50 protein-coding genes (2 of these 50 running past the window's edge) are annotated in these 56614 nt (G+C 70.4%); 20 read left to right on the plus strand and 30 right to left on the minus strand.

The genetic code is table 11. The features are described from left to right. The 5 genes from ACZ7H1_RS25650 to ACZ7H1_RS25670 all read right to left on the minus strand — a co-directional run. Nucleotides 1-1485, minus strand: partial view of an ABC transporter permease gene (locus tag ACZ7H1_RS25650; RefSeq protein WP_470790041.1) — the 5' portion only. It extends 861 nt beyond the left edge of the window; only the first 1485 of its 2346 coding nucleotides appear in the window; it begins with the start codon at nucleotides 1483-1485; the stop codon falls past the left edge of the window. Beyond that, complete coding sequence (locus tag ACZ7H1_RS25655; protein ID WP_470790043.1) at nucleotides 1482-2168, minus strand: ABC transporter ATP-binding protein; 687 nt, start codon at nucleotides 2166-2168, stop codon at nucleotides 1482-1484. Before ACZ7H1_RS25655 ends, ACZ7H1_RS25650 begins: the two co-directional genes overlap by 4 nt. Next, the gene (locus ACZ7H1_RS25660; RefSeq protein ID WP_470790045.1) at nucleotides 2165-2689 is read right to left on the minus strand and encodes a PadR family transcriptional regulator; all 525 of its coding nucleotides are present in this window, start codon (nucleotides 2687-2689) and stop codon (nucleotides 2165-2167) included. The genes ACZ7H1_RS25655 and ACZ7H1_RS25660 overlap by 4 nt, the downstream gene beginning before the upstream one ends. 104 nt (nucleotides 2690-2793) lie before the next feature. Then, nucleotides 2794-3048 (minus strand): type II toxin-antitoxin system antitoxin, encoded by a 255-nt coding sequence (locus tag ACZ7H1_RS25665; protein WP_470790047.1) that lies wholly within the window; start codon nucleotides 3046-3048, stop codon nucleotides 2794-2796. Beyond that, the gene (locus ACZ7H1_RS25670) at nucleotides 3045-3998 is read right to left on the minus strand and encodes an SPFH domain-containing protein (protein WP_470790049.1); all 954 of its coding nucleotides are present in this window, start codon (nucleotides 3996-3998) and stop codon (nucleotides 3045-3047) included. The genes ACZ7H1_RS25665 and ACZ7H1_RS25670 overlap by 4 nt, the downstream gene beginning before the upstream one ends. A 223-nt stretch (nucleotides 3999-4221) precedes the next feature. Here ACZ7H1_RS25670 and ACZ7H1_RS25675 point away from each other — a divergent pair, with 223 nt between their 5' ends. Next, nucleotides 4222-6492 carry a transglycosylase domain-containing protein gene (locus tag ACZ7H1_RS25675; protein WP_470790051.1) on the plus strand — a complete coding sequence of 757 codons (2271 nt, stop codon included), beginning with the start codon at nucleotides 4222-4224 and terminating at the stop codon, nucleotides 6490-6492. Nucleotides 6493-6498: 6 nt separating this feature from the next. On the opposite strand, the gene ACZ7H1_RS25680 is transcribed toward ACZ7H1_RS25675, so the two are convergent. From ACZ7H1_RS25680 to ACZ7H1_RS25695, 4 genes are all read right to left on the minus strand, one after another. Further along, complete coding sequence (locus tag ACZ7H1_RS25680; RefSeq protein ID WP_470790053.1) at nucleotides 6499-7962, minus strand: catalase; 1464 nt, start codon at nucleotides 7960-7962, stop codon at nucleotides 6499-6501. Nucleotides 7963-8082: 120 nt separating this feature from the next. Then, nucleotides 8083-10047 (minus strand): SpoIIE family protein phosphatase, encoded by a 1965-nt coding sequence (locus ACZ7H1_RS25685; protein ID WP_470790129.1) that lies wholly within the window; start codon nucleotides 10045-10047, stop codon nucleotides 8083-8085. Between the two features lie 610 nt (nucleotides 10048-10657). Then, entirely contained in the window at nucleotides 10658-11341 is a 684-nt protein-coding gene (gene fomD, locus ACZ7H1_RS25690) for a cytidylyl-2-hydroxypropylphosphonate hydrolase (protein ID WP_470790055.1), read from the minus strand. Nucleotides 11342-11450: 109 nt separating this feature from the next. Further along, the gene (locus tag ACZ7H1_RS25695; protein ID WP_470790057.1) at nucleotides 11451-12854 is read right to left on the minus strand and encodes a class II fumarate hydratase; all 1404 of its coding nucleotides are present in this window, start codon (nucleotides 12852-12854) and stop codon (nucleotides 11451-11453) included. 106 nt (nucleotides 12855-12960) lie between these two features. On the opposite strand from ACZ7H1_RS25695, the gene ACZ7H1_RS25700 reads away from it, so the two are divergent. From ACZ7H1_RS25700 to ACZ7H1_RS25715, 4 genes are all read left to right on the plus strand, one after another. After that, nucleotides 12961-14481 carry a ricin-type beta-trefoil lectin domain protein gene (locus ACZ7H1_RS25700; protein ID WP_470790059.1) on the plus strand — a complete coding sequence of 507 codons (1521 nt, stop codon included), beginning with the start codon at nucleotides 12961-12963 and terminating at the stop codon, nucleotides 14479-14481. Between the two features lie 250 nt (nucleotides 14482-14731). Continuing rightward, nucleotides 14732-15697, plus strand: a complete 966-nt coding sequence (locus ACZ7H1_RS25705) for an IPT/TIG domain-containing protein (protein WP_470790061.1) — start codon at nucleotides 14732-14734, stop codon at nucleotides 15695-15697. Nucleotides 15698-15801: 104 nt separating this feature from the next. Then, the gene (locus tag ACZ7H1_RS25710; RefSeq protein ID WP_470790063.1) at nucleotides 15802-20991 is read left to right on the plus strand and encodes an RHS repeat-associated core domain-containing protein; all 5190 of its coding nucleotides are present in this window, start codon (nucleotides 15802-15804) and stop codon (nucleotides 20989-20991) included. A gap of 26 nt (nucleotides 20992-21017) precedes the next feature. Then, on the plus strand, nucleotides 21018-21365 hold the full coding sequence (locus tag ACZ7H1_RS25715) for a hypothetical protein (RefSeq protein ID WP_470790065.1): 348 nt from the start codon (nucleotides 21018-21020) through the stop codon (nucleotides 21363-21365). Between the two features lie 121 nt (nucleotides 21366-21486). Here ACZ7H1_RS25715 and ACZ7H1_RS25720 read toward each other — a convergent pair whose 3' ends face one another. Beyond that, nucleotides 21487-21687 carry a hypothetical protein gene (locus ACZ7H1_RS25720; protein WP_470790067.1) on the minus strand — a complete coding sequence of 67 codons (201 nt, stop codon included), beginning with the start codon at nucleotides 21685-21687 and terminating at the stop codon, nucleotides 21487-21489. Nucleotides 21688-21865: 178 nt separating this feature from the next. Between ACZ7H1_RS25720 and ACZ7H1_RS25725 the strand changes: the two genes are divergently transcribed. After that, entirely contained in the window at nucleotides 21866-23047 is a 1182-nt protein-coding gene (locus tag ACZ7H1_RS25725) for a helix-turn-helix domain-containing protein (RefSeq protein ID WP_470790069.1), read from the plus strand. Nucleotides 23048-23678: 631 nt separating this feature from the next. On the opposite strand, the gene ACZ7H1_RS25730 is transcribed toward ACZ7H1_RS25725, so the two are convergent. Then, entirely contained in the window at nucleotides 23679-24455 is a 777-nt protein-coding gene (locus ACZ7H1_RS25730) for an arylamine N-acetyltransferase family protein (protein ID WP_470790071.1), read from the minus strand. Nucleotides 24456-24569: 114 nt separating this feature from the next. Between ACZ7H1_RS25730 and ACZ7H1_RS25735 the strand changes: the two genes are divergently transcribed. Beyond that, nucleotides 24570-25067, plus strand: coding sequence for a hypothetical protein (locus ACZ7H1_RS25735; protein WP_470790073.1), 498 nt, complete (start codon nucleotides 24570-24572; stop codon nucleotides 25065-25067). A 68-nt stretch (nucleotides 25068-25135) separates the two neighbouring features. Here the strand turns inward: ACZ7H1_RS25735 and ACZ7H1_RS25740 are convergent, their stop codons facing one another. Beyond that, on the minus strand, nucleotides 25136-26824 hold the full coding sequence (locus ACZ7H1_RS25740) for a fumarate hydratase (RefSeq protein WP_470790075.1): 1689 nt from the start codon (nucleotides 26822-26824) through the stop codon (nucleotides 25136-25138). Between the two features lie 146 nt (nucleotides 26825-26970). Between ACZ7H1_RS25740 and ACZ7H1_RS25745 the strand changes: the two genes are divergently transcribed. Both ACZ7H1_RS25745 and ACZ7H1_RS25750 read left to right on the plus strand, forming a co-directional pair. Then, on the plus strand, nucleotides 26971-27666 hold the full coding sequence (locus tag ACZ7H1_RS25745) for a DUF1707 SHOCT-like domain-containing protein (protein WP_470790077.1): 696 nt from the start codon (nucleotides 26971-26973) through the stop codon (nucleotides 27664-27666). 142 nt (nucleotides 27667-27808) lie between these two features. Further along, entirely contained in the window at nucleotides 27809-28195 is a 387-nt protein-coding gene (locus ACZ7H1_RS25750; protein WP_470790079.1) for a WhiB family transcriptional regulator, read from the plus strand. 180 nt (nucleotides 28196-28375) lie between these two features. Here ACZ7H1_RS25750 and glpX read toward each other — a convergent pair whose 3' ends face one another. Further along, on the minus strand, nucleotides 28376-29407 hold the full coding sequence (gene glpX, locus ACZ7H1_RS25755; protein ID WP_470790081.1) for a class II fructose-bisphosphatase: 1032 nt from the start codon (nucleotides 29405-29407) through the stop codon (nucleotides 28376-28378). Nucleotides 29408-29609: 202 nt separating this feature from the next. Here glpX and ACZ7H1_RS25760 point away from each other — a divergent pair, with 202 nt between their 5' ends. Beyond that, nucleotides 29610-30128 (plus strand): DUF4245 domain-containing protein, encoded by a 519-nt coding sequence (locus ACZ7H1_RS25760; RefSeq protein WP_470790131.1) that lies wholly within the window; start codon nucleotides 29610-29612, stop codon nucleotides 30126-30128. Between the two features lie 99 nt (nucleotides 30129-30227). On the opposite strand, the gene ACZ7H1_RS25765 is transcribed toward ACZ7H1_RS25760, so the two are convergent. The 4 genes from ACZ7H1_RS25765 to ACZ7H1_RS25780 form a co-directional block, all read right to left on the minus strand. Next, nucleotides 30228-30818 carry a malonic semialdehyde reductase gene (locus ACZ7H1_RS25765; RefSeq protein WP_470790083.1) on the minus strand — a complete coding sequence of 197 codons (591 nt, stop codon included), beginning with the start codon at nucleotides 30816-30818 and terminating at the stop codon, nucleotides 30228-30230. 148 nt (nucleotides 30819-30966) lie between these two features. Beyond that, a complete protein-coding gene (locus ACZ7H1_RS25770; RefSeq protein ID WP_470790085.1) occupies nucleotides 30967-31185 on the minus strand; it encodes an exodeoxyribonuclease VII small subunit in 219 nt (72 codons plus the stop codon). A gap of 101 nt (nucleotides 31186-31286) precedes the next feature. Then, nucleotides 31287-32573 (minus strand): exodeoxyribonuclease VII large subunit, encoded by a 1287-nt coding sequence (gene xseA, locus ACZ7H1_RS25775; RefSeq protein WP_470790087.1) that lies wholly within the window; start codon nucleotides 32571-32573, stop codon nucleotides 31287-31289. A 33-nt stretch (nucleotides 32574-32606) separates the two neighbouring features. After that, the gene (locus tag ACZ7H1_RS25780; protein ID WP_470790089.1) at nucleotides 32607-34064 is read right to left on the minus strand and encodes an APC family permease; all 1458 of its coding nucleotides are present in this window, start codon (nucleotides 34062-34064) and stop codon (nucleotides 32607-32609) included. Between the two features lie 119 nt (nucleotides 34065-34183). Here ACZ7H1_RS25780 and ACZ7H1_RS25785 point away from each other — a divergent pair, with 119 nt between their 5' ends. Both ACZ7H1_RS25785 and ppgK read left to right on the plus strand, forming a co-directional pair. Further along, nucleotides 34184-35176 carry a 4-hydroxy-3-methylbut-2-enyl diphosphate reductase gene (locus ACZ7H1_RS25785; RefSeq protein ID WP_470790091.1) on the plus strand — a complete coding sequence of 331 codons (993 nt, stop codon included), beginning with the start codon at nucleotides 34184-34186 and terminating at the stop codon, nucleotides 35174-35176. A 34-nt stretch (nucleotides 35177-35210) separates the two neighbouring features. Beyond that, nucleotides 35211-35954, plus strand: a complete 744-nt coding sequence (ppgK, locus tag ACZ7H1_RS25790; RefSeq protein ID WP_470790093.1) for a polyphosphate--glucose phosphotransferase — start codon at nucleotides 35211-35213, stop codon at nucleotides 35952-35954. A gap of 51 nt (nucleotides 35955-36005) precedes the next feature. Here the strand turns inward: ppgK and ACZ7H1_RS25795 are convergent, their stop codons facing one another. Beyond that, nucleotides 36006-36416, minus strand: a complete 411-nt coding sequence (locus ACZ7H1_RS25795; protein ID WP_470790095.1) for a DUF6542 domain-containing protein — start codon at nucleotides 36414-36416, stop codon at nucleotides 36006-36008. Nucleotides 36417-36754: 338 nt separating this feature from the next. On the opposite strand from ACZ7H1_RS25795, the gene ychF reads away from it, so the two are divergent. Then, the gene (gene ychF / locus ACZ7H1_RS25800) at nucleotides 36755-37843 is read left to right on the plus strand and encodes a redox-regulated ATPase YchF (protein WP_470790097.1); all 1089 of its coding nucleotides are present in this window, start codon (nucleotides 36755-36757) and stop codon (nucleotides 37841-37843) included. 108 nt (nucleotides 37844-37951) lie between these two features. Here the strand turns inward: ychF and ACZ7H1_RS25805 are convergent, their stop codons facing one another. Beyond that, nucleotides 37952-39070, minus strand: coding sequence for a tyrosine-type recombinase/integrase (locus ACZ7H1_RS25805; protein ID WP_470790099.1), 1119 nt, complete (start codon nucleotides 39068-39070; stop codon nucleotides 37952-37954). Nucleotides 39071-39092: 22 nt separating this feature from the next. Continuing rightward, nucleotides 39093-39593 carry a helix-turn-helix domain-containing protein gene (locus ACZ7H1_RS25810; RefSeq protein ID WP_470790101.1) on the minus strand — a complete coding sequence of 167 codons (501 nt, stop codon included), beginning with the start codon at nucleotides 39591-39593 and terminating at the stop codon, nucleotides 39093-39095. Nucleotides 39594-39718: 125 nt separating this feature from the next. Here ACZ7H1_RS25810 and ACZ7H1_RS25815 point away from each other — a divergent pair, with 125 nt between their 5' ends. The 4 genes from ACZ7H1_RS25815 (at nucleotide 39719) to ACZ7H1_RS25830 (ending at nucleotide 43274) form a co-directional block, all read left to right on the plus strand. After that, nucleotides 39719-39925 (plus strand): helix-turn-helix domain-containing protein, encoded by a 207-nt coding sequence (locus ACZ7H1_RS25815; RefSeq protein WP_327300976.1) that lies wholly within the window; start codon nucleotides 39719-39721, stop codon nucleotides 39923-39925. A gap of 254 nt (nucleotides 39926-40179) precedes the next feature. Next, a complete protein-coding gene (locus ACZ7H1_RS25820) occupies nucleotides 40180-41310 on the plus strand; it encodes a DUF3631 domain-containing protein (protein WP_470790102.1) in 1131 nt (376 codons plus the stop codon). A 325-nt stretch (nucleotides 41311-41635) separates the two neighbouring features. Continuing rightward, nucleotides 41636-42343 (plus strand): DUF2637 domain-containing protein, encoded by a 708-nt coding sequence (locus ACZ7H1_RS25825; protein WP_470790104.1) that lies wholly within the window; start codon nucleotides 41636-41638, stop codon nucleotides 42341-42343. A 289-nt stretch (nucleotides 42344-42632) separates the two neighbouring features. Next, on the plus strand, nucleotides 42633-43274 hold the full coding sequence (locus tag ACZ7H1_RS25830; protein WP_470790133.1) for a plasmid mobilization protein: 642 nt from the start codon (nucleotides 42633-42635) through the stop codon (nucleotides 43272-43274). Between the two features lie 19 nt (nucleotides 43275-43293). Here ACZ7H1_RS25830 and ACZ7H1_RS25835 read toward each other — a convergent pair whose 3' ends face one another. The 4 genes from ACZ7H1_RS25835 to ACZ7H1_RS25850 form a co-directional block, all read right to left on the minus strand. After that, complete coding sequence (locus ACZ7H1_RS25835; protein ID WP_190101486.1) at nucleotides 43294-43851, minus strand: HAD domain-containing protein; 558 nt, start codon at nucleotides 43849-43851, stop codon at nucleotides 43294-43296. Nucleotides 43852-43865: 14 nt separating this feature from the next. Next, complete coding sequence (locus tag ACZ7H1_RS25840; RefSeq protein ID WP_470790105.1) at nucleotides 43866-44558, minus strand: class I SAM-dependent methyltransferase; 693 nt, start codon at nucleotides 44556-44558, stop codon at nucleotides 43866-43868. Then, entirely contained in the window at nucleotides 44559-45470 is a 912-nt protein-coding gene (locus ACZ7H1_RS25845) for a phosphotransferase family protein (protein ID WP_470790107.1), read from the minus strand. Between the two features lie 80 nt (nucleotides 45471-45550). Continuing rightward, complete coding sequence (locus ACZ7H1_RS25850) at nucleotides 45551-46300, minus strand: hypothetical protein (protein ID WP_470790109.1); 750 nt, start codon at nucleotides 46298-46300, stop codon at nucleotides 45551-45553. A gap of 195 nt (nucleotides 46301-46495) precedes the next feature. On the opposite strand from ACZ7H1_RS25850, the gene ACZ7H1_RS25855 reads away from it, so the two are divergent. Together ACZ7H1_RS25855 and ACZ7H1_RS25860 are read left to right on the plus strand one after the other, a co-directional pair. Beyond that, nucleotides 46496-47851, plus strand: a complete 1356-nt coding sequence (locus ACZ7H1_RS25855; RefSeq protein WP_470790111.1) for a tetratricopeptide repeat protein — start codon at nucleotides 46496-46498, stop codon at nucleotides 47849-47851. 1 nt (nucleotide 47852) lies between these two features. Continuing rightward, nucleotides 47853-48389: an NUDIX domain-containing protein gene (locus ACZ7H1_RS25860; protein ID WP_470790112.1), complete on the plus strand. Its 537-nt coding sequence runs from the start codon at nucleotides 47853-47855 to the stop codon at nucleotides 48387-48389. A gap of 96 nt (nucleotides 48390-48485) precedes the next feature. Here ACZ7H1_RS25860 and ACZ7H1_RS25865 read toward each other — a convergent pair whose 3' ends face one another. From ACZ7H1_RS25865 to ACZ7H1_RS25875, 3 genes are all read right to left on the minus strand, one after another. Continuing rightward, nucleotides 48486-51251 (minus strand): ParA family protein, encoded by a 2766-nt coding sequence (locus tag ACZ7H1_RS25865; protein ID WP_470790114.1) that lies wholly within the window; start codon nucleotides 51249-51251, stop codon nucleotides 48486-48488. Continuing rightward, complete coding sequence (locus ACZ7H1_RS25870; protein ID WP_470790116.1) at nucleotides 51248-51664, minus strand: hypothetical protein; 417 nt, start codon at nucleotides 51662-51664, stop codon at nucleotides 51248-51250. Before ACZ7H1_RS25870 ends, ACZ7H1_RS25865 begins: the two co-directional genes overlap by 4 nt. A gap of 102 nt (nucleotides 51665-51766) precedes the next feature. After that, nucleotides 51767-52309, minus strand: coding sequence for a hypothetical protein (locus ACZ7H1_RS25875; protein ID WP_470790118.1), 543 nt, complete (start codon nucleotides 52307-52309; stop codon nucleotides 51767-51769). A 95-nt stretch (nucleotides 52310-52404) separates the two neighbouring features. On the opposite strand from ACZ7H1_RS25875, the gene ACZ7H1_RS25880 reads away from it, so the two are divergent. Next, entirely contained in the window at nucleotides 52405-52761 is a 357-nt protein-coding gene (locus tag ACZ7H1_RS25880; RefSeq protein ID WP_362861861.1) for a hypothetical protein, read from the plus strand. A gap of 121 nt (nucleotides 52762-52882) precedes the next feature. Here ACZ7H1_RS25880 and ACZ7H1_RS25885 read toward each other — a convergent pair whose 3' ends face one another. The 3 genes in view from ACZ7H1_RS25885 to ACZ7H1_RS25895 are tightly spaced (each overlapping or abutting the next) and all read right to left on the minus strand, a layout consistent with a single transcriptional unit that may run on beyond the window. Then, nucleotides 52883-54175, minus strand: a complete 1293-nt coding sequence (locus ACZ7H1_RS25885; protein WP_470790120.1) for a hypothetical protein — start codon at nucleotides 54173-54175, stop codon at nucleotides 52883-52885. Beyond that, nucleotides 54172-56169 (minus strand): hypothetical protein, encoded by a 1998-nt coding sequence (locus tag ACZ7H1_RS25890; protein ID WP_470790122.1) that lies wholly within the window; start codon nucleotides 56167-56169, stop codon nucleotides 54172-54174. Before ACZ7H1_RS25890 ends, ACZ7H1_RS25885 begins: the two co-directional genes overlap by 4 nt. Then, nucleotides 56166-56614 carry the 3' portion of a TIR domain-containing protein gene (locus tag ACZ7H1_RS25895; RefSeq protein ID WP_470790123.1) on the minus strand. 346 nt of this gene lie beyond the right edge of the window, so only the last 449 of its 795 coding nucleotides appear in the window; its start codon lies beyond the right edge, outside the window; the stop codon is at nucleotides 56166-56168. The genes ACZ7H1_RS25890 and ACZ7H1_RS25895 overlap by 4 nt, the downstream gene beginning before the upstream one ends.

Genomic DNA, 56614 nt, shown 5'->3' on the forward strand with positions numbered 1-56614 from the left:
GTAGGTGACCAGCGGGACGACGCGCGTCACGCCCTCGGTGCTCTCGATGCGCCGTGCGGCGTCCTCGACCCGGCGCGCGGTGTCGGTCTTGCCGTCGCGGACCGTGTGCATCCACACCGACATCGCGGCACGGGAGGGGTCCTCGCCGGTGCGCTTGGTGTAGTCGTCCTCGACGCCGGTGAACAGCATCTGCAGGGCGATGGCGCCGGCCACCGCCACGGCGATGCCGTTCACCAGCCGGGCGGCCGCGCCGCTGCCGAGCTGGAGCCGGCGGACCGCCAGCTGCCAGGAGACCCCGCCGCCGCCGAGGCGGGAGACGACCGCCTCGACCAGCCAGGGCAGGATCGCGGTGATCCCGATCAGCAGCAGCACCACGCCGCCGATGACCTGCCACTGGTTGAACTGTCCGCCGTCGTTGCCGCGGCCCATCATCGGGGCCAGCAGCCCGAGTCCGGCGAGCGGAAGCACCAGCCGCCACCAGATGCGGCGCCGCGAGGGCTTCGACGTACGCACGACGCCCAGCGGCTCGATGACGACGCCGCGCAGCGCGAACAGGGTGACAGCCACCGCGGCCGCCGGTACGGTGACGGCCACCAGCGCCGCAAGCCACGGGCTGGGGTCGAGGTCGGACGGGAAGACACCGCGGTCCAGGACCGTGACGTGGCCGGCGAACCGGCGGACGGCGAAGAAGACCGCGGCGCCCAGCGCCAGGCCCACGACCGCGCCCGTGAAGGCCTCGCCGGCCGCGATGCGGCGGGTCATCCGGCCGTCGGCGCCCACCAGCCGGAGGGCTGCGAGCCGGCGGTCGCGGCGCTCGCCGCCGAAGCGGACCGCGGCGGCGATGAACACGGCCACCGGCATCAGCAGGGCCACGAAGACCATCACCAGCAGCAGGGTCAGGACCGGGTCGAGCGGCTCGCTCTTCGTGTCGTTGGCGAAGCCGGTGATGCGCTGGACGCCGGGGCCGTCGGCCGGGAGGGAGTCGGAGCCCAGGTAGAAGGCCAGTTCGCCGGGGCCGAGAAGGCCCTGTTCGCCGATGGTCGAGACGATCCTCCCGTCGAGCCGCTCGCGCAGCAGCTTGCCCTCGCCGGAGCGCAGCAGCTCGGCCAGGGCGGGGGAAACGGCCAGTTCGCCGGGGGCGGGGAAGGCCTTCAGGCCCGGCGGGAGCGGAGCCTCGGGTCCCTCGGGCCGCAGCTGGGCCCCGTGCAGCTCCTGGCCGCGGAAGGAGGTGTGGATGTCGGCGGTCAGCAGGGTGTTGCGGCCGGGGTGCTCTGCGCTGGGGGCGGTGAAGGTGCTGCGCGCATCGGCGCGTGCGTCGCGGGCCGCGAGTGCGCTGGGCAGGGCGGTGGTGACCAGCAGCAGGGCCACTCCGAGTCCGACCCCGATGCCGGTGAGGAGCGTACGGGTCCAGCCCTCGCGGCCGCCGCTGACGGCGAACTTGGCACCCATGCGGAGGTCCTGGACCCAGGCCTGGAGCGTGCTCATATGGCGCGCTCCATGTCGCGCGACCGGCCGTCGCGGACGACGATCTCGCGGTCGGAGTAGGCGGCCACCCGGGTCTCGTGGGTGACGAGGACGACGGCGGCGTTGGTGGACCGGGCGGCGTCGGTGAGCAGCTGCATCACCCGCTCGCCGTTGAGGGAGTCGAGGGCGCCGGTGGGCTCGTCGGCGAAGAGCACGCGCGGGCCGGTGACCAGGGACCGGGCGACGGCGACGCGCTGGCCCTGGCCGCCGGAGACCTCGCCGGGGCGTTTGCCGGCCAGGTCGTCCACCTCCAGCTTCTGCATCCACTGCAGCGCGGTCGCCTCGGCCTGGCGGCGCTTGGTGCCGTTCAGTCGCAGTGGCAGGGCGACGTTCTCCACGCAGGTCAGCTCGGGGACGAGCTGGCCGAACTGGAAGACGAAGCCGAACTCGCTGCGGCGCAGGGCGCTGCGCTCGGCGTCGCTCATCGAGGTGAGCTCGCGGCCGGCGTAGGCGATGGAGCCGGAGTCGGGGGTGACGATGCCGGCGAGGCAGTGCAGGAGGGTGGACTTGCCGGAGCCGGAGGGCCCCATGACCGCGACGACCTCGCCGGGGTGGATGGAGAACCCGGCGCCGTCGAGCGCGTTCGTGGGTCCGTAGGCCTTGCGGAGGCCGGTGGCGGTGAGCAGCGAGCCGGCGGGTGTCATCGTCGTACGTCCTTCGCGAGCTGGTCGAGGCGGGCGGCCGTGAGTTCGAGCCAGCGCAGGTCGGCCTCCAGGTGGAACAGGGCGTGGTCGCAGACCAGCTGGTCGGCGAGGTCGCCGTTGCGCTTGCGGTTGGTGAGGACGCGCATGAGGCGCAGGTGCTCGGCCCGCTGGGTGTCGAGCAGGTCCGCGGCGCTGCGGCCGGTGAGCAGTGCGAGGACGACCTTGGTGTAGAGGGTCGACTGGAGGTACGGCTCGGGCTTCTCCGGCTGGGCGAGCCAGTGTTCGACGTCGGTGACGCCGGCCTCGGTGATCGCGTAGCGCTTGCGGTCGGGACCGCCGCCGCTCTCTATCCCGTCGACCTCGACGAGGCCGTTCTTCAGGAGCCTGGACATGGTCGAGTAGACCTGCCCGTAGGCGAGGGGGCGGTCGTGGCCGAATCGCTCGTCGAAGGCGCGCTTGAGGTCGTAGCCGTGCCGGGGGCCGGCCTCCAGGAGGCCGAGAAGGGTGTGACCGATGGACATGCCATGACTGTACACCGGGTGTATACCCGCGATGTATACCTACAGCGAATAGCCCCCGGGCCGGAGCGGCCCGGGGGCTTGTCAGTGCAGCTCAGAGGCGTTTGTCACGGTTCTGTGGGAGCCGCCGGCGGCTTGCGCGGGCGGCCTCGCGGGGCGATCGGGGCCGTGCCGCCCGGCAGGCGTCCGGCCTCGGCCAGCGCCCTGCGCAGCAGGAACTCGATCTGGGCGTTCGCGCTGCGCAGGTCGTCCCCGGCCCAGCGCGCCAGCGCCTCGTACACCTGCGGGTCGAGCCGCAGCAGCACCTGCTTGCGGGCCTGCCGGCCCGCCCGCTCGTCCCCGCCCGCCGCCTGCGGGCTCACTGGTAGAGGGTGCCCGTGTTGACGACCGGCTGCGCGGCGCGGTCGCTGCACAGGACCACCATCAGGTTGGAGACCATGGCGGCCTTCCGCTCCGGGTCCAGGTCCACGATGTCCTCCTCGGCGAGCCGGGCCAGTGCCAGCTCCACCATGCCGACCGCGCCGTCCACGATCTCGCGGCGCGCCGCGACGACTGCGCCCGCCTGCTGGCGCTGGAGCATCGCCGAGGCGATCTCGGGGGCGTACGCGAGGTGGGTGAAGCGGGACTCGATGATCCGCACGCCGGCCGCCTCGACCCGGTCGTGCAGCTCCGCGGCCAGCTTCTCCGTGATCTCCTCGGCGTTCTGGCGCAGCGACAGGCCGCCCTCCTCGTGGGCGTCGTACGGGTACTCGATGGCGATGTGTCGGACGGCCGCCTCGGTCTGGGTCTCGACGAACTCCGTGAAGTCGTCGACCTCGAAGGTGGCGAGCGCGGTGTCCTCCACCTTCCACACCACGACGGCGGCCAGCTCGATCGGGTTGCCGTAGGCGTCGTTGACCTTCAGGACCGCGGTCTCGTGGTTGCGCACGCGGGTCGAGATCTTGTCCCGGGAGGTCAGCGGGTTCACCCAGCGCAGGCCGTCGGTGCGGATGGTGCCCCGGTAGCGGCCGAAGAGCTGGACCACGCGGGCCTCGCCCGGCGCCACGGTGTTGAGTCCGCACATCATCACGAACGACCCCACGAAGACCGCGATGCCCAGGATGATCAGCGTGACCTTGAGGGCGGCCGCGCCGGACGCCGCGCCGGACGCCACCAGGCCGGCGCCCGCCGCCAGGCCGAGCAGGCTCATCAGCAGGGCGAGTCCGCCGCCGACGCTGTGCGCCGCGAACTCCCGTACGCGCGGCTCCGGATGCGGGGTGTCCGCCTCCGCAGCCGCTCCGGCTGCACCTCTGGAATTGGTCTGGTTCGTCATGGTCCGCCCCCGTTCCTTCAGGCGAGCGTCGTTCGCTGCCCTATCAAAGTGATATCACTTTTTTTGCCACTGGCAACCCTCCTGCGGTCTGATGCGTCGGGTTCCTTGGGTGTGGGTGCTCATTCTCACGTCCGGAAAAGCCCGGATTGGCCGACCTTTGTCCAGTCCCGCGGTGTTAGTTTTCTGAGCTGACATCGGGGGGTACACGAGCGGAGCAGGAGCGATGGGCCGAGCAGAAGCGCGACGCGCGCAGAAGCGTGGGGCGCGACGGGCGCCGCGCGCACGCCGCAAGGACAAACCGGCAGGCATACGCCGCTTCTTCACGTGGAAGAAACTGCTCGGCACGTTCTTCGGCCTCGTGCTGCTCGGCATGGCCGGCCTGATCGGCCTCTACATCTACGTCGAACCGCCGGTCGCCAACGAGCAGGCCACGCTCCAGAGCAACGTCTACGAGTGGTCCGACGGCACCGTCATGGCCCGCGACGGCCAGGTCAACCGCGTCATCCTGCCCATCGACAAGATCCCCCGCGAGGTCCAGACGGCCTTCGTCGCCGTCGAGAACAAGTCGTTCTACGAGGACAACGGCGTGGACGTGAAGGGCATCCTGCGCGGCGCCTTCAACACCGTCACCGGCCGCGGCAAGCAGGGCGGCTCGACCATCACCCAGCAGTACGTCAAGAACTACTACCTGAACCAGGACCAGACGGTCACCCGCAAGCTCAAAGAGCTGGTGATCTCCCTGAAGGTGGACCGGAAGATGAAGAAGCCCGAGATCCTCGCGGGCTACATGAACACCAGCTACTACGGCCGCGGCGCCTACGGCATCCAGGCCGCCGCCCAGGCCTACTACGGCGTCGACGCCGAGAAGCTGACCCTGACCCAGGGCGCCTACCTCGCCGCACTGCTCCAGGCCCCCAGCCAGTACGACTGGGCCGTCGCCGGACCCATGGGCAAGAAGCTCGTCATGGGCCGCTTCAACAAGGTCCTCGACAACATGGTCGAGATGCGCAAGCTCGACCCCGCCAAGCGCACCACGATCAAGTTCCAGGAGCCGGTAAGGCCCAAGCCGAGCCCCGGCATGGAAGGCCAGAAGGGCTACCTGATCCAGGCCGCCGAGGCCGAGATGCGCGAGCAGGGCGTCACCGACGCCCAGCTCAAGGCCGGCGGCTGGACCATCAAGCTCAGCATCGACAAGAAGAAGCAGGCGGCCATGGAGAAGGCCGTCCAGGACGAGCTGGAATCCAAGCTCGAACGCGACAGCAAGGACCCGGACCGCAAGACCGACGCCGCGGTCCAGGCCGGCGCCACCTCCGTGGACCCCAAGACCGGCAAGATCGTCGCGATGTACGGCGGCACCGGCCTGACCGACAAGTACGCCAGCAACGCCCTGCGCACCGACTACCAGCCGGGCTCGACGTACAAGCCGGTGGTGCTCGCCTCCGCCCTGGAGAACGGCGCCACCACCCAGGACGGAAAGAAGATCACGCCGAACACCGTCTACGACGGCACCAGCGGCCGTCCGGTGGTCGGCAGCGACACCCCCTTCGCCCCGGAGAACCAGGACCAGCAGGACTACGGGGACATCACCGTCCAGAAGGCCACCAACTCCTCCGTGAACTCCGTCTACGCGCAGATGACCGTGGACGTCACGCCCGCCGCGGCCAAGAAGACGGCCCTCGAACTGGGCATGAAGGACCGGCCGGGCTGGCCCGCCGACCGGCCCGCGACCTCGCTCGGCACCATGAGCGCCAACACCGTCGAGATGGCCGCCGTCTACGCCACCCTCGACAACCACGGCAAGCGGATCCGCCCCTCGATCGTCGAGTCGGCCCACCACGTGGCCCGCACTTACCAGGCGCTCGAACCGGTCGGCGGCCGTGCCATCACCAGCGAGACCGCCGACACCGTCACCAAGGTGCTCACCGGCGTCGTCGAGGACGGCTCCGGCGAGAAGGTCCGCAGCAGCGCCTACGAGGCCGCCGGCAAGACCGGTACCACGGAGTCGAACGTCGCCGCCTGGTTCACCGGCTACACGCCCGAACTGGTCACCGTCGTCGCGATGTTCGGCGAGGACCCCGTCAGCCACCGCCAGGTCACCCTCAAGGGCACCGCGGGCGGCGGCCGCGCGGGCGGCTCCAGCTTCCCCGCCGCGATCTGGAAGGCGTACACGCTCGACGCGCTCGACGGCACCGAGACCGGCCGCTTCGACCTCCCCGACGCGGACATGGGCAAGGAGGAGCCGAAGAACACCCCGAGCAAAAAGCCCAGCAGGTCGGCGAGTTCCAAGCCGGTGACCCCCTCCCCGACCCGCTCCCGGTCCGCGGACCCGACGCCGACCAAGTCCCCGAGCCAGGAGCCGCCGGACCCGACGCCCACCAAGTCCTCGGAGCGGCCGAAGCCGCCGACGCCGACCCCGACCGGCAGCGCCACGGGCGACCCGGACCCGGGCGACGGCAACGAGGAAGACGGCAGTGGCGGCGGCCGCAGGCCGTAGCCGGGTTCAGCCGCCGCCGACCGCCGCGGTGATCCGGTCGCCCAGGTCCTTGTCGATCCTGCGCCAGTAGGCGAAGGCCCGCTCCTGGACCGGGCGGCTCACCCCGTCCGACAGGTGGCCGGCGACGTTGGACACCAGCCGGGTGCGGGCCGCGTCGTCGAGCACCGAGCGGACCATCGTGCCCGGCTGGCCCCAGTCGTCGTCCTCGCCGTGCAGCTTGGTCGCCTCCCGCACCATCTCGCCCGCCGTGGTCCAGCCCGCCGGCTCCCCGAAGGACCGGGTGCCGGCCGCCGGACCGCCGTAGGAGTTGGGGGCGTACGGGCGGGCCGCGGCGGAGGCCTCGTACCGCATCGCGCCGTCCTTGGCGTACGAGGCGACCTGCGAGCGGGGCCGGTTCGGCGGCAGCTGGGTGTAGTTCGCGCCGATCCGGTAGCGGTGCGTGTCCGGGTACGAGAACAGCCGGCCGAGCAGCATCTTGTCCGGGGACGGGCCGATGCCCGGCACGAGGTTCGAGGGCTCGAACGCCGCCTGCTCGATGTGGATGAAGTAGTCCTCCGGATTCCTGTCCAGCGTCATCCGGCCCACCTCGATGAGCGGGTAGTCGCCGTGCGGCCACACCTTGGTCAGGTCGAAGGGGTTGAAGCGGTAGTTCGGCGCGTCCTCGAAGGGCATCACCTGGACGTGCATAGTCCAGCTCGGCGGCTCGCCGCGGTCGATCGCGTCGAAGAGGTCCCGCCGGTGCGCGTCCGGGTCCGAGCCCGCCAGCGCGTCGGCATCGTCCTGCGTGAGGAACTCGATGCCCTGGTCGGTCTTGACGTGGTACTTCACCCAGAACTTCTGGCGGGCACCGTTGACCCACATGTAGGTGTGCGAGCCGTAGCCGTTCATGTGGCGGTAGGTCTTCGGGATGCCGCGGTCGCCCATCAGCCACGTGACCATGTGCGCGGACTCGGGGGAGAGGGTCCAGAAGTCCCACTGCATGTCGTGGTCGCGCAGCCCGTTGTCGGGGCGGCGCTTCTGCGAGCGGATGAAGTCCTGGAACTTCATCGGGTCGCGGACGAAGAAGACCGGGGTGTTGTTGCCCACCAGGTCGTAGTTGCCGTGCGCGGTGTAGAACTTGAGCGCGAAGCCCCGCGGGTCGCGCCAGGTGTCGGGCGAGCCCTGTTCCCCCGCGACGGTCGAGAACCGCGCCAGCATCTCGGTCCTGCGGCCGGGCTGGAAGAGGTCGGCCGTGGTGAACGGGCTGACGTCGTTGGTCACCTGGAAGACGCCGTACGCGCCCGCGCCCTTGGCGTGGACCACCCGTTCGGGGACCCGTTCGCGGTTGAACTGGGCCATCTTCTCGATCAGGTAGTGGTCCTGGAGCAGGATCGGACCGCTGGGCCCCACGGTGAGCGAGTGCTCGTCGCTCTCCACCGGGATGCCGCTGTTGCTCGTCGTGTACGGGATCTTCCGCGGTTCCTGGGTCACGAGCGTCCTCCCGTGGAGGTGGTTCCCGTCGCCTGACCCCCGGCTGCCGCCGGGAGCCCCCCGCCAGCCCAGTCAACTCCGCCGGGGCCGCAGCGGCAACAGCGGCCGCCGCGGTCACCCTCAGTGACGGGGAGGGAGCGGCAGCTCGAACCAGACGACCTTGCCGCTGCTGAGCCGGGTCGCGCCCCAGCGCCGGGCCAGGCGGTTGACCAGGAACAGCCCGCGGCCGCCCTCGTCGGTGTCCCGGGCCCGCCGCTGCCGGGGCAGCTGCGGAGAGTCGTCGCCGACCTCGCAGCGCAGTACGTCCGTCCGCAGCAGCCGCAGGGTCACGGGCCGCTCGGCGTACCGCACGGCGTTCGTCACCACCTCGCTGACCAGCAGCTCCAGGGAGTCCCCGAGCTCGTCCTCCAGGCCCCAGCGGGCCAGGGCCCGGCGGGCGAACCGGCGGGCCCGGCCCGGGGCGGTCTCCTCCGGGTCCAGGAACCAGTACGCGACGTCGCTCGGCGCGATGCCGTCGAAGCGGGCGGCGAGCAGGGCGATGTCGTCGTCCCGGTCGCCGGGGCCGAGCATGTCGAGCACGTCGTCGCAGAGCGCCTCCAGCGGCGGCGGGTGGTCCAGGCCGGTGAGCTGGGCGGTGGTGGCGAGCCGCTCGCGCAGCTGCTCGATCCCGGTCCACACGTCCCGCAGCCGGGACTCCACCAGGCCGTCGGTGTACAGCAGGAGGGTCGCCCCGGCGGGGGCGTCCAGCTCCACGGCCTCGAAGTCCACGCCGCCCACGCCGATGGGCGCGCCGGGCGGTACGCGGAGCACCTCGGCGCGGCCGCCCAGGTGCAGGAGCACCGGCGGCGGATGCCCGGCGTTGGCGATGGTGATCCGGTGCGAGACCGGGTCGTACACGGCGTACAGGCAGGTCGCCATGCGGTCCGAGCCCAGACGCTGGGCCTGCTCGTCCAGGTGGTGCAGGACCTCGGCGGGCGGCAGGTCGAGCTGGGCCAGGGTCTGCGCGGTGGTGCGGAGCTGGCCCATGATCGCCGCGGAGGTCATGGAGTGGCCCATGACGTCGCCGACGACGAGCGCGACCCGGCTGCCGGGCAGCGGGATGGCGTCGTACCAGTCGCCGCCGACCCGGGCCGTCTCGGCGGCGGGCAGGTAGCGGCTGGCCAGCCGGACGCCGGTGGGCTGCGGCAGGCTGTCGGGGAGCATGGTGCGCTGGAGCTCGTCGGCGATGTACGCCTCGCGGCCGTAGAGCACGGCCTTGTCGATGCCGAGCGCGGTGTGCGTGGCCAGCTGGGCGGCGACCAGGAGGTCGTTGGGCTCGAACGCGGGGCGTTCGGGGCTGCGCAGGAACACGGCCGCGCCGATGACCCGGCGGCGGCCGCGCAGCGGCGCCAGGATGGCCCGCTGGCCGCGCGGCAGCGGGTGCTCGGCGCCCAGCAGCTCGGGCAGCGCGGCGCGCGCCGCGGCGGAGGACCCGAAGACGGGCCGGACGCCGCGCAGCACCTCGGCCAGCGCCCCGCCGGGGCGGATCTCGCACAGCTCGGCGGCGGGCAGGTCGCCCTGCGGCCCGAGCAGCGGCAGCTGGCTGAAGTCGAGCGTCTCGCCGGAGCCCTCGGCCGCGGGCGTGCCGCGGCCGTCCGCGGCGGATCCGGTGCCGCTGGCGGCGCCCGCGGAGGCCACGAGGTCGGTCAGGTCGTCGATCGGGCGGAGGCGGTCCGTCCGGCGAAGCCTTAAGACGACGGGGCCGACCGGGCGCTCGTCGCCGACCGGCAGCGGGTCGCGCAGGTAGACGAGGATGGCGTCGGAGAACGTCGGCACGGTGGCCCGGCACAGGCCGAGCACGATCTCGTCGAGGTCGATGCCCCGGGCGATCCGGCGGGTGGCGGCCCCCACGAAGCGCAGCCGGTCGCCCTCGCGGCGGGCCGCGGACGCCGTGTCACTCCCCGCGCCGGGTATGCCCGTTCCCGAGCCGGAACCGGTTCCCTGGCCGGCTCCTCCGGCGGCGGCCGCGCCGCTCGCGGACCGGGCCGCGCCCTCGTCGCGGGCCCGGGCGGCGGCCGCGCCGTGCTCGCGCCGGGCGCCGGGGATCTTCTCCCCCGGCTGGCCGGCCCCCGGGGCCGGGCTCTGCCCGCGGGTCGCCTGCCCGGAGGCGGGCGGAGTCTTGCCGTGCCCGTCGGAGTGGCTTCCCGCAGCAGACGCAGCAGGCCCAGCAGGCGCTGCGGACCCGGCTGCCCCAGCCGAAGCCGCCGACCCGGACGAGGCAGGTGACCCGGATGCCCCGGACGCCCCGGGGGATGCCGAGGACGCAGCGGACGCTGCTGCGGTGCGGGGCAGCCGGCGCGGGCCGCGCCCGGCGGCCTGGGGCTGCGACGGCACGTCGGAGCCGCCCGGAGGCGGGGCTGCCGCGGCGCTTGCCGCGGCCCCGGCTCCCGGCTGCGGGCCCTCGTGGGAGGTGGGGTACTCCGTCACGCGTGGAATTCCGTCCGTTTGCGCTCGATGTGCGCTGCACTCAACTCGGTCAGTCGCGGTATACCCGCTCAGGCCCGGGGGCACCGTCGCCCCGGACACACCTTCCCCGAACTTCGCCCGGGAGTCCCCCCTGATCCTCGGTCAAGTTTCGCGCACGGCATCAGAATTACGGATTACATCCTTGCGGAGGACGATCCTACGTTTCGACCCCGGGGGCGCATCAAGGGTCTCATGAGGTCATATGCGCCGGAGTGCGGTCCCAGTCCTCGGGCAGAACCGGAACCTCCCAGCTCGGATCGGGTCTCCAGTCCTGCCAGCCGGAGGAGAAGGGAGCACCCCAGGCCCTGATCAGGTCCACCGCCGCGCGGCCCGCGGCGCGGACGCGGGCCGCCTGTGCGGCGTCCATCAGCCCGGAACGCTGAGCTTGTGCGAACTCGTCCTCGTCCCGCCACTTCCAGCTCCGGTCAGGGTAGACCGAGATGTCGAGGAAGTGGTCCTCGGAGTCCACTCCGCCGGACCACCGGCGGCGCGGCTCTTCCAGGTTCACGTACCAGCTCTTGAACTGCCAGCCCCGCTCCCAGAAGAGCCACACCGACCACGGGTCACCGGGCCGCGCCAGTTTCAGCACCCCGGCTCCCCACCAGTGCGCGCGGACGGTCGTGCGCGGCGCCGTGTAGCGGGTGGCGAGCGGCTCGTCGTGGACGGGGGTGCCGTCCAGCAGCACGGGCTTGACGCACTCGGTGCCGGGGGCCATCCACACGGCCAGCAGGTCCGGGGTGTCCTGCACGACGGTGACCGGGCGGCAGATGTGCACGGCGCCCTTCAGGTCGGGGGCATTGTCGCGATAGCGCCAGAGGATGTGCTCCCCGGGCGCCCAGTGCGTCCCCTGCGTGGTGCCTGCCGTACCTGTCATGCGCAGATCTTAGGGCTGAGCTCCCCGCGACCGCTGCGGTGCAGGTCACGGACGAGAATCGGCTGATTTCCGACCCCCTGGAAGCGGTCCGGGGCCAGGTCGGCGTGGGTCAGGGGCGGGTCATCCGCAGGACGTCCAGGGCTTCGTCGAGTTGTTCGACGGTCAGGTCTCCGCGGTCCACGTATCCGGATTCGAGGACCACCTGGCGGATCGTCTTGCGTTCCGCGAGGGACTTCTTCGCGACCTTCGCGGCTTCCTCGTAGCCGATGTACTTGTTGAGGGGCGTGACCACGGAAGGGGAGGACTCGGCGTACTCCCTGGCCCGGTCCACGTTGGCGGTGATCCCGTCGATCGTGCGGTCGGCGAGCAGGCGGGTGGCGCTGGCGAGCAGGCGGACGGATTCGAGCAGGTTCTTCGCCATGACGGGCAGCATGACGTTCAGCTCGAAGTTGCCCGCGGCGCCCGCGACGGCGACCGTGGTGTCGTTCCCCGTCACCTGTGCGGCGACCATCAGGACGGCCTCGGGGATGACCGGGTTGACCTTCCCGGGCATGATCGACGAGCCCGGCTGGAGGTCCGGGAGATTGATTTCGGCCAATCCTGTACGCGGACCGGAGGACATCCAGCGCAGATCGTTCGCAATCTTCGTGAGCGAGACCGCGATCGTCCGCAGTTGACCGGAGGTCTCGACGAGCGCGTCGCGGGCGCCCTGGGCCTCGAAGTGGTCCCGCGCCTCGGTCAGGGGCAGCCCGGTGGCCGCCGCGACCTCGGCGATGACGGCGGCGGAGAAGCCGGGCGGGGTGTTGATGCCGGTGCCGACGGCGGTGCCGCCGAGGGGGAGTTCCGCGAGCCGCGGCAGGGCGGAGCGCAGGCGCTCGTTGCCGTACCGGACCTGGGCCGCGTAGCCGCCGAACTCCTGGCCCAGGGTGACCGGCGTGGCGTCCATCAGGTGCGTCCGGCCGGACTTCACGACCGTGGCGAACTCCGCGGCCTTGCGCTCCAGGGCGGCGCGCAGGTGCTGGAGGGCGGGGATCAGGTCGCGGGTGACGGCCGCCGTCGCGGCGATGTGGATGGACGACGGGAACACGTCGTTGGAGCTCTGCGAGGCGTTGACGTGGTCGTTGGGGTGGACCTCCCGGCCCAGCCGCTCGCCCGCGAGGGTCGCCAGGACCTCGTTCATGTTCATGTTGGACGAGGTGCCGGACCCGGTCTGGAACACGTCGACGGGGAAGTGCTCGTCCCAGCGGCCGTCGGCCACCTCCCCGGCCGCACTGCGGATCGCCTCCGCGATGTCCCGATCCACCACCCCCAGCCGGGCGTTGACGGTGGCCGCGGCGCCCTTGATCCGGGCCAGAGCCTCGATGTGCGCGCGCTCCAGGCGCTGTCCCGAGATGGGGAAGTTCTCCACCGCGCGCTGGGTCTGCGCCCGCCACTTGGCCTGCGCGGGGACCCGTACCTCGCCCATCGAGTCGTGCTCGGTCCGGTACTCCGCGCCGCTCTGATCGTCCGTCATCTTCGTGCCCTCCCACAAAAGTTGAGCAATTGTCTTGTTCGAAGTGTTCCCAAGTCTCCTACTGGCCAGTAAATACCGGAGGTAACACTGACATCGGGAGGCATTCATGGCCCGCACGAAACCCAGACTCAGATCTTCCTTCGCCGCCCTGGCGGCCTTCGCGGCCGCCCTCGGCGGCGTCACCGCGATCACCCCCATGGCCCAGGCTGCCACTCCCGCCTCGGCCGTCACACCGCTCTCGCCGGAACTGGAAGCCATCCGCGCCGCCGAAGCCGTGAAGATCTACGGCGACGCGGCGGTCCGGCCCATGGCCGAGCGGAAGACCGGCCTCATCTCGCTGGGCGACAGCGAGATCTCCGGCGAGGGCGTGGGCAACTACGACCCGGCCACCAACACGCCGACCAACCAGTGCCACCGCTCGCCCGACGCCGCGATCCACCGCACCGGCATCCCCGCCGACCTCACCTTCAACGTGGCCTGTTCCGGCGGCTACACCGGCAACATCCGGATCGGCGGCAGCAAGCAGTACGCCGACGAGCTGGTCCAGAGCGACAGCCTCGCGATCAAGGCCCGCAACACCCGGATCAAGATGGTCCTGCTGGTCGCCGGCGCGAACGACGACCTCCAGTTCGGCCCCGTCATGACCGACTGCGTCACCCGCTGGGTGCTCAGCCAGGGCACCTGCGAACCCAAGTACGCCCCCGGCTGGCAGGCCCGCGTCGACGGCCTGCGCCCCAAGGTCGAGGCGACCGTCGCCGACCTGCGCACCGTCATGCGCGGCGCGGGCTACGCGGACGGCGACTACAAGCTCGTCGTGATGGGCTACCCCAGCCCCATCGGCCCCGACTTCCACGACAACCCGAACTTCCCCGGCAAGCTTCCCGGCGGCTGCGCCGGCTACGACTCCGACGCCACCTGGGGCCGCAACTACGCCGTGCCGACCTTCGAGAAGGGCATGCGGGCGGCGGCGCGCAACTCCGGCGCCCTCTACCTGGACAACTCGCGGCTCTTCCACGGCCACGAGGTGTGCATGGAGGACACCTGGGCCCGCGGCCTCTACCTGGACCTCGGCGACCACTTCCCGTGGGACGAGAACACCGCCCGCCAGTCCTTCCACCCCAACTACCGCGGCCACGGCGCCTTCGCGTCCTGCCTGACCCAGCTCTACGACTCGGGCCTGACCGAGGCGAGCTGCGCCGACCCGGCGAGCACCGGCACCCCGGTCCTCCAGCCCGGCGCCTGGAACGACCACTTCAAACCCCTCAAGAACGAGGCCACCGGCAGCTGTCTCGACGCCGACGGCGCCGCCAGCGCCAACAACACCCGGATCATCGGCTGGGACTGCCACGGCGGCCGCAACCAGGGCTGGTGGTACGACTCCGCCCGCAAGTCCGTCAAGGTCGAACTGACCCACGACCGCTGCCTGGACGCCCCCGGCGGCAACTACGGCGCCGGCACCGGCCTGATCCTGTGGAACTGCCACGGCGGCGCCAACCAGCAGTTCGTCCGCGACGGCGCCACCCTGCGCCCCGCGGCCGCCGCCTCCATGTGCCTCACCCTCGCCGCCGCCAAGGACCCCCTGCGCCTCCAGCCCTGCACCGGCGCCCCCAACCAGCGCTTCGCGTAACCGCTCCACCCCACCGCCCCGTACCCCCAACCCCCCCACCCGGCCGGCGCACCCCGGCCGGGTGTCGCATTTCCTGACCCCGGATGGCCGGATCACTTCGCGAACAGAAACGCAAACGCGACTTTCCGGAAAACCGATCCTGCATTCGATCGATCGTGTGTACCGTGTGACCACTCGCAGGGGGGCGGCGAGTTGTATGCGCCTGCCGTGGTGCGGGCGCTGCTCTGGGGAGGGCGCTGTGGGGGCACGTGTGTTCAGTCGTTCGCGTTCCTTAACCATCGGTGTGCTGGTCCTGGCGTTGGCGGCCGGTGCGATGTCGGCGGAGGCATCACCTCCGCCCGGCGTCCCGAACGTCCCGCACGCCCCGGACGCGACGGCGACGGCGGCGACGATGCCGCGTCCTGCGGCCGCCGCCGGCCCCCGGGCACCCGCGGCCCGGGCGACGACGAACAACGCGGTGTACGCGTACGACGCCGCGGGCCGCCTCGTCGGCATCACGGACCCCGCCGGGCAGACCGCCCGCTACCGCTACGACGCGGTGGGTAACCGTCTGGGCATCGACCGGTACGCCTCGACCCGGGTCTCGGTCCTCTCGGTCGTACCCGTCCGCGCCGTGGCCGGTGCTCGGCTGACGCTGTCCGGCACCGGCTTCTCCACCACCCCGGCCTCGAACAAGGTCACCATTGGCGGCAAGGCCGCCAAGGTGCTCACGGCGACGAAGACCCGCCTGTCCGTCACGGTCCCCGCGGGCGCGGGCACCGGCAAGGTGTCCGTCCAGGTGGCCCGCGCGACCGGATACGCGACGGAGGTGTTCACCCCGGCACCCGCCCCGCCCGCGCTCACGGCCCTCCAGCCCGACCACGGCCCCCCGGGCTCTTCCGTGGTGATCCGCGGTTCGGGCTTCGCGCCCGCGCCGGGCGCCAGCACGGTGCGCATCAACGGACTCGTGGCCGAGGTGACCGCGGCCTCCTCCTCGACCCTGACGGCCAAGGTCCCGCCGGGCGCGACGACCGGCCCGGTCGAGGTCGCGACCGCGGACGGGCAGGCGGCATCGCGGACGCCGTTCCGCGTCGACCCGCAGGGCGACGGCCCCGTCGAGACCTCCGTGGTGACCTCGTACACCGACACGGCTCCGCCGGTGGTGGCGGTGACGACCCCGGGCAACCTCGGCAGGGTCCAGACGCGGCCAAGGGGGACGACGTCGGCTTCGGCCTGACCGAGTCCACCTTCAACACGGCCCTGAGCCTCGAACTGCGGGATCCGCAGGGGAACCGCGTCGGCGAGCGGGGCTACGTCGGAGCGGGCAAGAACCACTGGCAGGTGAGCAACCTGCCGCTCGCCGGGCGGTACTCCCTGATCCTCAGGCCCGGCCTGTCCAACCTCGGGCAGGCGAGGGTGACCGTCTCACAGCCCCTCACCGTGCCCCGGCTGACGGCCACCGGCGCACCCGCAGCCGTCGAGATCACCCGGCCGGGCCGGCACGCCGAAGGTTCCTTCACCGCGAGCAAGGGCGCCGGCCTCACCCTGGCCGTCACGGACAGCACCTTCGCGGAGAACGTACGGGTCAGCGTCCTCACCCCCGCCGGGAAGCCGCTCGTGACCGGCTCTCCCGTCCTGGGCGCGGGCACCGTCGACCTGCCGGACCTCCCGGAGACCGGCGCCTACGCCGTCCTCGTGGACCCGGCCGGCCAGGTCGGCTCGCTGCGGCTGACCCTGTCCGCCGACGCCCGTGCATCCGTCGCGCTCGACGGCGCCTCCGCACGGGCCGAGGCGGCCCGCCCCGGGCAGCGGATCCGTACGGCGTTCAAGGCCCCCGGCGGCGGCAGGCTGGGCTTCGCCGTCACGGGCAACGGCTTCGGCGCGAACAGCGGCGTCCACCTCATCGGCCCCGGCGACAAGCAGGGCACCCGGCTGGGCACGGTCCCGGCGGGCTCGGACGGCGTGGTCTACCTGAGCGACCTCAAGCCGGGGGACACCTACGCGCTCGTCCTTACCCCGTCCGAGGCCGCACTCGGCGCGGCGACCCTCTGGCTCTCCAGCCCCGTACCGGCCGGAACGCTGACCGCGCTCACCCCGAAGACCGGCGAGCTCACCCGGCCCGGCCAGCAGCTGGACTTCGCCGTGAAGGCGGCCGCGGGGGACGGGGCGAGCGTCGTCTTCTCCGGCTCGGCCCTCGGGGATTCCCGGGTGGTGGTCCGCTCGCCCGGCGCAACGGCCGACGGAGCGGACGCGTACATCGGGGCGAGCGGCGATGTGGACCTGCGGGCTCCGCTGGCGGCGGGCACCCACCACGTGTTCGTACGGCCCGAGAAGCCGGTCGCGGGACGGGCGGCCGCGGTCGCCACGCTGCTCCCCGACGCGCCGGGCGGCGTACTGACGGCGGGCGGGCCGCGCCGCCCGGCGGAAGCCGCCCGGGAAGGGCAGAACGCGCGCTACACCTTCGCCGGAACGGCCGGGCAGAAGCCCACCCTCGACATCGAGGCCTCGCCGTACTCCTGGGAGCTGTCCGTCCGCAGCCCGGACGGCACCTGGCTGGTCGACAGCCGCTACGTGGCGGACACGGCGACCACGTACCGGCTGCCGGCGCTTCCTGCGGCCGGGACGTACACGCTGACGGCAGCGCCGTCCTCCCTCAGGACCGGCACGTTCAGCCTCGGCCTGGCCGCGGCGGCCCGCGCCTCCGGCCCGCACGCCCCCGCGGCCGCCCCGCAGGGACACCGAACTGCGGACCGGCGCGTCCCGCACGAGGCCATGGGCGGCCCCATCCTCGTGGAGGGCCCGTTCCCGTGGCTGCTCGGCTGGTTCCGGGACGTCTTCGCCTGGCTCTCCGGGGACCCGGTCGAGCTCAGCACCGGCATGCTCACCGACACCCGCACGGACCTGGCCGTTTCGGGCCCGCTCGGCACCGCGGAGGTGACCCGCAGCTACTGGCAGGCCGACACCCACACCCGCGCCTTCGGGGTCGGCCGGGACCTCTCGTACAACGCCTTCCTGCACTCCGCCACCGGCAACTACCGGGAGGTGGACCTCTACCTCCCCGGCGGGGCCAAGGTCCACTACCCGCGGATCTCGCCCGGCACCGGCGGCGCCGACGCGGTCTTCGAGGCCCGCAGCACCCCGAGCGAGTTCCGCGGCTCGAAGATCCGCTACCGCACCGGCAAGCACGGCTGGGAGCTGACCTTCCGCGACGGCACCGTCTGGGTCTTCTCCACCAGGGCCGTCCTGACCGAGATGCGCGACCGGCACGGCAACACGGTCAGGCTGAAGCGCCTCGAAGGCAGCTTCGGCGAGACCACCCGCATCGACGCCCCCGGAGGCCGCTGGATCTCGCTCGCGTACGACGCACGGCACCGCGTCCGCGAGGCGAAGGACAACACCGGCCGCACCACCCGCTACGCGTACGACGGCCGCGGCCGCCTGCTCACCGTCACCGACCCGGCCGGGAAGACCAGCCGCTACACCTACGACGGCACGAGCAACCGGATCGCGACGGCCGTCGACGCCCGCGGGATCACGTACCTCGCCAACACCTACGACGCGGACGGCCGGGTCCGGGAGCAGACCCTCCCCGAAGGAGCCGTCTTCCGCTTCGCCTACACCGAGAACGAGGCCGGCCGGGTCGCGGCCGTACAGGTCACCCAGCCCGGCGGGGCGGTGCGCCGGGTCGAGTTCGACCGGGACGGCTACGGGCTGTCCGACACCCAGGCGCACGGGACGGACCTTGCCCGCAGGACCGTCTTCGCGCGCGGCCCCGACCACCGGGTCGACGCGGTCACCGATCCCTTCGGCCGCCGCACGGAGATGACGTACGACGCCAACGGGCACGTCACCTCCGCCAAGGAGCTGGCGGGCACGGCGGACGCGCGCTCCACCGGGACCACCGTCTACGCCGGACCGTTCGACCAGCCCACGAAGGTGACCGACGCCCTCGGCAACACCACGCTGCTCGGCTACGACACGGCCGGCAACCTGGTGAGGCGCACCGACCCGGCGGGCCGGGTCTCCACCTTCACCCACACCCCCCAGGGCCAGGTGAAGACGGCCACCGACCCGGCCAAGGCGGTCACCTCGTACACCTACCGGGGCGGCGACCTGGCGGCGGTGAAGGATCCGGAGGGCCGGGTGACCGGCCGGATCACGGACGGTGCGGGACGCCCGACCGTCCTGACCGACGCGTCCGGATCGCGTACGACCCTCGCCTACGACCACCTCAACCAGCCCACGCGCACCACAGCCCCCCTGGGCCACACCATCGCCTACGGCTACGACGCCAACGGCAACCTCACCAGCCTCACCGACGCCCGCAAGAACAAGGCCGTCTGGTCCTACGACCAGGCCGACCGCCCCACGGCGGCCATCGACCCGCTCGGCGCCCGGGCCACCTTCGCCTACGACCCCGCCGGCCGCATCAAGAAGACCGTCAACCGCGCCGGAGAGGTCGCGACGGCCGCGTACGACCTTCTGGGACGCCCGACGAGCGAGAGCTACGGCGTGAACCCGGCCGGCATCGCGCAGTCGACCGCGCTCTACGAGTACGGCACCGCCGGCCTCCTGGCCAAGCTCACCGACAGCCGCTCCGGAGCCCGGACGTTCACGTACGACACCCTCGACCGGCTGCGCTCGACCACGGGGCCGACGGGGACGGTCGGCTACACGTACGACAACGCGGACCGCCGCATCTCCATGACGGCCGCCGGGGTCACGACCCGATACGGCTACGACACGTCCTCGGTCCTCACGTCGGTGACCACGGGAACCGGGAAGGTCGCCTTCGGCCTGGACGCGGCGGGACGGGAGCGGAGCGCGCAGCTCCCGGGCGGATTCACGCGGACGACCGATGTCGACAAGGCGGGCCTCGTCCGGGCGATCGCGTACACCAAGGGCACGCTGAAGGTCGGCAACCTCGTCTACGCACGCGACGCACGCGGCCTGCAGACCGGCCTGACCGGGACCCTGGCGCAGGTGGCGCTGCCCGCGGCCGAGACGGGCTCGGTGTTCGACGCCGACAACCGGCTCACCAAGTTCGGCAGCCGCACGCTCACGTACGACAAGGAGGGGCAGCTCACCTCCGACGGGCTGCGGACGTACGCGTGGGACGCCCGCGGCCGGCTGACCGGCCTTACGGCGAAGTCCGGCCAGAAGTCCGCCTTCGGCTACGACCCCCTGGGCGCCCGCAACAGCGCGACCGTGGGCACCTCCCAGCGGCGCTTCCTGACCGACGGCGCCAACCCGCTCGTCGAACAGACCGGATCCGGCACCACGGCCGCCACGGTCGCCACCTCCGGCCTCGACGAGTTCCTCACCCGCACCGCCTCCGGTAAGACGCAGGTCTACCTGACGGACGCGCTGGGCTCGGTGCTCGGCCTCGCGGACCCCGACGGCAAGGTCGCCACCCGGTACACGTACGACCCGTCGGGCCTGCCGGTCCGTATCGGAGCCGCCACCAGCAACCAGCACACCTTCACGGGCCGCGAGGCGGACGGCACGGGCCTCCTCCACTACCGCAACCGCTACTACGACCCGGAGACGGGCCGCTTCATCTCCCAGGACCCCATCGGCCACGAGGGCGGCGCGAACCTCTACCAGTACGCTCTGTCCTCCCCGACGACGTACACCGACCCCTCGGGCAACAGCCCCCTGCTGGCCGGCTGCGTGGCGGGCGGATTGGTGGACGGCTTCATGGACTGGGGCTTCCAGCGCCTGTCGGGCCGCAAGGTCGACTGGGGCCAGGTCGGCACCTCGATGGCGATGGGCTGCGCGGCGGGCATGCTGGGCGCCTGGGGCGCGGGCAAGTGGACGACCCGCATGTGCCCGGCACGCATCCCGAACAGTTTCACCGCGGACACCCCGGTCCTGCTGGCCGACGGCACGCGCAAGCGGATCGCCGACATCGCGATCGGCGACCGGGTCCTGGCCACGGACCCGGAAACCGGCGAAACGGGCCCGCGCCCGGTCACCGCGCTAATCGAGGGCACCGGCGGCAAATCCGTGGTCGACCTGACGATCAAGGGCGCAGACGGCAAGCCCGGCACCCTCACGGCAACGACCGGCCATCCCTTCTGGGTCCCGGCGCTGGACGACTGGGCCGACGCAGGCACCCTGCGCCCGGGCCAGTGGCTCCGCACCTCGGCGGGCACGCATGTCCAGATCACGGCGGTCCGCCACCACTCCCGCCAGGCGACGGTCTACAACCTGACCGTCGACGGCCTCCACACGTACTACGCCGTGGCGGGCGGGGTCCCGGTCCTCACCCACAACGCGGGATGCGATGAATTCGCCGACAAGCTCCAGCAGGAAATCGGCGGTGAGATCTGGACCCTCACACCCAAGGCTCCGTTCCCCGCGCTTGGCGACTACAAGCTCGCGCAGGAAAGCTGGGGGCATCACACTGTCGTCGTCAAGGACGGCAGGGTGTACGACCAGTTCACTGGCAAGGGCGGAATGTCGAATGACGAGTGGAGAGATCAGTGGGACTATCCGGATGATCACGACTGGACGCGGAAGCGATAGGCGCGTGTTCAGGAAGGTCGGGTGACATGCGTCAGATTGATGAAGTCATTGACCTCATTGACGGCCGCGCCGGAATGTACACGATGAATCGCACATTCGGCGAAGTGTGTGCCTTTTTGGACGGCTTCGACGCCTGCTCTGAGCAGCAGAGGCTGTCGGCGTTTCGATCCTGGCTGGCCAAGCGGGGAAAGGCCGCTCCGGAGCTCACCTGGTGGGGTCTGGTGCTGGCCGAACTGGGCGAGGGGTTCCGTGTCGCTGATGCGCAGTCGTTCTCCGACGCGGAGAACGAACGGGCGATCGCGCGATTGTTTGGTCTCCTCAGGGAGTTCTCATCCTCCGGGCCGGAGCCATGGGCCCCCGCGGACCGACCGTAAGCCGCCGGCCGGCGGAAGCTTGGGTGACGCCCGTTCGGCATGCCACGCGCGCGATGCGCCGGCGGGGGCACTCCTTCACTCGTGGTCGGGCATGTGGTTTCTTGTGTCCGACGGGGGTGCTTCATCGAGAACCGTCCGGCTTCACGCATCGGTTGTGCCAGTGGGCGACGATGGGCGGCCCGTCCTCCTGGACGAGCGTCCCTCGCTGTGCGAGCTGGTTGAGGGGGATCGGCATGCTGCACGAAGGGCATGTCTCGCGGTTCACGGTGTACGTCGCGTACTCGAACGTGTCCGCCGTATCCGCCGCCTGTTGCGTCGCCATGATCGATGACCTTCCCTCGAAGTTCCGTCGCCCTGGTCTAAGACAACTCCTTTGCAGACGAGCGAACTTGCACGAAGCTTGCACAACGTGTGTGCGGTCGCGTGCGGAGCGTGTGACCATGGGTGCGGACGCTGCGAACAGAGGGAATGGCTGCGGCTGTTCTCGGGAAGATGGGCCCATGAGCGCGACTGAGCTTCCCCCCGGCGCACACCTGGCCGTGCTTCGGAAGGCGCGCGGCGTGTCTCAAGCGCAATTGGCCCGCCAAGCGAACATCTCTGTCTCGCTGCTGTCGAAGATCGAGGTAGGCGATCGAACCCTCAGTCCTGCCGTTGCGGCAGAGCTGGGCAAGGTCATGGGGCTGACCATGGCGGAGGTGTTCGGAGAAGCCCCTGTAGAGCGGACGACCGAGGCGAGCCTCTCCGCGCTGCGGGGCGCGATCCGGGACTACGACCTCCCGGAGGGCCGTCCGGTCGTGGAGGATGCGCTCACGGCCGCCATCGATCCCGCGCAGAAGCTCCGCGAGAAGGTCAAGGTGGACAAGCTCCTCACGGCGCTCCCCGGACTTCTCAGGGACGCCACGGAGTGTGCGCACACTGCCAACACCCCCCAGGCCTGGATGCGGTTGGCCGATGTCTACAGCTCCGTGTACTGGCTTGCCGCCCGACACCGCTGGATGGACATGGCCGAGCTGGCCGTGACCCGCCAGCGGTGGGCGGTGGAACAGAAGGCCAATCCTCTCGGGGTGGCCGTGGCGGCCCGGGACCGGGCAGGCACCTACTTGAACTTCGGTGACGTGGAACGCGGCCTCAGCCTCGTCGACGGGGCCATCGGGCAGGCGCAGACGAGCCTGTCCGGGGAAGAGCGGGACATCGCGGTGTGCATCCTGAACCTGCGGGGGATGACGCTGGCAGGCCGGCTTCTCGACAAGCGGGAAGCCAGGCGTGAAGCTCAGCGGCACATCCGGTCGGCCACTGCGATCTCGGAAGGCCTGCCCGGCGAGCTGAACGTGCATGGGCTGACGGTGGGTCCGCAGAACACGTTCACGCACATTCTGGCCACGAATGTGGATCTCGGCAGGCCCCGTGATGCGCTCGCCCTCACAGACGATCTCGCTCGCGCCGTGGCCGGGCTTCCGCCCACGCGCGTGGCGCCCACCTACATCAACGCGGCCCGCGCACAGCTTGACGTAGGCGACTGGGATGCGGCACTTGAGAGTCTGTACATCGCCTTCGGTGTAGCCCCCCAGATGGCACGCATCCACCCCATGGGGCGGGAAGTCCTGCGGGTGCTGTCCTCCCTGCACCGCCGGAGCAACGACAAGCTGACCCGGCTGACCCGCCTATCAGGGATGAGTCTCTGACGGTCCTCTTCGAGGGTGCCAATCGTTGACGTATTCACCAACCGTGGTGAGGTGTTGGAGACCTGGCACTATCAGTGGCATCGCCCTAGGGAGTCGTGAGCCGGTGAGTGAAGGCGAGATCGGAGCCGCTGCGCGGGCACTGTGTGCCGCGCTCATGGAACACGCAGCAGCGTGTGAGAGTGACCCGGGAAGCGCACCTACGATCCTTCCCCTCGTGGAAAAGATCCGTGGCCTGGCGCGTGAGTACGGCGACGTACTCTTCGAAGCCTCGGGGTGGCCGAATCCTCTGGCAGGGGTCGACGACCCCGGCTCAGACCCGCCCGCAGGGCCTCCCGCGTCCGGCGACGCGCCGGGCGAGGGGACTTGGGTGTCGATCGGCGACAATCACGCCGTATTCGTCGAGAACCCGACCGAGCTCCTGGCGTACGCGGAGGAACGAACGGGCAGCAAGGCCCCGGGGGTCGTCGAAGCCCTGCGCGCACTCTGCCTCTCGGACGGCTGGAATCCGGACTCCTACCCACCAGGTCTCGTCCGGACTGATTGGCGGTCTACCGACGCTTGCACGGGATAGGGACGACGTACCTGCGTGCCTGCCCGTCATGGCAGGCACGCACGCCGGTTCGTCGCCGACTCAGGCCGGGACGTGGGTCAGGGCGATGCCGAAATGGGTGCCGTAGGCGGACATGAGTTCCGCATCGTCCGGCAGCGGGTCCTCCGTACGGCCCGCGGCGCCCGTCGTGATCAGCTTGCCGCCGCTGATCGTGATCCGGCCCGTCTCCGTCAGCAGCGTGCACACCGGCGCGCGCGTGAAGTGCGACTCCGGTGACGTGCGGTGCCACCAGGCGGCCGCCGTGAAGTCGGAGAGCTCGCAGGGGCGCAGCCGTAGGCGGTACTGCGGGTCGCCGTTCTGTACGACGTCCACGTCGCCGTCCGCCGCGTCCTCGATGCGGAACACCCCGCCCGGGTCCTTCTGGTCGCCCCGCTCGTCGAAGGCCAGCGGGAAGTGGCTGTGGTCCCCGAAGCCCACGTCCGCAAGCCACGCCGTGCCCTCGCAGTCCTCGACGCGCAGTGCCAGGTGCCCGTACGGGACGCCCCGGCCGCCGCCCGCCGGGAACACCCGCGCGTCCAGCAGCTGCACGCCGTAGCCGAGCGCGCGAAGCATCAGCGCGAAGGCACCGTTCAGTTCGAAGCAGAACCCCCCGCGCCGCGCCACCAGGAGCTTGTCGAGGAGCGCCTCCCGCTCCAGCGATATGTCCTCGCCGAGGTGGATGGACAGGTTCTCGAAGGGCACGGTACGCAGGTGCCGGAGATGGAGATCGCGCAGCGCCCCGGCCGTGGGCCGCTCGGGCCGCTCGGCGCCGATCCGCCGCAGGTACGCGTCGAGACGTGCTTCGGAAAGAGTGTCCATGCGCCCAGTTTCACCGAGCACACGGGCCGGGGGAGCGCTTTCCGGCGGGCGCGGCCGCCGGAGGCGGCGGACAATGACCGAGGGGGAGGCCCACCACCCCGCAGGAGGCAGCACATGTCCCGCAGCTACAGGAGGGCCGGTGCGCTCTGCGCCTGTCTGACCGCGGCCGTCGCCTTCGCCGTCCCGGTCTCGGCCGGCACCGCCCACGCCGAGGACCTGAACTTCACCCTCTACGCCAAGGAAGTCCCGGCCGGCGACAGCGGCCAGGGCACTGACGCGCCACCCGCACTCGGCGACTCCTTCGCCTTCGCAGAGGACCTGTACCGGGAGAAGGGCGGGCAGAAGATCGGCCGTGGCGGAGTGACCTGCACCGTGGTGCGCACCGGCAGTCCGGGCGACCTGCACTGCGTCGGCTCGTACGCCCTGACGGGCGGCCCGGGAGGCCAGGTGGCCGGGCAGGCGCTGCTGGCGGTCAGCCCGTCCGACGAGGCGCCCGCGGCGTTCGACATCGCGGTCACCGGCGGCACCGGCGACTTCAAGAACGTGAGCGGGTACGTACGCTCCACCCCCGACGGGGAGTACAGCCGGCTGGAGTTCCGCCTCACCCGCTGAACCCGAAGCCGAACCCGAACCCGAAGGTGCGGGGGGGCCTGCGCCGGGCCCCTCCCCCCCGACCGCGCCTAGAGACCCGGGCCGCGCACCGGGATGTGGGTGAACGTCGGCTCGGGAGCCGGGTTCTGGAAGAAGTCGTTGCCCTTGTCGTCCACGACGATGAACGCCGGGAAGTCCTCGACCTCGATCTTCCAGACCGCCTCCATGCCGAGCTCCTCGTACTCGACGACCTCGACCTTCTTGATGCAGTCCTGGGCCAGCCGGGCCGCGGGGCCGCCGATCGAGCCCAGGTAGAAGCCGCCGTGGCTGCCGCACGCATCCGTCACCTGCTGCGAGCGGTTGCCCTTCGCCAGCATGACCTTCGAGCCGCCCGCCGCCTGGAACTGCTCGACGTACGAGTCCATCCGGCCGGCCGTCGTCGGGCCGAAGGAGCCGGACGCGTAGCCCTCGGGGGTCTTCGCCGGGCCCGCGTAGTAGACCGGGTGGTCCTTCAGGTACTGCGGCATCTCCTCGCCCGCGTCCAGCCGCTCCTTGATCTTCGCGTGCGCGATGTCGCGCGCGACGACCAGCGGGCCGGTCAGCGACAGGCGGGTCTTGACCGGGTGCTTGGTCAGGGTCGCCAGGATGTCGTCCATCGGCTGGTTCAGGTCGATCTTCACCACGTCGGACGCGGCGTCGAGGTGCTCGTCCGTGGTGTCGGGCAGGAAGCGGGCCGGATCCTTCTCCAGCTGCTCCAGGAAGACGCCCTCGGCGGTGATCTTGGCGACGGCCTGGCGGTCGGCGGAGCAGGAGACCGCGATGGCGACGGGCAGGGACGCGCCGTGCCTGGGGAGGCGGACCACGCGCACGTCGTGGCAGAAGTACTTGCCGCCGAACTGCGCGCCGATGCCGATCTTCTGGGTCAGCTCGAAGACCTTCTCCTCCAGCTCCAGGTCCCGGAAGCCGTGACCCAGGGCCGAGCCCTCGGTGGGCAGCTCGTCCAGGTAGTGCGCCGAGGCGTACTTGGCCGTCTTGAGGGCGTGCTCCGCGGACGTGCCGCCGACCACGATCGCCAGGTGGTACGGCGGGCAGGCCGCGGTGCCCAGCGAACGGATCTTCTCCTCCAGGAACTTCATCATCGAGCCCTCGTTGAGGACCGCCTTCGTCTCCTGGTAGAGGAAGGACTTGTTGGCCGAGCCGCCGCCCTTGGCCATGAAGAGGAACTTGTACGCGCCGCCGTCGGTCGCGTACAGCTCGATCTGCGCGGGCAGGTTCGAGCCGGTGTTCTTCTCCTCCCACATGGTGAGCGGAGCCATCTGCGAGTAGCGCAGGTTCAGCTTCGTGTACGCGTCGAAGATGCCGCGCGAGAGCGCTTCCTCGTCGCCGCCCTCGGTCAGGACGTTCTGGCCGCGCTTGCCCATCACGATCGCCGTGCCGGTGTCCTGGCACATCGGGAGCACGCCCGCCGCCGCGATGTTCGCGTTCTTCAGCAGGTCCAGCGCGACGAACTTGTCGTTCGAGGAGGCCTCGGGGTCGTCGATGATGCGGCGCAGCTGCGCGAGGTGCGCCGGGCGCAGGTAGTGCTGGATGTCGTGGATGGCCTCGGCGGCCAGCGTGCGCAGCGCCTCCGGGTCGACCTTGAGGAACGTACGGCCGTCGGCCTCGAAGGTCGAGACGCCCTCGGAAGTCACCAGGCGGTACGGCGTGGTGTCCTCTCCCAGGGGGAGCAGGTCGGTGTACGCGAACGCCGGGACGGGGGGGCGGGGGCGCAGGGACATTGTGGCCATTCCTCACTCGGCAGACAGCGCTGGCGACCATTTGGCAGCGCAATGCACCAGCGTAGGTCCTGACCCCGGGGTGCTGTCTGTGAGGTAAGGCTCACTCAGCACTATCGCGATCTATCGTGTCTCGCTATGCTGAGGCCGTGGACCTCGAAAAGCACCCCGCGGCAGCGGCCGCCGAACACGCAGGGCCCGCCGGACACGCTGCGCTGCGGGCCTCCGACGCCGATCGCGACCGGATCGCACACGTCCTCGCGGACGCCCTCGCCGAGGGCCGCCTCACGTCCGAGGAACACCGTGAGCGCCTCGACGGGCTGTACTCGGCCAAGACCGTCGGAGAGCTGGAGCGCCTGGTGCGCGACCTGCCCGCCGGCCCGGGAGCCGGCGGTCGACCCGTCGGCCCCCACCTCGCCGCCGAACCGGCGCCCGTACCGCAGTGGACCGGCTCCCCGGACAGCGTGCTCGCGGTCTGCGGCAGCGCCGCCCGTCGGGGCCGCTGGCGGCCCGCGTCGCGCACGCGCGCGGTCGCCGTCATGGGCGACGTGTCCATCGACCTCACCCAGGCCGTCTTCGAACAGCAGCTCACCGAGATCAACGTGACCTGCGTACTCGGCAATGTCGAAATCGTGGTGCCGGAAAACGTCACGCTGCGGGGATTCGGAAACGGCGTACTCGGCAATTTCGACGTCCAGGCGAACGCCTCCGCCGAAGGCGATCCGCAGGCGCCCGTGGTGATCGTCCGCGGCTTTTCGGTACTGGGCAATATCGAGGCCCGGAACAAGTCCGGAGCCCGGCTCGTCGACCTCGCCGCCCGCCTCCGCAAGCACCCCCGGGCCTGACACAAGGGCGGTTCCGGCCGCTCACCGGGGGCGGGATCCGGTCGAAGTCTCCGGAAGTGGAACGCAGTGCATAGGCGTGCGTGCAGCGGGTAGGGACAGGTGCATCGTCTCTCGCTCGCGAATACGTCGTCAGGAGTAGACCGTGCAGCAACCGCCGCATCAGTCCTTGCAGGCAGCCGTCGTCCAGCGCGTTCCGAGTATCCCGAACCCGCGGCTGCCGATCAGGGAAGAGGACGGCCCCTGGCATTCCGACGCGGTCTGCCGCCGGGACGAGGCGGGACTCTTCTTCGCTCCGTCCAAGGAGCCGACGGCCGCCCGGCTGTCGCGCGAGGAGGCCGCCAAGCGCGTCTGCGCCCGCTGCCCCGTGATGGTGGCGTGCCGCGAGCACGCACTGCTCCAGCCCGAGCCGTACGGCGTGTGGGGCGGCCTGACCGCCGCGGAGCGCCGGGTCGTCCTGGCGAGGCGGCGCCGGCGCGCCGCAGAACTCCGCCAGGGCACCACCGCCGGCCCGGTCGCCGCCGCCGGCTGACCGTACGGACGGCCGGCGTCCTGACGTCTCCGGCGTCCCGGCGTACGCGCACCCATACCGACGCCGACGCACGCACGCACACACAGCGGTCCGCTTCGCCGGCGGACAGCCGCGAGGGGCGCTCCCACCGCACACGGGAGCGCCCCTCGGGTCTGTCCGGTCCTGCCGGCCCTGCTGCGCCTACTGGGCGCGGTCGAAGTCGATGGCGCTGTACGCGCGCAGCTTCGACAGGCGGTGCGTCGAGTCGATCTGGCGGATCGTGCCGGACTTCGAGCGCATGACCAGGGAGGACGTGGTCGCGGTCTCGGAGCGGTAGTGGACGCCGCGCAGCAGCTCGCCGTCGGTGATGCCGGTGGCGACGAAGAAGACGTTCTCGCCGGACACCAGGTCGTTCGTGTGCAGGACACGGCCCAGGTCGTGGCCCGCGTCCAGGGCCCTCTGGCGCTCCGCCTCGTCCTTGGGCCACAGCTTGCCCTGGATGGTGCCGCCGAGGCACTTGATGGCACAGGCCGAGATGATGCCCTCGGGGGTGCCGCCGATGCCCAGGAGCAGGTCGACGCCGGTGCCCTCGCGCACGGCCATGACCGAGCCGGCGACGTCGCCGTCGGAGATGAACTTGATCCGGGCGCCGGTCTCGCGGATCTCCTTGACGATGCCCTCGTGGCGGGGGCGGTCCAGGATGACGACCGTGATGTCCTCGACGGCCATGTTCTTGGCCTTGGCGACCCGGCGGATGTTCACCGAGACGGGGGCGTTGATGTCCACGAAGTCGGCGGCCTCGGGGCCGGTGACGAGCTTCTCCATGTAGAAGACCGCGGACGGGTCGAACATGGTGCCGCGGTCGGCGGCGGCGAGCACGGCGATGGCGTTCGGCATGCCCTTGGCGTTGAGCGTGGTGCCGTCGATCGGGTCCACGGCGATGTCGACCTCGGCACCGGTGCCGTCGCCGACCCGCTCGCCGTTGAAGAGCATCGGGGCTTCGTCCTTCTCGCCCTCGCCGATGACGACGACGCCGTTCATCGACACGGTGGAGACGAGGGTGCGCATGGCCCTGACGGCCGCGCCGTCCGCGCCGATCTTGTCGCCGCGCCCGACCCAGCGACCGGCGGCCATGGCGGCGGCCTCGGTGACCCGGACGAGCTCCAGGGCGAGGTTGCGGTCGGGGGCCTCGGGCGAGACCTCAAGCTGAGGCGGCAGGTTGTGCTCGGTCATCGGAGCGCACCTTTCTGTACGACGACGGCCGTGAAGGAGGGTGCTGGAACTCTATCGGTACGTCGACAAATTGAGCAGTGGGGGTCACGTATGAGCGGCATATCGGTATCCGCTCGGTATCTGATGCGGCCCGGCCGCGCCGCCGGGGCCCCCTGACGGTGATCGCCCCGGGCGATAGGGGACGATGGGTCCCGTGGCAGGTATGAAAGGCAAGCAGACGGTCTGGGACATGGTGCGGTCCCTCGCGGTGATCGGGGTCCTCGTCGCCCTGATCTACATGTGCATCCCGCACGACGAGGACGCGGATCCGACCCGGGTCGTCGACTACCGGGTCGAACTGATCACGGCCCGGCGCGCGGCCCCGTACCCGGTGGCCGCTCCCGTGGGGCTGCCGCAGGAGTGGCGGACCACCTCGGTGTCGTACGCGCGGCGGGACTCCAACGCCTGGCACCTGGGCTTCCTGGACCCGGACGACCAGTACGTGGCCGTCGAGCAGTCGACCGACCCGTCCGCGGACAAGTTCATCCGCAAGGTGAGCCAGAACGCCGCGGAGACCCAGGGGACCGAGCGGGCCGGCGACCTGACCTGGCAGCGCTGGGAGGGCCCCAAGTACGACGCGCTCGTCCGCAAGGAGCAGGGCGTGACGACGGTGGTCACCGGTACGGCCTCCTTCGCGAAGCTGGCCGAGATGGCCGCCGCGCTGGAGATGAAGCAGGGCTGAGGCCCCGTCCGCAGGTACGCACGTACGCAGCACGCAGCACGCGAAGAGGCCGGCCCCGGTGATCCGGGGCCGGCCTCTTCGCGTGCGGTGCCGAACGGCTCAGACCGTGGTGACGACCTGGTCGAAGGCGAGGCGCGGGGAGCGCGGGAACCAGGCGTCCTCGCCCGGCTTGCCGATGTTGATCACCATCAGCGGGGTGTGGTCGGCGTCCAGGAACTCCTTCTGGAGGCCCGCGAAGTCCAGACCGGTCATCGGGCCGGCGGCCAGACCGGCGGCGCGCACGCCGACGATGAAGTAGGCGGCCTGCAGCGCGGCGTTCACCAGTGCGGAGCTCTCACGCACCGGGCGCTCGGCGAAGAACATGTCCTTGGCCTGCGGGAAGTGGGGGAGCAGCGCCGGGAGCTCCTCGTGGAACTCGTTGTCCGCCGAGAGGATCGCGACCAGCGGGGCGGCGGCGGTCTTGGCCTGGTTGCCCTCGGCCATGTGGCGGACCAGGCGCTCGCGGGCCTCGGGCGAGCGGACCAGCGTGATGCGCAGCGGGGTCTGGTTGAACGCCGTCGGGCCGTACTTCACCAGGTCGTAGATGGCCTGCACCTGCTCGTCGGTCACCGGCTCGTCGGAGAAGGTGTTGGCGGTGCGGGCCTCGCGGAAGAGCAGGTCCTGAGCGGCGGAGTCGAGAACGAGGGACATCGGCGTGTGCCTTCCATTGGTGCTGGCTGTGCGACGTCTCCGACTCTACGGAGAGATAGATGAAATTTCAACTATCTCCGCCGCGGGATGTCGGGGGTCACAGGTTGTTGAGGGGTCAACGACCTCCCCAACCTGCCTGGGCAGGCATCTATTCCGCGTCGTCCGCGCGGCCCTCCGCCAGCGCCGAATCGAGGCGCGCCCGAGCCCCCTCCAGCCAGTGCCGGCACACCTTCGCCAGCTCCTCGCCCCGCTCCCAGAGTGCGAGGGACTCCTCCAGCGTCGTCCCCCCCGCCTCCAGGCGGCGGACGACCTCGATGAGCTCGTCCCGCGCCTGTTCGTAACCCGGCGCCGCGTCCGTACCGGCCATCAGAACCACCCTATGCATGTCGTATGTGTGTCGTACGAAAGGAACATTGCGCGCCGGTGAAGCCTCCCCGGAGCCGCTCGGGAGCCCGGTTCCGACCCCGCTCAGGAGTCCGGTCCGGCATCCGGCGACGCCTCGGCGCCCGGCGACTCCGGGCCCGCCTCCCGGCCCGCCTCCGGACCGGGCTCCGCCACGCGGACCGTGAACGCGCCCTCCGCGACCCGCGCCCGCAGCAGGTCCCCGGCCGCGACCTCCGCCGCGGAGCGCACCACGTGCCCGTCCGCCCGCTGGAGCACGGCGTACCCCCGCTCCAGCGTGGCCGCCGGGCTCAGCGCCACCACCCGGGCCCGCGTGTGCGACAGCTCCGAGTCGGCCCGGTCCAGCAGGTGCCGCAAAGTGCGCCGGCTGCGCCCGAGCAGCGCCTCCAGCTCGTCCTCGCGGGTCTCCACCATCCGCTGCGGATGGACGAACACCGGCCGGCCCAGCGCATGGGCGAGCCCCCGCTCCTCCCGGTCCAGCAGCCCGCGCACCGAGCGCAGCGCCCGGTCGCGCAGCAGACGTACCCGGTCCAGCTCCTCGCCGACGTCCGGGACCACCTTCTTCGCCGCGTCCGTGGGCGTCGACGCCCGCAGGTCCGCGACCAGGTCCAGCAGCGGGGAGTCCGGCTCGTGCCCGATCGCGGAGACCACCGGGGTGCGGGCCTCGGCCACGGCCCGTACGACCTGCTCGTCGGAGAACGGCAGCAGGTCCTCCACGCTGCCGCCGCCGCGCGCCACGATGATCACGTCCACCGCGGCGAGGGCGTCGAGCTCCTTCACGGCCTGGACCACCTGCGGCACCGCGTGCACCCCCTGCACGGCGACGTTGCGCACCTCGAAGCGCACCGCGGGCCAGCGCCGCCGGGCGTTCTCCAGCACGTCCCGCTCGGCCGCCGAGGCCCGGCCGACCACCAGCCCGACCAGCTGCGGAAGGAACGGCAGCGGCTTCTTGCGGTCCAGTGCGAACAGCCCCTCGGCGGCCAGCGACCGCTTGAGCCGCTCCAGCCGGGCCAGCAGCTCGCCGATCCCCACCGGCCGTATCTCCGTCGCCCGCAGCGACAGCTGACCGCGCGGGGCGTACCACTCGGGCTTCGCCAGCATGACGACCCGGGCGCCCTCCGAGACCACGTCCGCGATCTCGTCGAACACCGCGCGGTAGCACGTGACGCTCACCGAGATGTCGTGCGACGGATCGCGGAGCGTCAGGAAGACCACCCCCGCGCCCGGCCGCCGCGACAGCTGGGTGATCTGCCCCTCCACCCACACCTGACCGAGCCGCTCGATCCAGCCCCCGATGAGCCGGGACACCTGGCCGACGGGCAGCGGCGCCTCGGCCGACGTATTCAGACCCATGGGTGCAGGCTAACGGCCCGCACTGACACCGCCTCAGGCATCCGGCCGGGGACGACCGGGTGTTTCGCCGCCGTCCGGCCGCGGACCGTCCGGGGTTTCGCCGCCGTCCGGCCGCAGGCCTCCCGGGCCGTCCGGTGTTCCACCGCTCCGCCCGCGCTGCACGACCAGCACCACGAGCCCCGCCGCCAGCCACACCGCACCCACCAGCTGGGCCGTCCGCGAGGCCTCGACGATCACCGCGACGGTCACGGCCGCGCCCAGCACCGGCATCACCAGGTGCCGCCACCACACGGGCGGGCCCGCCATCCGGCGCACCACGAACCAGCCCACCACCGAGGCGTGCAGCAGCGTGAACGCCGTCAGCGCCCCGATGTCCACGACCGAGACCAGGTGGTCCAGCCCGTCGTCGCGCCGCGCCGCCCACACCGCCGCCACCAGCGTCACCGTCGCCGCGACCAGCAGCGCAGCCCTCGGGGTCCCGTCGTTCGTACGGGCCAGCACCCGCGGCAGCCGCCGCTCCCGGGCCATCGCGAACAGCAGCCGCCCCGCCGCCGCCTGCCCGGCGAGCGCCGCGAAGGCCGCCCCGATCGCCTTGCTGACCGCGACCAGGTCGTGCAGCCACGTGCCGACCGACGCGTCGACCGCGTCGTAGAAGGCCGGGCCCTGCATCGCCGGGTCGGCGGCGAGTTCCGCCGAGGACACCGGCGTGAGCAGCGCCGCCAGGTACGTCTGCGCGATGAACAGCACGCCGGTGAAGACCAGGCAGAACAGCACCGCCCGCGCCACCCGCACCGACCCGCCGGTCACCTCCTCCGCGAACGACGCGATCGCATCGAAGCCCAGGTACGAGAGCACGGCCACCGACACGGCGCCCAGCACCGCGGCGACCGAGAAGCCCAGCGAGCCGTCCCCCGTCAGCGGCGAGAGCCAGCCCCGCTGGGCCCCGTCGCGCACCAGCACGGTCACCGCCGCCACCAGGAAGACCAGCAGGACGACGATCTCCATCGCGAGCACCGCGAAACCGACGCGCGCGGCCGCCCGTACGCCCCACAGGTTGAGCAGGGTCGTCACGACCACCGCCAGCGCCGTCCACACCCACCGGGACACCTCGGGCACCAGGGCGTTCATCGCGATCCCCGAGAAGAGGTACGCGACGGCCGGGATCAGGAGGTAGTCCAGCATCGCCATCCACCCGGCGATCAGGCCCGGCCCCTCGCCCAGCCCCTTGCGGGCGTACGTGAACACCGACCCGGCCTGCGGGGCGACGCGCACCATCTGCGCGTAGCTGAAGGCGGTGAACGCCATCGCGACCGTCGCGGCCAGGTACACGAGCGCGACGGCGCCGTGCGACTTCGCGTCCAGGGTGCCGAAGACCCCGACCGGGGCCATCGGTGCGATGAAGAGCAGCCCGTACACGACCAGGTCGCGGAAGCCGAGGTTCCGGCGCAGCCGGCCGGGGCCCGCCGTCGTCGTGGCCTGATCGGCCGCCATGCCGCCCCCTCGCTCGCCGGTCCCGTACGCATGCCCCCGGCGCGTCCGCCCCGGGTACGTCTTTTCGACCCAGTCTGGGGGACGGGCACGATCTTCTGCCCCGCGGAGACGGCCGTACGATGGACGGCATGACTGCTCCCGCTTCCCGTCGTGTCCTGCTCGCTGCCCCTCGCGGCTACTGCGCGGGCGTGGACCGTGCCGTGATCGCTGTCGAGAAGGCCCTCGAGCAGTACGGTGCGCCGATCTACGTCCGGCACGAGATCGTGCACAACAAGTACGTCGTCCAGACCCTGGAGAAGAAGGGCGCGATCTTCGTCGACGTGACGGCGGAGGTCCCCGAGGGCTCCATCGTGATGTTCTCGGCGCACGGCGTGGCCCCGGTCGTCCACGAGGAGGCGGCGCGCGGCAAGCTCGCGACGATCGACGCGACCTGCCCGCTGGTCACCAAGGTCCACAAGGAAGCGGTCCGCTACGCGAACGAGGACTTCGACATCCTCCTCATCGGCCACGAGGGCCACGAGGAGGTCATCGGCACCTCCGGCGAGGCCCCGGACCACATCACGATCGTCGACGGCCCGCACGACGTGGACAAGGTCACCGTCCGCGACGAGTCGAAGGTCGTCTGGCTCTCGCAGACCACCCTCTCGGTCGACGAGACGATGGAGACGGTCGACGCGCTGAAGACCAAGTTCCCGCTGCTGGTCTCGCCGCCGAGCGACGACATCTGCTACGCCACCTCGAACCGGCAGGCGGCCGTCAAGGCGATGGGCGGCGACGCCGACCTGGTCATCGTCGTCGGCTCGAAGAACTCCTCGAACTCCATCCGGCTGGTCGAGGTCGCCCTCGACGCCGGCGCCCGCGCCGCGTACCTCGTCGACTTCGCGAGCGAGATCGACGAGGCCTGGCTGGAGGGCGTCACGACCGTCGGCCTGACCTCGGGCGCCTCCGTGCCGGAGGTGCTGGTCGAAGAGGTCCTGGAGTGGCTGGCGGCGCGCGGCTACGCCGACGTGGAGCTCGTCAAGACCGCCGAGGAGTCGATCACCTTCTCGCTGCCGAAGGAACTCCGCCGCGACCTCCGGGCCGAGGCCGCGGCGCTGGTCGCCGATAAGTAGTGCCGAGGAGTAGTCCGTTTCGTACGGTGTGTCCATGCAGATCTTCGGCGTGGACATCGGCGGTTCGGGCATCAAGGGCGCTCCCGTGGACCTGGACCGTGGCGACCTGGCACAGGAGCGCCACAAAGTACTGACACCGCAGCCGGCCACCCCCGACGGGGTGGCCGGCTGCGTGGCGGAGGTGGTCCGCCACTTCGACTGGCAGGGGCCGGTCGGCGTCACCTTCCCGGGCGTGGTCACCGGCGGGATCACCCGCAGCGCGGCCAACGTCGACAAGTCCTGGGTGGGTACGGACGCCCGCGCGCTGCTGTCGCAGCGGCTGGGCGGGGCTCAGGTCACGGTCCTGAACGACGCGGACGCGGCCGGCGTCGCCGAGATGACGTACGGCGCCGGGCGCGGCCGCGCCGGCACCGTCATCCTGCTCACGCTGGGCACGGGCATCGGCAGCGCGCTCTTCACGGACGGGCGGCTGGTCGCCAACAGCGAGCTCGGCCATCTGGAGCTGCACGGCCACGACGCGGAGACCCGGGCCTCGGTGAAGGCCAAGGAGGACCACGAGCTGACCTGGGAGCGGTGGGCACGCCGGGTGCAGAAGTACCTGGTGCACGTGGAGATGCTGTTCTCGCCGGAGCTGTTCATCATCGGCGGCGGCGTGAGCCGGAAGGCGGAGAAGTTCCTGCCGCTGATCGAGGGGATCCGGGCGGAGATCGTGCCGGCCCAGCTCCAGAACAACGCGGGCATCGTGGGCGCTGCGATGGCGGCCCGCCGGGCCTCCTGACGCGGCGCGAGCGCCCTGCCGGCCCCGGCCATGCGGCGGGGCGCCCCGCGGTCAGGCCACGCGGCGCGGCATGCTGCGCCGCTTCCCGATCAGCACGGCCTTGCGGACCACGATGATCAGGGCGGCGACGAGGGTGCCGCCGTAGAGCCAGCCGGCGTGCAGCGACAGGGCGGTCACCACGCCCATCAGCTGCCCGCCGAAGCCGCCGGAGCCGCCGGCGATCGGCCAGACGCCGACGGCGAACGCGATCGGCACCGACACCGGGGCCGTGATCAGGTCGGCGGGGCGCACCCAGAGCGCGGTCGCGGCGGCGACGGGCAGGAACAGCACGCCGTACGCGACCACGGAACCGCCGAAGAGCAGCCAGGCCAGCCCCGCGGCGAGCACCATGGTCGCGCAGGCGAACAGCCCGCCGCCGAGTCCGGTCAGCCGGGGCGCGGGCAGCCGGCGCAGCAGCGGCACCGGCCGCGACCCGGGCCGCGACCCGGGCCGGGGCCGGGGACGGCCCGTCCGGGCCAGGCGGGCCTGGGCGGGCAGCGCGGGTCGGCGCCCCTGTGACGCCGCCTGCCGGCGTCGCTCGGGGTGATGCGGCGAACGCGTCCTGTATTGCTCCACCCGACCAAAGTAGGTCCGAGGGTGCCCGGCACCGCCCTTTGGACACGCGTTTCCCCGTACTTGACCGATAGTGGCTGCTCGGGCACCTGGTCGGCGACGGGCGGGGGGCCACGGACGGGGCCCGTAAACTGTGGAACGGCCTGACCTCGGGCCGCCCCACCTCCAGCTCACGGGAAGTCGCCAACGTGTCGCTCACGATCGGAATCGTCGGCCTGCCGAATGTCGGCAAGTCGACCCTGTTCAACGCCCTGACCAAGAACGACGTGCTGGCGGCCAACTACCCGTTCGCCACCATCGAGCCGAACGTCGGCGTCGTCGGCGTCCCGGACCCGCGCCTGGCGGTCCTCGCGGGCATCTTCGGCTCGCAGAAGGTCCTCCCGGCGACGGTCGACTTCGTCGACATCGCGGGCATCGTCCGCGGCGCCTCGGAGGGCGAGGGCCTCGGCAACAAGTTCCTGGCCAACATCCGCGAGTCGGACGCGATCTGCCAGGTCATCCGCGCCTTCAAGGACGAGAACGTCGTCCACGTCGACGGCAAGGTCTCGCCGAAGGACGACATCGAGACGATCAACACCGAGCTGATCCTCGCCGACCTCCAGTCCATCGAGAAGGCCGAGCCGCGCCTGACGAAGGAGTCGCGCCTCCAGAAGGAGAAGGTCGCGGTCCTCGCCGCGGTCGTCGAGGCCAAGAAGATCCTCGAAGCGGGCGACACCCTCTTCTCCAAGGGCATTCACAAGGGCACCGAGCAGGGCGACCTCCTCCACGAGCTCCACCTGCTCACCACCAAGCCCTTCCTCTACGTCTTCAACGTGGACGAGGACGAGCTGACGGACGACGCGTTCAAGGCCGAGCAGAGCGCCCTCGTCGCCCCGGCCGAGGCGATCTTCCTGAACGCCAAGCTGGAGGCGGACCTCGCGGAGCTGGACGACGAGGAGGCCCTCGAGCTCCTCCAGTCCGTAGGCCAGGACGAGCCGGGCCTCGCGACCCTGGGCCGCGTCGGCTTCGACACCCTGGGCCTCCAGACCTACCTGACGGCGGGCCCGAAGGAAACGCGCGCCTGGACCATCAAGAAGGGCGCCACGGCCCCCGAGGCGGCCGGCGTGATCCACACCGACTTCCAGCGCGGCTTCATCAAGGCGGAGGTCATCTCCTTCGCGGACCTGGTCGAATGTGGCTCGGTCACCGAGGCCCGCGCCAAGGGCAAGGCCCGCATGGAGGGCAAGGACTACGTCATGCAGGACGGCGACGTGGTGGAGTTCCGCTTCAACGTCTAATACGTCCGGCGAAAGGCCGTCTGACCTGCGGCGGAGCGGGTTGGGCGGCCTTTGCGGTCCGCACAGAGTCCGCAGCGCGCCGACTTCGGTCAGCGCGCGGGGAAGCGGCTACGCCGCTTCTTCGACCTGTGTCTGGGCATCGGCGGACTGGTCCGCGTACGCCTTGTCGACGGCGGCCCGGGTTCGCTCCTCGGAGTCGGGCCACAGGTGGGTGCAGATGTTCAGTGTCATGGCCGCGTTGGTGTGGCCGAGACGCTCGGAGACGGTCTTCACCGACTCGCCGTGCTTGATCAGCAGGCTGGCGTAGTGGTGCCGGAGGGCGTGGGGTCCGGTGCCCTTCGGTATGCCGGCCTTCGCGCAGGCGGGCCGCCGGGACCCGTCCATGAAGTGCGTGTAGACCACGGGGCCGCCTTGCGGCGCCGTGAAGATCCAGCCCTCGGGCCCATCGGCGGGGAAGTCCCGCAGGTGGGCCTTCATCGCATCCACCGCCACGCGGGGGAGTGGAACCGTTCGGTGCGAGCGGGCGGTCTTCGGCGGTCCGACGTACACGCCGTGCTTGGCCGTCTGCTGGATCTGCTGCTCGACCGAGACGGTTGCGTGCAGCAGGTCGAGGTGGCGGACCTGGAGGCCGAAGAGCTCGCCTGGGCGGAGCCCTGTGGAAGCGCCCAGCAGGACCAGGCCCTTGTAGCGCCGGGGTATCTCCTCGGCCAGCGTCCGGACCTGCTCGACCGCGAGCGGAACCACCTTCTTCCGGGGCACTGAGGGCAGCTTCGCGTCGGTGCAGGGGTTGTGCGGAATCATGCGGTCGCGGACCGCTGCCCGGAAGACCGCGTTGACCGTGTTGAAGACGGTGCGGGAGGTGCTCGCGGCGAGCTTGTGGGTGGTCGTCAGGCTGGTGATCCAGCTCTGTACGTCACCGGGCTTGATGGCGCCGAGTGCCCGCCTCTCCCAGACGGGGTAGGCGTAGCAGCGCAGGTGCTGGGCCACGGCCTTGGCCGTCGAAGGCCGGTGCGGCTGGCTGGCCCGCCACTCCTCCGCGTATTCCTTGAAGGGCTTCTTCGCCGACCTCGGGTCGACGTACTGGCCGGTGACCACGCTGGTCGTGACCTCGTCGAGCCAGCGCTGGGCGTCGATCTTGCGGTCGAAGTGGCGCGCGTGCTCCTTGCCGTCGAGGTCGCGGTAGCGGGCGCGCCATTTGCCGTTGGGTCGCTTCTGGATGTTCGCCAAGTGGGTCTTCTTTCCTCGGTGATCAGTGGTAGTAGCCGCCGCTTTCGATGTACTCGGCGAGGGCGCGGGCCTCGCGCTCCTCGCCCATGAGGCGGAGGACCTGCAGGTGGATGCCCTTCGAGCCCTCGGGGTGCGCCTCGATGTACTCGGAGATTGCGACGACCGCGTGGTGGAGTCGGTCCTGCGCGTCTCGGGACTCGTAGAACGCCTCGACTGCCTCCTGGACGATGCGCCGACCGTCGAGGTCGAGACCGTCCAGGGGTGGTGACATGAGTTCTTCGAGGGGCAGCTCGAAGACGCGGGCGAAGCCGAGCGCCTCATCGAGGGTGATCTTGCGGCGCGGGCTGCCGTTCTCGATGCGCCAGACGGCGGTCTGGTTCATCGGCACGCCAGCCTTGGTCATGCGGGCGGCCAGTTCGGTAGTGCTCCACCCCCTGACCTCGCGCTCCAGCCCGATGCGCGCCGCCGCGTTGCCCTCGCTGTAGAGCAGCGGCGCGCTGCCGTCGCCTGGTCCGTCCTTCATGTCACCCTCCGTCTCATGCCCAGTAGCTATCCCAATTGAAACATGACCTCTCCGGTTTGACTAGCCCGGCTCCGCGTGGCACCGTCTAGTCGAAACGGAAAGAACTCTAGTCGAACAGGAAAATCTTGGACCCCTACCTCACTACCGCCGAAGTGGCGGAGCGCTACCGCACCGCCGAGAGCACAGTCCGGTACTGGCGTCACACGGGCTACGGCCCTCGGGGCGTGAAGGTCGGTCGCCGAGTCCTCTACAGCGAAGCCGAGCTCGCTCGCTTCGACCAGGAACTACTCGGTCAGGACGGGCTGCGCAGCAACTGGACTCTGGGAGCTTGATGGCCGCCGACCCTGACATGGCGACAGCCCACGGCGTGAACACCCCACCCGAGAGCGAATCGAATCGAACCGGTGGAGCCGGTTCCGACAACCCGATGTACCACCAGAAGGAGTTCATATTGCTGCACCCCGCGACCCCGAACACCCCTGCCGCACATCAGGATGGGTGGCCCCCGGTGGCGGTACCTGGCCAGCCTGGCATTGTCCGGGACGAGGCGTCGGTTGAGGCTGAAGCAGCGCCACCTGCGGAGCCTGTGGAGATTCCGGACGCGCCGGCGACCGAGGGTGCCGCGCTGCTGTCAGAGCTACGGGGACAGATCGCCCGGTTCGTGATCCTGCCCTCCGAGCGAGCCCTGGACGCGGTCACGCTGTGGGTCGCAGCGACTCACCTCCAGCCCTCGTGGCAGCACGCCCCGCGCCTGGCCGTGGTCGGGCCCGCGAAGCGCTGCGGCAAGTCGCGGCTGCTGGATGTGCTGACCGAGACGGTCCACGAGCCGATGCTCACCATCAACACCACCCCGGCGGCGATCTTCCGGTCCATCACCGAGGAGCCGCCCACGCTCCTGGTGGACGAGGCCGACACCATCTTCGGCACCCCGAAGATGGCCGAGAAGAACGAGGAGATGCGCGGCCTGCTCAACGCGGGTCACCAGCGCAACCGCTACGTCACCCGGGTGGTCGGCAACGACCACACGCCCCACAGGTTCGCCACCTTCGCGATGGCGGCCCTGGCCGGGATCGGTGACCTGCCTGACACGATCATGGACCGCTCGGTGGTCATCCGCATGAGGCGCCGGGCCGAGGGCGAGAGCGTGCACCCCTTCCGCTCCCGCCGCGACACCCCATCCCTTCACAATCTCCGTGACCGCATCGCCGCATGGGCACGGCCGCTGCTGGACAAGGCCGCAGGCCTTGAACCGCCGATGCCAGTCGAGGACCGTGCTGCCGACACCTGGGAGCCGCTGGTCATCACCGCCGACCTCGCGGGCGGCCCGTGGCCACGCCTGGCTCGCTCCGCCTGCGCGCAGATGGTTGCCGACGAGGTCCAGGCCGAGGAGGACAACCCTGGTGGCGCGCGCATCCTCGCCGACATCCGCCGTATCTTCTTCGCCCAGCGCGAGCCGGAGAGCCTGACCACAGACGAGATCCTCGGCGCCCTGCGCGGTGACGCCGAAGGCCCGTGGGCGGATTGGGGTCGCAGCGGCCTGACGGCCCGCGAACTCGGTTCCCTGCTCCGCGAGTACGGCATCAGGCCGGGCAACGTCCGCCTCGCGGACAAGACCCAGCGCAAGGGCTACACCCGCAACAAGTTCCTCGACGCCTGGCGCCGGTACTGCCCCGGTGTCCACCCCGTCGACGCCGGCCCCGCCTCGATCGAGGGCTGAGACCCGCCCACCCCGGTTGCCGTCCGTGCCGTCCCTGCCGTCGCACCGCAGGTCAGACGCATGCAGCCAAGACGGCAACCGGGGCCAAGACGGAAGTCGATCAACGCTGGCCGCGCCGCACCACTGATACGCCGCCCGCATCCGTCTTGCCGCGTCCCAGGCGTCCTTGCCGTATCGCCGCAGGTCACAGGACGCCCGCCGGGACGGAACCAAGACGGAGCGCCGCGTCGCTGCCGTACCCCGCCTGACCTGCGCTTGCAACGGCCAAGACGGCAAAGACGGGCCACCGCAACAACCCCGCCACCCCTTGGAGTACTCGCACCACATGGCCACCCTCGCGCCACCTGCCCAGATAACCATGCCCAGCCGCGCCACAGCCTGGGACCATGCAGCGATCCTCGCCCTTGGTTCCGCCGGATGCGCGCTCTCGTACGACGCCTTGCAGCAGATGGCCGTGGCCATCCACGTCCGCGGATTTCTGACGTACCTTTTCCCGCTGCTCATCGACGGATTCATCGCCTACGGCGTGCGTGCTCTGATCATCCTGCGGGGCGCCCCGTTCCGTTCCCGCCTGTACGTATGGACCCTCTTCGGCACCGCCACCGCCGCCAGCACCTGGGCCAACGCCCTCCACGCGGTACGCCTCAACCAACAGACGGCCTCAGGCACTCTGCAGCTGAGCGACCTCACGGTCGGCATCCTCTCCACCCTTGCCCCGCTCGCGCTCGCGGGGGCCGTTCACCTCCGCATACTCATCACCCGCGAGACAGGTTCCGAAGCGGACACGGCGCGGGCCTCGGCGGTAGTGGACGAGGAGCTGAAGCCCCAGGCGCCAGGTGGCCGGCCGCCGGACGCATCCCTCGACCGGATCGTGGAAATCGGACGGGCCGCCGCAGCGCAGCAAGGACGCCTCACCCGGGCAGTGGTCCGGCAGGCAGTATCGGACGAGGGCCTCAAGCTAGGCGGCGAACGGCTGACCGACGCGATGAAGATCCTGCGACCCGAGTTCAAGACTGACGCCAACCTCGGCTGATTGCCGAGACGACGTTCCTGATCGGGTGGTCGGAACCCTTCCGACCACCCGATCACTCGCCCCTGTACGCCCCGTGCGGACCCTCCTCACCAGGGGGCAGAGCACCGGACGGCCTCGATCCCAGACGCACGCTGCCCCGTTGGCGTGCGGTCGAGCCGCCGCCCGCTGTCCCACGCATCGCGAAGGAGAACTCACCTTGATCGACAACACGAACGACGCTGCCTCCGGACAGAGGAGTCCTGACGTCCCGTTCCCACCCGATGACGCGGGAAGACAGGCCACAACCGCAATGCCGACCGGGAGCGGAGCAAGTTGGGCGGGAAGGGGACCTTCCCGCAAGGCCGACCGAGGCCGAGCAAGTTATCCCTTTGGATACTCCACCGTCGGTGGAGCATCCAAAGGGGCCGCCCGGCACCAGGGGGCGCCGGACGGGGAAGCTGCGGCCGAGGGCGGCCCGCAGCTCGAAGAGGACCGACAGCTGGCCCAACGGGCCAGCGCGAGAGATCGCGCAGAGCCGCTCTCCCGAATCCGGAGGCGTCACCGGAAGCCCTCGCAGCGCAAGATCGTCTGTACGGTCCGCCTGAGTGAAGAGGAGCTGGTCGAGATCAGCGCGGGCGCCCAGGTCTCCAACATGACGACCGCCGGCTTCCTCGCGCACTGCGCGCTTGCCGCGTCGAGTGACCTGAACCGCACAGCCGCTGAGGTTGCCGATGAACGAGAGATCGTTGTCGAGATCTTCGCCGCGCGACGTCAGCTCGGGTACATCGGCAACAACCTGAACCAGGTTGCCAAGGCACTGAACTCGGGGGCTGATGGTGTTGGTGCCCACTCCGTGCTGGAAGCCGTCCATCGCACGGCGAAGAGGCTGGACGATGCCGTGACGCGGCTGATTAATCATCGGAACGCCCGGCCGGATCGATCCGCTTCGTAGACCGGACGCGAGGCCCACGCTATGCGGCTGCCGGCGTTCCACCCGCTGCGTCCAGGAGGACCGCCCAGTCCCGCACCTCGGCGACGTGGCTCGGCTGGAGACCGGTGTAAGGGTCCGGCTGGACGAGGAGGGTGGGGTAGCCGCGGGCGGTGCGTTCGGCGGCCCAGGTGTGGTCGGCGGCGGCGAAGTCGTCGTCGATCCAGACGGCGGGGGCCTTGCCGAGCCACGGGTCGACGTGGTCGCGCTTCCAGAGGTATCCGTCGGGATGGCTGGTGGTGATCTGTGGGCGGGGGAGGTCGAGGTAGGGGAAGTCCGGCAGTCCCACAAGCGGCCCGATGATCGTGGTGGCGTCCTTGCGCCAGCTCGTGCACCAAACCGGGGTGAGGAGGCCGCTGGCCAGGAGATCGGTGAGCACCGGGCCGTGGCTGGGGTCGAGCCAGATGGGGACGGGATCGTCGGGGTGCCGGCCAGTGGGCAGGACGGTGTGGCGGACGTGGGTGGGCGGGGTGCTGCCATCTGCCGCCGGGAACGGGATGAGGACGCCGTCGATGTCCAAGAGCAGGTAGGGCAGGGTCATCGGTGCCTCCGGGGTCAGCGTTTGCGGGCGGTGATCAGGAGGGTGGTCGGCCACGGGTCGCGGCGAGGGTGACGCAGCTCCAACGCCGAGGTGTTGCGCAGGCCGTTACGCGCGAGGTGTGCGCCCCAGCGGCGGGCATCGAACTCCCATCGGGCGATGGGTAGCCGGGTGTGGTCGGGCATGGTGACGTAGTCCTCGCGCGGACGGTCGTCCGTGGACGGATGTCTTCCGGCCCGTGCCGGGTGCGGGACGGAGAAAGCCAGGACTCCAGCCGGCTTGAGGCGGCGGGAGATCGCGGCGAGCAGGAGCTCGGGGGCGACGAGGCCGACGGCGCCGAAGACGGAGTAGACGGCGTCGAAGGTCTGGCCGGTGGCCTGCAGGTGGTGCAGGGCATGGCCAGCAGCGAAGGTGGCGCCGTCGACGTGTCCGTAGTGGGAGCGGGCGCGGCGTATCTGGAGGCCGACCAGGTCGACACCGGTGACGCGGGCCTGGTGGTGCTTGGCGAGGTGGGCCACGTTGTGGCCGGGGCCGCATCCCAGCTCCAGGAGGCGCTTGCCGCGCAGGTCCCGTCCCAGAATCTCAGCTCCGGGACCGAGGCCCGCGTGGGTGCTCCACTCCATCCGGGCCGGTGCGGTGAGCGCATGGGCGGGGGAAGCGGCTATGCGCTGGGCTGCGTGGGCGTACCAGGGGGAGACCTGGGCGAGCACCTAGACCTCCAGGAGTTGGACCACGTCATTCAGGTGGCGGCGGACGACAGGGATGTACGCGGGGTCCTTGGCCGGGTCGTTGATCCAGCGGATGGCCTGCTCCATGAACCACTCGACGGCCCACATACGATGCCAGCCAAGGGCCCATGCCTCGGCAGCGAGGCCGCCTCGGGCGGCGAGGGCGTCCTCGTGCCCGCCGGCGGCGACGTACTGCTCAAGGAACACCCTGAGCCGGACGGGGCTCGGCGCGTCGGTGGTGCCGTGGTAGGAGGCGAGGTCGATCAGGCCGGGGCCGGTGAAGGCGCGGGCGAAGTCGAGGAGGTGCCAGCTGTTCTCCCCGATGTGGACGCTCGTGGGGTGGAACTCGGAATGGACCCAGCCGAACGGGTCGAGCGTCGCCCCTTGAACGCGGGCCGTGGCCGCAGCGGAGATCTTCGCCAGCGCGGTTTCGATGTCGTCGCAGTCCGTCCACCGGTCGGCCTTCCGTAGCCGCTGGAGGTGATCGAGAGCTTGGCCGGGCAGGGCCGCGAGGCCCGCGCCTTCGAGGAGGGGCAGGCCGCCGGCCGGGCGGGCGGCGTGGAGCATCATGGCGGCGGCGACGCCATCGAGGTCGTCGGCATCCCGCACGGGGGTGCCGAGGTCGTCCATGAGCATCCCGAGCCACTTGTTCTGCATGGCGGTGGCGTGGAGCTCGGGGACCGGCAGCCCGCGCTGGTGGGCCACCCGCAGGGCCTGGGCCTCGCGGTCGAAGGGCTCCTTGGCGTACTTGAAGACGGCCGTGGTGCCGTCGGGGAAGGTGACGCGTTCGACGCCGGACATGCCCCAGACGCGGATCTCGGCACGTTCGGGGAGGGGCTTGCCGACGAGGGCGCACAGGTCGTCCAGCAGGGCGGCGGTCAGGCTCTGGTCCATGGGGGTGACTCCAGGGGGCTGGTGGGCGCCGGGGCGGGCGAGCGGGTCAGCCCGCCCCGGCGCCGTACGGGGGGTTGGGGTTATTCGGCCGCGGTCACGCGGTGGGCATAGACCTGCTCGATCCAGCCCGCCTTGAACTCGGCCAGGTCGTCACGGAAGTTCGCCATCGAGGCACCGTAGGGCGCGACGACCCCGCCGGACTGGTCCGGCACGGACTGGCAGCCGTGCACGAGCCGGCCGCCGAGCGCGGCGTGGGCCTTGATGGACTCGATTCGGCAGTGCTCGTTGAACCAGCCGCCGTGGTAGACCTCGTCCAGCATTCCGCCCGTCTCGTCATCCAGGTCGAAGACGACGGAGGTGGCGGCGGGGAAGAACCAGCACGGCCCGACGTTGGAGATGTGCCCGTCCAGCTCGACCTTGTTGAGCGCCATCAGCGTGGCCGCCTCGCGCAGCATCCGCAGGTGATCGGCGGTGATCTGCGGCAGACCGAGGCCGGCCAGGTGCTCCTCGCGGAAGAGGTACGAGTAGACCCCGTACGCCGTCGCCAGGACGCGGGCGGCGTCCGACGTGGACTCGCCGTGGTTCTTGATGAAGTCGAGCGCGAGCTGCTCGACCGTGCTCTCGGTCGTTTCGTCCACGTCGAGGAGCTGGGCCTTGACCAGCTCCCAGTCGGCGACGAGCCAGGTGTTGGACTCGAAGCGGAAGAAGTACTCGGCCGGGTCGATGGTGATGCGCCGGCCGTCCACCTGGATGCCGGGCAGGCGGCTCCAGCGCGGGTCGAAGGCGTCGGGCAGCCCGACCGTGATGGTCGCGGTGTCGATGGTGGTCACCGTTTCTCCGTCTCTGATCGTCCGGGGCCGGGGCATAGGAATGCCCGAGCCCGGTAGGGCGTACGGAACTTGGGGGCCGCCCGGCCCGAGAGTGGGGCGGCTGTCGATAAGTGAACCGCCCGCTACACAGAGTGGGTACGGTGTGACCGAGGCCAAGCGGTATACGCGGTTTACAGCTCCGGAGCGGAGGAGATCGTGCCAGCGCCGACCAACCCCAACTCCCGCCTGCGCGACACGATCAATGCTGCCGGGTGCACGTACGACGCAATCGCCAAGGACGTACGCCGCATCGCCGCCGAGAACGGCGAGCTGCTTCAGACCAACAAGTCGGCGATCTCCCACTGGGTGAACGGCACGCGCGCGCCGTCAGGCCAGACAGGGCAGTACCTCGCCGAAGCCCTCTCCCGCAGAGTGGGCCGCGTCGTCACCCAAACCGAGCTCGGTCTCCGCTCATTCGACACGGAGTCGCCACCGGACACCGACCCCGTCACCACGGTCACGGACCTCGGCCGCGCGGACGTCGAACGCCGCCGTTTCCTCGCCATCGCCGCCTTCACCACAGCCGGCGTAGCCATGCCGCTCTTGCACGACCACGAAGCCACCTCCCGCATGCTCCGCGCCCGCACCGCCCGCTCCCTCGTCGGCAGCGACGACATCGACGTCGTACGGCAGATCACCGCAGCCTTCAGCGCCGCCGATGAACGCCTCGGCGGCGGCCATGGCCTGACCACGGTCACCGCCTACCTCGCCGACACCGCAGCCCCCATGCTCCGTGGACGGTTCCCCTCGGAACCCTTACGCCAGGCCGCCTTCGGTGCCGTCGCCGAACTCGCCTACCTCGCCGGCTGGAAACACCACGACCTCGGCCACGAAGGTGCCGCCCAGCGCTACTACCAGGTCGGCTATCAGCTCGCCTGTGAAGCCGACCCCTACGGCCACGCCGCCTGGATGATGCGCGCCCTCGCCCACCAGGCTCTCAGCCTCAAGCAACCCCACCACTGCGTCGACCTCGTCGAAGGCGCCCTCACCCGCGGCCTCGGCCACGTAGACGGCCAGACCGAAGCCCTCCTCCACATCACCCACGCCCGCGCCTACGCCGCCACCGGCGAGAACCCCTCGGCCGCCCGTGCCCTCCTCGCCGCCGAAGACGCTCTCCTCCGGGACGACGGCCCACAGCCCAGCTTCTCCCGCGTCAGCGGCCCAGCCGCCGGCACCGTGGCCAGCCACACCGCCCGCACGCTCACCGACCTCGCCGACCACATCGGCACCGAGCAACAACACCGCGACGCCCTCACCCGCTGGGACCCGGAGAAGTACAAACGCGTCCACGCCCTCACCCACGCCGACCTCGGCGACAGTCTCGCCGCCCAGGCCCGCGCCGACGAAGCGGTCGCCGCCTGGACGCAGGCCCTCGTCCTCATGGAGGGCATGACCTCCGACCGCACCCGCAAGGCGATCTCCTCGATCCGCTCCACTCTCGCGGTCTACCAGCGCCGCCGCGTCCCCGGCGCCGCCGATCTCGCGCGCCGCGCCCGCGAGGCCCTCGCCTAACATGCCCAACAACCCGCCCGACGAAGGGAACCCCGTGGCTCAGCAGACCGACGACCGCTCCCAAGCCCTCAAGCCGGCGCTCGACTCGATGACCCTGCTGGTCGCGGCCGTCATCGTCCACGACAAGGCCACCAACTGCGTCGTCCTCCTCCAGCGCAGCGAGAACGCCAAGTTCGCCCAGGGCATGTGGGACCTCCCCGTCGGCAAGAGCGAGCCGGGTGAGCCCATCACCGAGACCGCGGTCCGTGAGCTCTACGAGGAAACGGGCCTCACGGTGAAGCCGGAGTCCCTCAAGGTCGCCCACATCATCCACGGCGCCTGGGGCGTCGAGGCTCCCAACGGCTTCCTCACGGTCGTCTTCGCCGCCCACGAATGGACCGGCGAACCCGAAAACCGCGAACCCCGCAAGCACTCCCAGGTCCGCTGGGTCGACGCCGACGCCATCCCCGAAGCCTTTGTCGACACCACCGCTAGTGCCCTCCACCACTACCTGACCAGCGGCGCGGAGGTGTCCCTGGACGGCTGGCCAACCCCATGAGCATCACGTTGCTCTGCTGGATTCCGTTGGCCAGGCTCGGCGCCAGAGGGACCGGGTAGGCGCATGGGCAGTGTCTCGCCCGCAGGGGGACTGGGTTCAGATCAGGTCGCCCCTATCACGGATGAGCTTGGTGATTGAGACCACCCTCGGGCGGCCAACATTACTGACCCCAAAACCGAGCCCATACCGATAGATCTCAGGGATCCAGTATTGGTCGTTCTCCCTGAAGAGGACACCGTTTGCCTCGAGTAGGCGAGCCTGCACGGAATCCAGCTCCACGGACTCGAGAGTGAAGGGCACCTTGCGGATCTCCTCTGGCAATGCCCGCAGATGCCTGAAGACGGTTCCGACTGGTACGTTTTCCAGCTCCATCGCGGAGATCTTCTCGCTGCTTGACTGAGGCAGCGCCCTGCGCATCGCAGAAGGAGTCAGTAGGCGATCCGACCATCGTCCAGCTTTTTCGTCACCTGCTGAGTCGCTGGCGGCCTCGGCCAGGAAGTAGACGATGTCTCGTGCCTGAATCTGCAGATTGAAATCGGAAAGGGCGGCGAGGAACCACTCTTCGGACCGTGCCTCTCGAGAGCGATCCGACCCAAGTTTCTGGCCCCACACCTGGACGAGAAGTCGAGAGAGTGTTTTGGTTCCAGCTGAGCGGATGCTGACAGATTCGTCTCGGGTAAGGACTCTGGCCCGTTCGCCGACCCAGGCCACCAAGCGAAGCGCTTCGGTGCGGTTCCAGCGGAGCTCATAGGCGCGATGCCGTTCAAGAAACTGCTGGGCGTTTTGCGTCACGGAGTTCAAGACGAGGTCGCGCCGTACGAACACCACCAGGCCCAAGGGGCGCCCGCGAAGTGAGCGAAGCCATTCGGGGCAGCCGGTGAGTAGTGCCCTCAGTGCGCGCTGCTGTTGGATGTTGCTGCTGAAGTCCTGGAATAGGTCTTCGAGCCCGTCGATCACGAAGATCGCTCGCTTGTTTCGTGCCAGGTCCGTGAGTGCCGACTCGGCGGTCTCGGGCGTGGCACTCAGGCCAGCTGCTCGTGCCAAACACGTCAACCACACCCGGCGCCATCCCACCTCGTTCATGTCCGTGTCTAGTGCATCGGTGACGAGATCGCGGAGTGACAAGAAACTAGCCGGTTCGCCTTCGGTCAGATCATTTGCGGAAGCCTTCTGAACTTCTTCAACTTCAGCTCGCAGTTCATCGGCGAGATTCTGCGAAGCCATAACGGGCACTAGCGGGGCGCGTAGTTCAACGCCTTCCACTCCAGCGGCCCTGGCGAAGGCGTCCCAGGTTCCTTGTCGGCACATGCGGAGATACGTGAAGGTCTTTCCAGACCCCTTGGCTCCAACAATGATTTCGACTGGAGCCTCGGTTCTGTGGGTCGAAACCAGGTTCACGAGAGCTTCGGTCGGTAGGAAGTCTTCCTGGACCTGTGCCGTCTCGGCATACGTAAGACTTCGGGCCAGCTTCGCCAGAGCCTCGCGGGTGCCCTGAGGATCGTCGCGAAGGCCCGGCAGGGCAGATTCTGATTCGGCCAGCTCGAGGGGTCTAAGGGCGTCTGCGAGTCCGGATACCACGGATCGCAGCGTGGTTCGCTCGATTCTCTCGCAGACGTCGGCCCAGCCTCGGGGAAGCGCAAGCAAAGGAGAAAGAAATGGGCTACTGAGGGGCTCGGATGCCACATCGCGGTCGACCGTGGTTTGATCACCACCCTCACCAGAATCGTCGGTTGGCGAAGTGATGGTTCGGGCGACTGCCTCCATCAGCGTTGCCGCCGCTTCTGACAACTCTGTGCTGTGTTCCTTTTCTTGAAACTGAGTGAGCAGCACAGCACAAGCTGGATCGGTCGATCGGCGAGATGGGGCACGATGGGCCAGATGACGCAGCAGGTTCGTTGTGCCCTGGACTGACTGGTCGCTGATGGTGGTTACAAATACCCGGTGCACTCGAGGGTCGAGAAGGATTGGCGCGCTGAGCTCGCTGGTACCGGCCCTCAGGTCGATCAGAACAGTGTCTGCCCCTACGGAGTGGGCAAGTTCCGCCAGTGCTTCGGTCAGGATGTACGGCGGCCTGTTGTGCGTGAGCAGGTCCACCGGCTGGATTCGGGGGGGCCCGACCCGCGCGGTGTCCCGGGTGGTGGGTAGGACGATGACGCCGTCCTGTTCTTGGTTGAGCAGGAACTTTCGGGCCATTGCGATGGCTCGGCCGCGGTCGCTGCCTGCAGAACCGTGCAGCAGCGCGAGGAAGTCGTCCAGCGCGAAATCTAGTCGGCTTCCCTGGGCGGCGACCATCCAGCTGATGCCTGGCGCTTCAAGGTCAGCATCGACCAAGAGCACGCGCCGACCTCCCCCTACGGCTTCAGCGCCCCGCTCAGCCAGCTCACGGGCCAGTGCGACGCAGTGCAGCGTGCGACCTACTCCACCCTTGAAGGAGTGGAAGGCGCAGATTCGTACACCGTTTGGGAACGACTCGGAATCTGGTGCGGGTAGGCCCTCCGCTAGTTGCCGGACGATACGCCGCTCGCTCCAGCGGGGCTGCCTGGTCACCTCGGTGAGTTCTGTCGCTGAGCGAAGGTGGACCTCAAGGGCGTCCTCGTGGCGATCACTCTCAAGGGATTCCAGGAGAATCGCTTGGCGCCCGGGGTCTACAGTCAGGGGGCCGAGCCGCCTGGCAAGCCAGGCCCACACGGCTTCGGGGTCTGTGCCCTCGGCCACGGTGAACTCGACACTGTCCCAATAGGCATCGACCTCGAGCAGCCAGGGCTCCCACTCACCCCGTGATGCGAGCTTGGCGAAATGCTCGTCGACATCCACCCACGTGTAGAGGTGGCTCGGAGCCGGAAGGCTCTCCTTGACGGTCACCGCTTGTGCTCCCTTCGACACCATTCGCTGAGACTGCTCAACGCGGCATCCGCAGCTTTCTCGTCATCCCCATGCAGCGCGGCGCCATAGCGCCAAGCCTCGTGGAGCTGATGCTGTTCCACTCTGTTCCGTTCGTCGTGTCGACGACGGCAGCCAGCCAACTGGCCTATTGTCTCGGCGCTGAGGTTGAGCGCCTTGGCGAGGGCCCTCAGATTGTGTGTCCGCAGCTCAGGGGGCAGGTCCGCAGTGCTCTGGGCATTCGTTCCGTTCTTGCCGAGGATCGCCGCCTTCAGACCGCATTCCACGCTGTAGAACTGCAGCAGGCGGGCTGCGGAGTCATCTTGTCCGGCGGCGCTGTTGCGGAGCCCTGCGTAGCTCCGGACCAGGTCCCCCACCCCTACCTCTACTCCCATGCGAGCAGCTTAGGGCGCGGAAGGAGCTACCGGAGCCGACCCGTCGGATTGCGTCGCAGCGAACTGAGAGTGCTGCTATCCCGACCAAAGGGGGACGCGTCGCTATCCGACGCTGTCTCCGAAGAGGAGCTCGTATGGCAGGTGTTCGTCGTCCGGAACGGACGGTACGTAGTTCGGGGCCGTTCGTGCCGCGACGGTCAACAGTCGGGCGGCAGCTTCCTCTTCGGAGGTGGGGGCGAGTCCGAGGGCGTACAGGAGTCGGTCGCGCTCGGCGTCGAAGTCGGGGTGGTCGGCGTGGAGCTCCGATCGCAGCTCGCTGATCGCGAAGCCGTTCGCCACGTCCCGCCAGAAGGGCAGCACGACGATGAGCGTGACGGCCTCGACGAGGTCAGCGCCGATCAGAGTGGCCCGGCCCTCGGAGTCGGCGTACAGCACGGGCCTTTCCTCGGCCCCAGCTTTCCCGCACAGGTAGTACGTGCCGTCGGCGCCGCAGCCGGCTATCGGGTGCAGCGGTGCATCCGCGGGAAGGACCAGGTCGTCTATGGGGTCCCGACGGTCGATGTCGAAGTCGCCGGGACAGACGAGCGAGGCGGCCAGAGATGGGTTCTGCTCGATCCAGCGGAGCAGAGCGTCTGATGCGGTCATGGGCGGAACGTAACAGCGTCGTCGGACAGAGGGTTCCGCCGAGTGGTGGCGCGAAGCCGGAGGGTGCTGTCAGTGGGCCGTGGCAGTGTGCGGCCATGAGCTATGACCTGGCGGTGTGGGAGGGCGACAGACCTCGCGACGATGTGATCGCGGGCAAGGTCTGCACCCAGCTGTACGACCGCTACATCGACACGGCCGAAGAGTTTCCGCCGTCGCCACGTATCGCCGAGTACGTCGCCCGGCTGCTGGCGAGATGGGTGGACCTCACGGAGGATGAGGAGGACACCTCTCCATGGTCGACGGGGCCGTTGATCGGCGAGGCGTCCGGGCCGTTCATCTACTTCCCGATGCGCTACAGCATGGCCGAGGAGGCTTCGGCCTACGCTGCCGATCTCGCGGGATCGATGGGGCTCGTTTGCTACGACCCGCAGGCTCGGCTGCTGCGGCCGTGACCCTTCGGATCGAGTGCGGGTTCTGGCGACTTCCCGCTCCTCCCTTTTTTCGGGATAGGAAAAGGCTCCCCGCCGCGGTGTGCGGTGAAGGGGAGCCTCGGAGAGCCGACCGCCTACCGGATCAGCTTCCGTCCTCGTCCCGTGCGCGAGGTGCGGCGGGTCGGTCCGGGTTTTGCGAGGCGCCCCAGAAGTACGGAGGTGCCATGTCGTCCTCGCGCGCCTCCTGCCAGCCGTGGTTCCGTTCACCCGCACCGCTCTCCGCTGCCCCCGGCGTGAACGTGCTTGCGGCCGCATCAGTGAACGGCGAGCCCCCCGTGGAGCCCTCGCCCGAAAGTCCGCCGTCCGGCCCCTCGCCGTCGTCCTCGTCGGGTGCCGGGAGAACGAGCCGCCTGATCTCCTCGGCGGCTTCGTCCAGCCCGGCCGCTTCCAGGCTCCGCACTACACGGTGCACGAACACCGTGTACTCGTCCATGTCCGGCTTCAGGCCTACCGCCGCCAGCAACAGGAGCAGCCGATCCGAAACCCCCACTTCCTCTTCGTGGTCGAACGCCCCTCGTCCCTGGCTGTGTCCGTCCCACAGTGGGCCCCCGACGGTCGCCTCGCTTCGCGCGCCCACGGGCGGGACGAGCAGGTGACGGAAGAGCTCAGGCACCTCCTCGTCGTTGGCCGCCGCCGCGATCTGGGCGAGCGGGCCGATCATGTCAACCGCCTTCTCGATTTCGTTCTCGTGACGGGCCAGCCACCACACCACCGCGCTGCCCGCGCTCTTGAGCACGTCGTCACCGAGGTAGCGCCGCTTGTTGCGCTCGTGCTGACGCTCGTACTCCCAGATTTCCTCGTCCTTGCGAAGGTCGTTCAACTTCCGCAGGCGCTCGCGGTCGGCGGGGGCGAGAGTCAGCGTCACATCCGCCGCCAGGGCCTTCACCCGTCCGCTCCGGTCTGGGAGCGGGACGCCCAGTTCCCCCTCCAGGAGATACCGCGCGAAGCTCGCCCGGCCGGGCTCCTCATGGCGGACAACCTCCACGGCCCGGCTGACGACCGAGGACACGGCGAGGGCCGGTGAGGCGCCGTCGGACCGCCCGGCGTGGCCGGGGATCGGCCTCCACCACACGGTGGCGGAGAAGAGGAAGTCGTAGCCGTCCGTCGCGCTCGGCAGCGCCGCGTCGACCACCCGCGTCTCCTCGTACGGCTGCTCCGTCGGCGCCGCGGGCACCTCGGGTTCCCTGGGCACGTACGGATCGGCCGCCGTGCGGCCACCGCTGAGAACCGTCATCACGAGCAACAGGGAGCCCGAGGTCGTAACCATGGACATGAAGCCCCACAGCCAAGCCGACCAGTGCAGGAGGTTTCCGAGTACAGCCGGTGCGAGGCCGCAGAGAGCGACGAAAAGCAGGCTGGGAAAGCGGTGTTTCATCGTGCCTCTTCCGCGGTCCGTGGTCCGGCGCCCGCACGCTCCGTACTCTCCGTACGGGCGTACTGCGCGTGGTCGATGTGCTGCCAGAAGTGGGCGGCGACGGCCGCCCGGGACGGGTGGCGCGCGGACCCCGCCCAGTTGCAGGCGACGGCGTAGAGGCGGTGGAGAGCGGCTGTCCGCCCGTGCGCCGCCCCGACCATCACGCTCAGCGCAATTTCCCGCGTACTGTCGCCCGCCACGGCGTTCAGCCAGCTGCTCACCAGGGGGCTCCAGAGCTCCGTCGGCGGCTGGGAGAAAACCGTCCCCCAGCCCAGGAACAGGTCTGGCCATGGCGGCGGATCCGGTGCCCGGTCGCTCATCAACAGCTCGGTGAGCAGGCGGAGATGGGGCTCTGCCCTGCGTGGCTCCCGACGCGTCCGGTTCCGCACCCGGTCGATCAGTAGCCGGTAGAGCCGCCGGTCGCGGCCGGCGAGGTCGAGAAGTGCCTTCCCGGCCTCCCTCGCCGCCTCCCCCTTCCGTACGGCGAGGTAATGGAGCCGCACCATCGCCTGATCCGGGTGTGTCGCGCCGAGGCTCTGGACGCAGGCGGCGGTCAGGACGCGGACGAGACCGTCCGGCAAGGGGCCGGACGTTGCACACTCGTACATTCGCCTGCGGAACCATCCCCCGAACTCCTCATGACTGAGACCGAGCTCGAGGGCCGCTACGGCTCGCGGGTCGCAGGACGCCCCGGTCGTGCGGTCCGCCCAACGGACCACGAGGTCGAAGAGGTGGTCGGGCCGCCCGACGGACAATGACTGCTCGCCGAAGCGGACGACGACGTTCATCCGGTCGTCGGTGGTCAGACCGCGGAGCCCAGCTGCATGGCCGATCCAGTCCCTGAGGTCGTCGCGCGTCCCGGGGAAGTTCGCCCAGAAGTACGTCCGTACCGCGTCGGCGTAGGCCAACTGCCCGAAGCGGAGCCGTCCGGCCGAGTCCCGCTCGATCCCGAGCGCTGCCAATCGCTCCCCGAAATCCGTCCGCGCGAGCTCGGTCGTCGCCTCTTCCTCGTGCCTCACCGTCCTCATCAGGTCGTGCCACACCTCGTAGACGGTGTCGGCGCGAGCCTCCTCGAACACCGCCGTCGCAAGCAGCAGTGCCCGCTCGGGTGCGGTGCGGACCGTGGCCACCTGTCGGCCAACCTCACCGGCACGGTCGGTCACCGCGTGCATCGCCTGGTCGAGCCATCCCGCGAAGTCGGCGCCGAACCGGCGGCTATCGCGAGCGGCCCTCACCAGCCCCGCGAGCCGCGCCAGTTCCCGCATGGGGGAGCGGTCGTACAGGCGCTGGAGATCGGCACCCCGCAGATCCGCGGGGCGGAAGGTCATACGGTCCATGCGGAGGTACCGGGTGACGACAGCGATGCCCCGGGGGCGCCCCAGCTTCACCGTGTGCGGTTCGAGGTCCGGCGCGTGGGCGTGCTCCATGCCCGACGGCAGGACGACGACCATGTGGGCCCCCGCCTCCTGGACCTGTGACCGGCGCACGGCCAGGCGGCGCTGGGCCTTGGCGTACGCCTCCTCATCGGCGATCCCGGAAAGGTCGAGGAGGAAGCGCTCCCCCTCACCGGGGGCGAGCGGGACCTTGTCCTCGTCCTTGTCCTTGTCCGTGGCGGGAAGCTCCTCGAACCGGGCCCCCTCCTCGTCGGCGCCCCCGTCCTCACCGAGCTCGTGCAGCAGCATGATCGCCGCGGCGCGGCGGCCGCTGCCGGGCGGAGCCTCCAGCAGTACCACCGATCCGGGCTTCTCCAGGCGGTCGGCAGCGACGCGGTAGCCCACCGGCGGAACGAACCGGTCGGCCAGCCGCACCCGGTCCTCGCGGACGATCCGGAGGGGCTCGACCCCTTTGCGGATCATCCAATCCGCCCCGACGCTGTAAAAGACGTACTGGGACCCCATGCCGTTGTTCACCGGGCCACGCGGATCATTGACGGTGACACGTTCCTGCTCGGTCATCGCTCGTCGTCCGAGCGCCGGCGCTCGCGCTCGAAGCGCTGGTGGACCGTACCGCTGTTGTCGCCCGCGGTGAACTGGACCCCGGTGTTGTCGCCCTGGAAGTGGGGGGCGTTGTACTGGTGGCCCCGACCGGTGTTCACGGGCCCCTGCGGCTCGTTGACGAAGGTGCCGGACAGGTCTCCGTTGAGGTTTCCGATGCCGCCGCGCACGCGCTGCTCGACGTCACGCGTCCGCATCCTCGTCTCCCCGACATCCTGGGCCGACTTCTTGCGGGACTTCGTCTCCGCCCGCTCCCGCGCCGCACGGGCGTCGCGGTCCACCGCGCCAAGTTCGGGCAGCAGCCGGGCGAGGGCATCGCCGAGCGCCGTCAGGTCCGACTCGGCGTTGCGGTGGTCGAACCGCCTGTACTGGCAGTCCGCCAGCTCCCGCAGGTCGTCCGGGAGGA

The organism is Streptomyces sp. NPDC037401 (genome assembly GCF_055602345.1).

What these genes read in the sequence shown, in the direction of transcription:
- ACZ7H1_RS25660 (WP_470790045.1), bottom strand. Translation starts at nt 2,689, where the DNA reads ATGTCCATCGGTCACACCCTTCTCGGCCTCCTGGAGGCCGGCCCCCGG.
- ACZ7H1_RS25875 (WP_470790118.1), bottom strand. Translation starts at nt 52,309, where the DNA reads ATGACCGCATCAGACGCTCTGCTCCGCTGGATCGAGCAGAACCCATCT.
- ACZ7H1_RS25830 (WP_470790133.1), top strand. Translation starts at nt 42,633, where the DNA reads ATGCCGACCGGGAGCGGAGCAAGTTGGGCGGGAAGGGGACCTTCCCGC.
- xseA (WP_470790087.1), bottom strand. Translation starts at nt 32,573, where the DNA reads ATGGGTCTGAATACGTCGGCCGAGGCGCCGCTGCCCGTCGGCCAGGTG.
- ppgK (WP_470790093.1), top strand. Translation starts at nt 35,211, where the DNA reads ATGCAGATCTTCGGCGTGGACATCGGCGGTTCGGGCATCAAGGGCGCT.
- ACZ7H1_RS25825 (WP_470790104.1), top strand. Translation starts at nt 41,636, where the DNA reads ATGGCCACCCTCGCGCCACCTGCCCAGATAACCATGCCCAGCCGCGCC.
- ACZ7H1_RS25885 (WP_470790120.1), bottom strand. Translation starts at nt 54,175, where the DNA reads ATGAAACACCGCTTTCCCAGCCTGCTTTTCGTCGCTCTCTGCGGCCTC.
- ACZ7H1_RS25870 (WP_470790116.1), bottom strand. Translation starts at nt 51,664, where the DNA reads ATGGGAGTAGAGGTAGGGGTGGGGGACCTGGTCCGGAGCTACGCAGGG.
- ACZ7H1_RS25880 (WP_362861861.1), top strand. Translation starts at nt 52,405, where the DNA reads ATGAGCTATGACCTGGCGGTGTGGGAGGGCGACAGACCTCGCGACGAT.
- ACZ7H1_RS25735 (WP_470790073.1), top strand. Translation starts at nt 24,570, where the DNA reads ATGTCCCGCAGCTACAGGAGGGCCGGTGCGCTCTGCGCCTGTCTGACC.
- ACZ7H1_RS25695 (WP_470790057.1), bottom strand. Translation starts at nt 12,854, where the DNA reads ATGACGGACGATCAGAGCGGCGCGGAGTACCGGACCGAGCACGACTCG.
- ACZ7H1_RS25860 (WP_470790112.1), top strand. Translation starts at nt 47,853, where the DNA reads ATGCCCAACAACCCGCCCGACGAAGGGAACCCCGTGGCTCAGCAGACC.
- ACZ7H1_RS25655 (WP_470790043.1), bottom strand. Translation starts at nt 2,168, where the DNA reads ATGACACCCGCCGGCTCGCTGCTCACCGCCACCGGCCTCCGCAAGGCC.
- ACZ7H1_RS25760 (WP_470790131.1), top strand. Translation starts at nt 29,610, where the DNA reads ATGAAAGGCAAGCAGACGGTCTGGGACATGGTGCGGTCCCTCGCGGTG.
- ACZ7H1_RS25770 (WP_470790085.1), bottom strand. Translation starts at nt 31,185, where the DNA reads ATGGCCGGTACGGACGCGGCGCCGGGTTACGAACAGGCGCGGGACGAG.
- ACZ7H1_RS25740 (WP_470790075.1), bottom strand. Translation starts at nt 26,824, where the DNA reads ATGTCCCTGCGCCCCCGCCCCCCCGTCCCGGCGTTCGCGTACACCGAC.
- ACZ7H1_RS25715 (WP_470790065.1), top strand. Translation starts at nt 21,018, where the DNA reads ATGCGTCAGATTGATGAAGTCATTGACCTCATTGACGGCCGCGCCGGA.
- ACZ7H1_RS25890 (WP_470790122.1), bottom strand. Translation starts at nt 56,169, where the DNA reads ATGACCGAGCAGGAACGTGTCACCGTCAATGATCCGCGTGGCCCGGTG.
- ACZ7H1_RS25810 (WP_470790101.1), bottom strand. Translation starts at nt 39,593, where the DNA reads ATGAAGGACGGACCAGGCGACGGCAGCGCGCCGCTGCTCTACAGCGAG.
- ACZ7H1_RS25835 (WP_190101486.1), bottom strand. Translation starts at nt 43,851, where the DNA reads ATGACCCTGCCCTACCTGCTCTTGGACATCGACGGCGTCCTCATCCCG.
- ACZ7H1_RS25785 (WP_470790091.1), top strand. Translation starts at nt 34,184, where the DNA reads ATGGACGGCATGACTGCTCCCGCTTCCCGTCGTGTCCTGCTCGCTGCC.
- ACZ7H1_RS25845 (WP_470790107.1), bottom strand. Translation starts at nt 45,470, where the DNA reads ATGGACCAGAGCCTGACCGCCGCCCTGCTGGACGACCTGTGCGCCCTC.
- ACZ7H1_RS25725 (WP_470790069.1), top strand. Translation starts at nt 21,866, where the DNA reads ATGAGCGCGACTGAGCTTCCCCCCGGCGCACACCTGGCCGTGCTTCGG.
- ACZ7H1_RS25720 (WP_470790067.1), bottom strand. Translation starts at nt 21,687, where the DNA reads ATGGCGACGCAACAGGCGGCGGATACGGCGGACACGTTCGAGTACGCG.
- ACZ7H1_RS25670 (WP_470790049.1), bottom strand. Translation starts at nt 3,998, where the DNA reads ATGACGAACCAGACCAATTCCAGAGGTGCAGCCGGAGCGGCTGCGGAG.
- ACZ7H1_RS25700 (WP_470790059.1), top strand. Translation starts at nt 12,961, where the DNA reads ATGGCCCGCACGAAACCCAGACTCAGATCTTCCTTCGCCGCCCTGGCG.
- ACZ7H1_RS25765 (WP_470790083.1), bottom strand. Translation starts at nt 30,818, where the DNA reads ATGTCCCTCGTTCTCGACTCCGCCGCTCAGGACCTGCTCTTCCGCGAG.
- ACZ7H1_RS25675 (WP_470790051.1), top strand. Translation starts at nt 4,222, where the DNA reads ATGGGCCGAGCAGAAGCGCGACGCGCGCAGAAGCGTGGGGCGCGACGG.
- ACZ7H1_RS25780 (WP_470790089.1), bottom strand. Translation starts at nt 34,064, where the DNA reads ATGGCGGCCGATCAGGCCACGACGACGGCGGGCCCCGGCCGGCTGCGC.
- fomD (WP_470790055.1), bottom strand. Translation starts at nt 11,341, where the DNA reads ATGACAGGTACGGCAGGCACCACGCAGGGGACGCACTGGGCGCCCGGG.
- ACZ7H1_RS25730 (WP_470790071.1), bottom strand. Translation starts at nt 24,455, where the DNA reads ATGGACACTCTTTCCGAAGCACGTCTCGACGCGTACCTGCGGCGGATC.
- glpX (WP_470790081.1), bottom strand. Translation starts at nt 29,407, where the DNA reads ATGACCGAGCACAACCTGCCGCCTCAGCTTGAGGTCTCGCCCGAGGCC.